Raw genomic sequence first — 42,500 nt, forward strand, 5'->3', positions numbered from 1 at the left:
GGTGGGCTCCCTTCTCCCCGTCGCTATACGGGGAGAAGGTGCCGGCAGGCGGATGAAGGGCGGCGCAAGCTTTCGACGTTTGTGCTTCGCTGCAACCGGCAAAGGATCGAGGCGCTCTTCCACTCTGCTGGAGCTGGGCTTCAATGTCCGCACCATCGCGCCAAAGCGGCGCAACAATCCAAACCCGTTGTTCAAGCGAGGCCATGTCATACAGGCCGCATTGGGCGTTCTGAGGGCCGCCACGGCTCCCATCAGAGCGCGGAGGAGATCGGTAGCTTGCCGCGCTCAAAGGGCGTCTTGGAGCCCACACGGGCGGAGATCGAGCTGATGTATGGGTTCGTGAGCGCCTCGCTCAAAAACAATCGGCAGGTAACCATTCATGAGGCCGCCCTCGTCGCTGGTCGCTCGACCCGAACCAACGAAAAACCCCCGCCAATGGCGGGGGTTGCTGTGAAATTGATTTCACTGGCGACCGCTCACATACCAACGGCCATGCGCTCGCTGTCGTCGTCGTGACGTTCGATACGCATCTCCTCCAACATTTGACGCACGGTCTCGGGATGGCGTTCGATCATCATTAGGTACGCGCGATTGCTCCCAAGCGGACGAGTGCGGTTCTGTTCCCAATCCTTGATTTGATTGACGCTGAAGCAAAATTCGCTCGCAAAAGCGTCTTGTGACAAACCGACATTTTTGCGGATTGCCTTCACGTCAACATCTGCCGGGATGTGCATATGCGCGGGTTTGACCTCGCCGCGCGCAATGGCTCTCATCTCCTGAGCGGCTCCCAACAGCCTCTTTCCAGCTTTGCTCATGATGCGACCTCCGACCTTTTCATTTCCTGTACTTTTTCCCTGATCATTGCCCGGTACTCGTCGGCGAAAGATTCGAGTTCCTTTTTCAGTTCGGCTTTCTCTTTTGCCGTCAGATTGATTTTCTCACCCTTGGTGTAGACATCCATGAGAAACACCGGGATGTCATCCGCCGTGTAGTACGTGATAACGCGGTAACTTCCGCTCTTGCCACGGCCTGGCTTGGCAAAACGAAGCTTGCGCGCTCCTCCCGTTCCTTGGATGAGCGCGCCCGCATCGGGGTTCGCTGCCAAGAAATTCTTGAGTCGTGCGACATCATCGTCGTCCATCCCGGCCTCGGATGCGGCGCGATTGAATGAATGCGTTTCCGTAACACAGTGCATACGTAACGAGTACGTGTATTACGTAGTTCCGTCAACAAACATTTAAAGGCGTCAATATGGCCGACAAAGCGCATTCGATTGGAATCAAGCGAACGTGACAATCGCGTCTAACTCGCCAAATGCGAGCTAATGAGGACAACGCGATATCAAATTGCGATGGATTTATGCGCAACGCTCACGCCGCTCTGCGAGACAGCACCCGGCTCTACCGCAACAACGTGCCACAGATGATGCTTTGGCTGCCAGAGGAAGAAGCCGGGCAGCCGAAGTTCGAGTTCGAGCCCGAAATGGTGCGACTGAAGGCGGCGTAGAAACGGATACGCCAGCCCTGCGCCGGAGTGGCGTCGTTAAGCAAACAGCAGGGGAACCACCCAGGAAAATGGAAAACCCGCCTCGGCGGCGGGTCGTCGGCGCAAATCAGCACTATACCAGTAACTATAGCATAGTTACGGTCACAACGCCACAAGGAGACGGAAACGCGTTCCGGGCCATCGGCTCGTATATCACCGCGTCGGGCTTGGGCGACGAGGCTGACATAACAAAAGGCGAGCGAACGCCGGGGAAGACTGGGGAGCCGGTCGGCATTGCGCTCGCCCCTCCCCCCGCCAAGGGGGAAGGCCAGGCACCGGGTGTGTCCGGTGCCAGAGGTGTCACATGGGAAGGCTACATCCCCTTCATCGCGTCGCACGACACATTCGGGTTCATGTCGGCGAAGGCGCCTGTCGAGTTCTGTTTCCAGGCCCAGACATGCAGTTCGTAGAACGGGCCGAGGCCGTAGCGGTTGGGGGCGCTGTTGAAGTTGAACAACTGGCCTTCAAGCGAGGCCGGGCCCTTCGAGGTGATGTATTCGACCGCGATCAGCTTCAGGCTGCCATCGGCCATTGGCTCGTACATCACCGCCTCGGGCTTGGCGACATCGACGGCATCGTCCTTGAGATAGGCGCCGTTGACATAGTGAATGCCCATGGCGCCGCCGGTGATGCCACTGGCGCAAGGGATCGGGGCGTAGCCTTCGGCTGTGGCGGCTGCCACATTCTCAAAGCGGCTGTTGGCGGCGCGCACCTTTTCGGCCAGCGGATTGGCGTCACGTGCCTGGGCGGCGGCACCGGCCGCGATCGAGATGGCGGCCAGGGCCGCAAAGCGTGTCGTCCAAAGAGTTGTGGTCATGGTCTTCTGTCCGTTTTGTTGACGCTTGAGCGACGGCGGCCGATGAGGCCTGCCGAAACGCCGGTGGCGTTGGTTCAAGGATTGGGAAACGGTTTTGTCCGCCCCGGTTATGCGATGGGTATGCGGCTTCGGTTGCCGAGTTCTTTGGCTGCCGCGTTAAAAACTGAGCAAAATCAACGATCCCAGAAGTAATATTGCCAATACTCCTGCGGCACTTCCCGGTCAGAGAGTCCGATGTCGCGCCTCAGATAGTCGCCTTCCGGAGGCAAGCACCGCCTATCAGACAGATACGCAGGCAGTCTCGTCGCGAACCGCCATAGACGGCCGAGCAGGGAGGTGGGCCGGCCGGTCTTTCCCAGGACAGGCTCGGTTCCACCGACCGGCAGGCCACCAGGCAGTTCGCCATGGCCGCGAAGGGCAGTTTGATGCTCATCAGTGTAGCGACCGAACGCAGGATCAGAGATAAAAGTAAGGGTCAAGAACCCGCACCTCCGTGATCTTGTCGACCGGCAGCGAATTTTTCTGGGCAGTGCTGCGGATCGCTTCGGGCGACGGTGCTTCGTAAATGCAGAAGCTGCGTTTCTTGTCGGGTGTGACGAAGGACTGGATCCAGGTAACGCCCTTTTCGGCATTGCGCATGACGACGCCGCCCACCGCGGTGGCGCCGATGTCGGTCATCGGTATGTTGAGGCCGTCCGGAAATGTGCGTTCAATCAGGTAGCGAGGCATGGAAGGCTTCCTTTCCATTGGTTCACGCTCGATCGGAGCGCTGCTGGACGTTGACCACGCCGGCCCGGGCCGCGCATCGGAACGATTCCCCATATTGGGCGGGACGATTCCCTATGTTGGCATCGTTCGTTGTGGAAAGAGGCACGGCAATGTGTGCAAAGTCACATTGCGGCGCTTTCTTCACGGGCTATCGTGAGCGGCCCGCCATGGTGGGAAAACTCCGATCGTATGAGACGACGATAATGATGCTTCTGGAACGGCAGACGCAGCTGCAGCAGTTGGAGACCCTGCTTAACGATGCAATAGGCGGCCATGGCCGCGTCGCGGTGCTGGCGGGAGAGGCGGGCGCCGGCAAGACGGCGCTCGTCGAGTCGTTCACGGCCCGTGTCGGACAGAGCGCGGCGACGTTGCGCAGCGCTTGCGAGGACCTGTCGATCCCCGACCCGTTGGGCCCGCTCTACGATCTGGCGCGCGAGGCGCAATGGGCGCTGCCGCGCGCGATCGACGCCCGGCACGGGCAGAGACTGCCGCTGTTTTCCGATGCGCTCGACGCGTTTGCGGCGAAGGGGCCTAGCCTGCTGATCATCGAAGACCTGCACTGGGCCGACGATGCGACACTCGATTTCGTGCGCTTCCTCGGCCGGCGTATCGTCAACACCCAGATTCTGCTGTTGCTCACGGCGCGCACCGACCGCAGCGAAGGACAGATGCGCGTGCGCCGCGCGCTGGGCGAAATTCCGGCAGGCAGCGTGGCGCGTATCGATGTGCCGCTGCTCAGCGAGGCGGCCGTGCTGTCGCTTGCCGATGCTGCCGGCCGCGACGGCGACGCCATCTACCGGGCGACCGCAGGCAATGCCTTCTTTGTCACCGAATTGCTGTCGGCCGAAAACGAAATGGCGTTGCCGGCAAGCGTGCGTGACGCTGTGCTGGCGCGGGCCGAGCGGCTGTCGCCCGGGGCCAGGGCAATGCTCGACGCAGTGTCGGTGTTCCCGCGCCGCGCCGACGCCTGGGCACTGCAGGGCCTGTGTGGCGTCGCCAGCGCCGGCCAGCTGGCCGAGTGTGTGGCCAATGGCCTGCTCGACGATCTCGGTGACGGCTACGCCTTTCGCCACGACATTGCGCGGCGCGCCATCGAAATGATGCTGACGACCTCACACAGGCGGCAATTCAACCAGCGTGCCCTGGCTGCGCTGCTCGAAAATGGCGACGTCTCCAGCGGCCGCCTGGTGCATCACGCGGTCGAGGCGCACAATCTGGCGGCGGTGCGCGAACTTGCGCCGATCGCCGCGCGCGAGGCGTCGCGTGTCGGCGCCCATCGCGATGCCGCCGGCTACTATGAAATCGCCTTGCGGCAGACCGACCGCCTGCCGGTGATTGAGCGCGCCGCGCTCTACGAAAGTTATGCCTTCGAGTGCCATCTCACCGGCAAGATCGACGACGCGCTTGCAGCGCAAGGAGAGGCACGCAGGTTGCATCAGGCTGACGGCAACAGGCTGAAGGAGGGTGACAGCCTGAGGTGGCTTTCCCGCCTGAGCGAAATGGGCGACGACCGGGAGGCCGCCGCCGCCTTCGGCGCCGAAGCGGTGGCGATGCTGGAGGCTGCTCCACCCGGGCCGGAACTCGCCATGGCCTATTCGAACCTGTCACATTTGGCGATGCTGTCGGAGAGGGTGGAAGACACGCTGTTCTACGGCGAGAAGGCAGCGGCGCTGGCCGAGCGGATGAACCGTCCCGACATCGCCTCGCATGCGCTCAACAATGTCGGTTGCGTCGAGCAATGGCTGAATCCGGCCGCCGGGCGCCAGCGCCTCGACCAAAGCCTTGAAATCGCGCTGCAGGGCAATTTCCAGGAGCATGCCGCGCGTGCCTTCACCAACCGTGCCTGTTTCGAGATCACCCAGATGAGCTACGACGCGGCACGTCCGGTGCTCGAGAGCGGCATTCATTATTGCACCGAAAACGACCTCGGCACCTGGCGCGACTATCTCAGGGGCATGCTGGCCGATGTGCAGCTTCGCCAGGGCCAATGGGACGAGGCCGCCGCGACAGCGACCGAAATCATCGACAATGAGCGGACAACGACCGTGGGCCGCTTTCCGGCGCTGCTGGCGTTGGCGAAACTGCGCCTGAGGCGCGGCGATCCCTCGGCCGAGCCGCTGTTTGCCGAAATGGCGCGGCTCGTCGGAAGTGGTGCAGACCTGCAGATGCTGAGCTCCTATGCAGCCCTGATGGCGGAGCAGGCGTGGCTGGGGCTGGCCGACAGGCAAGAGGCGCTGGCGCTGATCACCCGCGCCGAAACGCCGGTGCGCTCGCGCGCCCATGTCGGTGAACTGGCGCTGTGGCGAACATTGCTCGCTCCCGACATTCCGGCCATCGATACTGCCGATATGGCGACGCCATACCGGCTGCTTTTGACCGGCGACTGGCGTTCGGCTTCGGCACTCTGGGCCGAATTGAACGCGCCATACGAACGCGGGCTGGCGCTCATCCTTGGCGATGAAGAGGGGCAGCGGCTGGCGCTGGACATTTTCGATGGCCTGGGGGCAAGGCCGGCCGCTCAGCGCCTGCGCGATATCATGCGCAAGAACGGCATTGGCGGCATCGCCCGCGGCCCGCGCCGTTCGACGCGCGCCAATTTGGCCGGACTCACCTTGCGCCAGATGCAGGTGCTGCAGCTGATCGAACGCGGCCTGTCCAACAAGCGGATCGCCGAGCAATTGACGATTTCGCCGAAGACGGTCGATCACCACGTCTCGGCGGTGCTGGGCAAGCTGGATGCGGTGTCGCGCGGCGAGGCGACGGCGGCAGCGCGGGATTCGGGGTTGTTGTGAGGCTTGACGAACGCGAAGGTTGGCGATCCGTCACGCCCCCCTCTGTCCTGCCGGACATCTCCCCCTCAAGGGGGGAGATTGGCTGTTGTGTAGGCTTTCGCCAATTGCCTAAGGTGAAAAGAATGCGGGCAGCCGAAGCTGCTGATCTCCCCCCCTTGAGGGGGAGATGGCCGGCAGGCCAGAGGGGGGTGCTGTCCCGCCGACCTAGCGGTCGAAATCAAGCAAACGCGCCGTGGCAGTGCTTGTATTTCTTGCCGGAGCCGCAGGGGCAGGCTTCGTTGCGGCCGACCTTGCCCCAGGTCGCCTGGTTGTTCGGATCGCGGTCTTCGGGAGCGACGATGGCGTTGCTCTCCTGGCGAACCAGAAGTGCCGTTTCGCCGCCCTGGAAGTCGTCCTCGCCAGTGGTGCCGTCAATGTGGCTGCCGAACATGTCCGGCGCTTCCGGGGGCGGAGCTTCAGCGGCCTGGCGGACCAGTTCGACGCGCATCAATTGCGCGGTGACGGCCTGGCGCAGATTGCCGAGCAGCGCCTGGAACAGTTCGAACGCCTCGCCCTTGTATTCCTGCAACGGATCGCGCTGGGCGTAGCCGCGGAAGCCGACGACCGAGCGCAGATGGTCGAGGTTGACGATGTGCTCGCGCCACAGATGGTCGAGCGTCTGCAACACCACCGAGCGTTCGACATAGCTCATCACGTCGGGACCGAAACGCTCGGCGCGCTCCTTGGCGGCGGCGTCGGCGGCCGCGGTCAGGCGCTCGCGGATGTCGTCCTCGGCAATGCCTTCTTCCTTGACCCAGTCCTCGACCGGTAGATCGAGATTGAGGAATTCGGCGACCTCGGCCTTGAGGCCGGCGACGTTCCACTGCTCGGCATAGGCGTTTTCGGGAATGTTCTTGGCGACGATCTCCTCGATGACGCCTTCGCGCATCTCGGCGATCGTCTCGGACAGGCCTTCGCCGTCCATCAATTCGATGCGCTGCTCGAACACCACCTTGCGCTGGTCGTTCGAGACGTCGTCGTATTTCAACAGGTTCTTGCGGATGTCGAAGTTGCGCGCCTCGACCTTCTTCTGCGCCTTTTCCAGCGCCTTGTTGATCCACGGATGGATGATGGCCTCGTCTTCCTTGAGGCCGAGCTTCTGAAGCATGCCGTCCATGCGCTCGGACCCGAAGATGCGCATCAGATCGTCCTGCAGCGACAGGAAGAATTTCGAACGACCGGGGTCGCCCTGGCGGCCGGAGCGGCCGCGGAGCTGGTTGTCGATGCGGCGCGATTCATGGCGCTCGGTGGCGAGCACGTAGAGGCCGCCGGCGGCCAGCGCCTTTTCCTTCAGGCGCTCGACATCGGCGTTTATTTCCTTTTCGCGCGCCTCGCGCTCGGGGCCCGCGGGCATGTCGCCCAGTTCGTCCTCAATGCGCATCTCGGCGTTGCCGCCGAGCTTGATGTCGGTGCCGCGGCCAGCCATGTTGGTGGCGATGGTGATGGCGCCGGGCTTGCCGGCCTGGGCGACGATGGCCGCCTCACGCTCGTGGTGGCGGGCATTCAGCACCTCGAAATCCTTGAACCCTTCCTTGCGCAGGCGCTCGGCCAGCTGCTCGGATTTTTCAATGGATGTGGTGCCGACCAGCGTCGGCTGGCCCTTGGCGCGCGCTTCCTTGATCTCCTTGACGATCGCCTTGTACTTCTCCTCGACCGTCCGGTAGACCTCGTCGTCCTCATCCTTGCGGATAACCGGCAGATTGGTCGGGATCTCGGTGACTTCGAGGCCGTAGATGTTGCCGAATTCCTCGGCCTCGGTCAGCGCCGTGCCGGTCATGCCGGACAGCTTCTTGTAGAGGCGGAAGTAGTTCTGGAAGGTGACGGACGCCAGCGTCTGGTTTTCCGGCTGGATCGCCACATGCTCCTTGGCTTCGAGCGCCTGGTGCAGGCCTTCCGAATAGCGGCGTCCCGGCATCATGCGGCCGGTGAACTCGTCGATGATGACGATCTCGTCGTTGCGGACGATGTAGTCCTTGTCCTTCTGGAACAGCCGGTGCGCCTTGAGCGCGTTGTTGACGTGGTGAACGATGGCGACATTCTCGACGTCATAGAGCGACTCGCCCTTGAGCAAGCCGGCTGCGCGCAGCAGGTTTTCCAGCTTCTCGGTGCCTTCCTCGGTGAAGATCGAGGTCTTCTGCTTCTCGTCGATCTCGTAGTCGGCCGGGCCGAGCTGCAGCATGAAGGCGTCGATGGTGTTGTACATTTCCGAACGGTCCTCGAGCGGACCGGAAATGATCAGCGGCGTGCGCGCCTCGTCGACCAGGATGGAATCGACTTCGTCGACGATCGCGTAATTGTGGCCGCGCTGCACCATCTGGGCGCGCTCATATTTCATGTTGTCGCGCAGATAGTCGAAGCCGAGCTCGTTGTTGGTGGCATAGGTGACGTCGGACGCGTAGGCGACGCGGCGCTCCTCGTCGGAGAGACCGTGGACGATGACGCCGACCGAAAGGCCGAGGAATTTGTAGACGCGGCCCATCCATTCGGAGTCGCGCGTGGCGAGGTAGTCGTTGACGGTGACGACGTGGACGCCCTTGCCGGCCAGCGCGTTGAGATAGACCGGCAACGTGGCGACCAGGGTCTTGCCTTCGCCGGTGCGCATTTCGGCGATGCCGCCATTGTGCAGCACCATGCCGCCGATTAGCTGGACGTCGAAGGGGCGCATGCCGAGCACGCGGCGCGCCGCCTCGCGGGCGGTGGCGAAGGCCGGCACCAGCAGATCGTCGAGCGTGGCGCCGTTGGCGATGTCCTGGCGGAATTTCTCCGTGCGCGCCTGAAGGTCGGCGTCGGACAACGCCCGCATTTCGTTTTCCATGGCGTTGATCGCCTCGACGCGCGGCCGGGTCGACTTGACCCGCCGGTCGTTGGAGGAGCCGAAAACCTTACGGGCGAGACCGCCGAGACTGACCATCCGATGGTCCTTTCGATAGAATTCTCAATCTTGAGATGAGCGCCGGCCGGCCCCATCAATTCCGCGTGAAACGCGGACAAACGCAAAAAGCGCCCGGAAAACGGTTCTGGACGCAAAGTCGTTGGACAGATAAGAGGGGGCTCAACTGATGTCAACGCCGCGTTAGCCCTATGGGCAGCGCCAAATTCCGCCACAATCCGGCTGATCTGCAAGCCCGACCAATCCCCCTTGGAGTTAATCTTGATGTCCTTACTGTTTCGCCGTGCGTCGCTCGCCAGCCTTGGCCTGGCCTTCGGCCTGTCGGCCCTGTCGCTGTCTCCGCTGATGGCCCAGGAAGCCGCTCCCGCCCCGGCCGATGCCGCAGCGCCGGCGGCCGCACCCGTCGATCCCAACGCGGTCGTCGCAACCGTCAATGGCGAGAAGCTGACCGAGGCCGACCTTGGGCTTGCCGAGGGTGAGCTGTCGCAGCAGTTCGCGCAGTTGCCGCCCGAGCAGCGCCGCGCCGCCGCCCTTTCGGCGGCCATCGAGATCCGCGTCATGGCCGCCCAGGCAGTCACTACCGGCCTGGACAAGGATCCCGATTTCCAGCGCCGCATGGCGTTCCTGCAGCAGCGCGCCCTGCATGGCGAGATGGTCGAGAAGGGCGTCGTCAACAAGGTCACCGATGCCGAGGTGCGTGCCCGCTACGACCAGGAAATCGCCAGCACGCCGCCGGTCAATGAGGTTCATGCCCGTCACATCCTCGTGAAGACGAAGGAAGAAGCCGAGGCGATCATCAAGCAGCTCGACGGCGGCGCCGATTTCCAGAAGCTCGCCAACGAGCACACCAGCGATCCCTCGGGCAAGACCAATGGCGGCGATCTCGGCTGGTTCGGACCCGGCCAGATGGTGCCGGAATTCGACAAGGCGGCATTTGCGCTCGACATCGGCAAATACACCAAGGAGCCGGTGCAGTCGCAGTTCGGCTGGCATGTCATCAAGCTCGAGGACAAGCGCGTCAAGCAGCCGCCGGCGTTCGACGACGTCAAGGACCAGGCCAAGCAGGCGGTCATCCGCGACAAATATTTCGCACTGGTCAAGCAGCTGCGCGGCGCCGCCAAGGTGGAAATCCCCGACGCCAATCTGAAGAAGGCCGTCGACACGATGGAAGCAGGCAAGTAAGGCCGGCATCGCAAACGCATGCAAAAGGGCGCCGTTTGGCGCCCTTTTTCAATTGCGGGAGATGCCTGATATCACATAGCGGACGGTGGCTCGGATTACCGCCTCATCTTCGTCGAGACGGTTGGTCAAAAGGTGTTTCCAGGCATAGGAAGCCACGAGGTCGGCGACCAGCGCTGCATCGATATCGGCCGCAACCTCGCCTCGCGCCTTGGCGCGCTCGATGATCCGGGCGGTGTGGGACCGACGTCCATCGGCATAGCCAGTCAGGGCCACGGCCGCTGCTTCATCCGACTGCGCTTCGGCCACCAACGACCGGAAAACGCTGCCCGAGGACGTGTCGCGCCAGTGCGAGAAGAGGTTTTGAAGGAAACCGACGAGATCGTCTTCGAGATTGCCGGTATCGGGGACGGCGACGCGCTTTTGCCGCTTGTAGACCTCCAGCAGCAAGGCCGCCTTGGACGGCCACCAGCGATAGATCGTGGGTTTGCCGGCGCGTGCGCGCCGCGCGACGGCTTCGATGGAGAAGCCGGCATAGCCGGCCTCGACCAGCACCGCCTCCGCGGCCTCGAGAATGGCCTCGGCGCTGTCGGGATTGCGCCGCGCCCCGATCGATCTGCGCGCCGGATCCTCGCCCATGTCTGTCCTCGCCAACAACTTCGCCGGCAATATAGGTGAGCTGGCAGTCAAACGAAACGGGCCGTTTTGTCGAAGTGCCCTGGTTTGTCGAACTTAATTGTCGCCGATCGCGGCACGGCGCATGCCGGATGCGGCGCGCGTCACCGCTTAAAGTTCATTGCGCCGCTGCCAGCGTCTCCGAGGCAACGCGCCAGCCGCCGTCTGCTTTGAAGAGTTCGAGCGTGACGCGTGTCTTGCCAGTATAATGCGCTGTCGACTTGTCCTTCGGCTCATAGTCGTAGCTCATTTTGAAGACCACTTCCGCTTCACCCTCGCCATGCGGGTTCACCTGAAGGCTGCTGGGCTCAAGGCCGAGCGACCATGACGCCCATTGCGCGAACCAGTCGACTTTCGCCTTCACCAGCGCCTCGGTGTCGTAGGGTTTGCCGAAGATGGTGACGGATGGCCCGTAAACCCGATTGACCGCTTCGCGAATGTCCCGGGTGTCCGGCGCCAGATAGTCGTCGCGCAGGAATTTCTCGATCGAGGTTTTGTCGTCGCCGACGGAACGTTCGAGCGCTGCCACCTGGCTAGACTGCGCCGGCGCAACGGCCGGCGGCGGCGCGGCAGCCACGCCGTCAGGCACAAACTCAAACCGTTCGAGCAGCGAACCCTGTTCCCAGGGGCGCTGGCCCTCGCGGGTTTCGGAAACCACGTCGCGGCGCACCGCGATCATCATGTCGTTGATGCTCTGGCCAGGTTCGGCCATGTGCCGCAGCAGGGCGGCGGCAAACGGCGAATTTCGCCCCGTTCCGTCCATGGCGACAGCACCCGGCGCCGTCGAGAAGGCGATGAAGGAGCCGCGCGTCGAATCGAACTGCGCCAGGCCGGCGAGCGCCGTCGCCGAGCGCGTCGTCGCGGTGCGGCTCAGGCTGCGGGCAAAGGGATTGTTGCGGCAGGCATCGAGGAACACCAGGCTGACCTTGGTCTGCTGTTCCATGATGTCGAGGACTTCGTCGATCGGCACGGCTTCGAGCTGCAGCTTCACCGGCATGTCGAGCCGGGCGTCGACCGGCACGATGTAGTTGCGCCCTTCGACCTGCAGGCCGTGGCCGGCGTAATAGAAAAGCCCGACGCCCGCACCTTGCAGGGCATCGGAAAATTCGCCGATCTTGCGCTCGAGCTCCCGCTTGCCGAGGTCGTTGCCCTCGATGACGTCGAAGCCGATCGAGCGCAGCTTGCCGGCAATGTCGAGCGCATCGTTGACCGGATTGGCGAGCGTGCCGGCTTCTGCATAGGTGCCGTTGCCGATGACCAGCGCCACGCGCCGTTCCGGCTGCTCATCGGCGCTCAGGAGCAAAAGCCCCATAAACGCCACCGCCAAGATCACCAGCCTGCCCATGCACCGATCATAACGCCAGAGGCTGCGCCGACGCCAACGGATTTGAAATGCAAGCTTAATCACGGGTTGGTACCGGCGCCCGAAGCGACGAAAACGCCCTTGCGCCGGGCCGTGGTATCGGGCAAACCGGCCTTCCCCAGCGTTTTTCCGTCGCCCGAGGTCCCCAATGTCCGCAACGATTTCGCCGCTCGCGCCGAAGAAATATCCCAAAATGCCTGCCATTGAGGGCGTGCGCATCGCCACCGCCGAGGCCGGGATCAAATACAAGAACCGCACCGACCTCTTGGCTATGGTCTTCGATGCCGGCACCGCTGTCGCCGGCGTGTTCACGAAATCGAAATGCCCCTCGGCGCCGGTCGATTTCTGCCGGCAGAACCTTGGCGCCGGCAAGGCGCGGGTGCTGGTCGTCAATTCCGGCAACGCCAACGCCTTCACCGGCAAGAAGGGCCGCGCCTCCACCCAATTGACCGGCGAGGCTGCGGCCAGGGCCGCCGGCTGCACGCCAGACGAAGTGTTCCTCGCCTCCACCGGCGTCATCGGCGAGCCGCTCGACACGACCAAATTCAGCCATTTGCTGGCCGGGCTGGTCAAGGACGGCAAGCCGGATTTGTGGACGGAGGCGGCCAAGGCCATCATGACCACGGACACCTATCCGAAAGTGGCAACCGCGACGGTCAAGCTCGGCGACGCCGATGTCATCATCAACGGCATTTCCAAGGGCGCCGGCATGATCGCGCCCGACATGGCGACGATGCTGTCCTTCATCGCCACCGATGCGCCGATCGCCGCCCCGGTGCTGCAGGATTTGTTGTCGCGCGGTACGGCCAAGACCTTCAACGCGGTCACCGTCGACAGCGACACCTCGACCAGCGACACACTGCTGTTGTTCGCCACCGGTGCCGCAGCCAAGCGCGGCGCGCCTGTCATCAGCGATCCCAAGGACGCGCGTCTCGGCGCCTTCCGCCGCGCACTTGGCAAGGTGCTGAAATCGCTGGCGCTGCAAGTGGTGCGCGACGGCGAGGGTGCGCGCAAGCAGGTCGAAGTCACCGTCACTGGTGCCAAATCGGCGCGCTCGGCCAAGCGCATCGCGCTGTCCATTGCCAATTCGCCGCTGGTCAAGACGGCGGTTGCCGGCGAGGACGCCAATTGGGGCCGCGTCGTCATGGCTGTCGGCAAGGCCGGCGAGCCGGCCGACCGCGACCTTCTGTCGATCTGGTTCGGCGACAACCGGCTGGCGCATGAGGGCGAACGCGACCCCGGCTACTCCGAGGAAGCGACCTCGGCCTATATGAAGCGCGACGACATCCGCATCCGCGCCGATATCGGCATCGGCCGCGGCAAGGCGACGGTGTGGACCTGCGACCTCACCAAGGAATATGTCGCCATCAATGGCGACTACCGGAGCTGATGGAGTTGGCTTCCAGGCATCCGGCAAGCATGCTCGCCATCGTACGCCGCTACGAGGCGGCGGGTTTTCGCGCCTGGCCGGCGGCGGCCGTCCACTATGACGGCACCTGGGTGGTGCGGCTTACGGCCGGTCATCCGGCCAAGCGGCTGAACTCGGTCAACCCGCTCGATCCCGGCGACACCCAGCACATTGCCGAGCGCATCGGCCGCGCCAGCCGGCGCTTCGACGCCTATGGCAGGCCACTGACCTTCCGCATCTCGCCGCTGTCGGGGCCGGATCTGGCCAGGCATCTCGACAATGAGGGCTGGAGCACATTCGACGAATCGCTGGTGATGCGGCTGCCGCTGGCGGACGCACAACTGGCCCCGGCCATGGACCAGATACCGCTGAAGGACATCAGCCGCTTTCTTGGTGCGTCGCTCAAGGTCAGCGGCTCGGATGCATCGCTGCGGCCGGGTCTTTCGGAAATCATCGGCGCCATTCAGCCGGAGGTCGGGCTGTTTGCGCTCGAGGATGAGGCCGACCCGCTGGCGGTGCTGATCTGCGTTCATGACGGCGATCTCGCCGGCCTGTTCGAGATCGCCACCGACAAGTCGGTGCGCAACCAGGGCCATGGCCGCAATCTCATCCTGTCGGCGCTGAAATGGGCCAGGCTGCGCGGGGCGCGGGAAGCCTGGCTGCAGGTCGAGGCCGGCAACGCGCCGGCGCTGGCGCTTTATCGCTCGCTGGGCTTCGAGGAAGTCTATCGCTACCACTATCGCCGGCCGCCGGGCGCATGAGCCAGATACTCACCGGCAAACGCCTGCTCCTGGTCGCCGCCTGCGCGCTGGTCGATACCGATGGACGCGTGCTTCTGGCGCAGCGGCCCGAAGGCAAACAGCTTGCCGGCCTGTGGGAGTTTCCCGGCGGCAAGGTCGAGCCCGGCGAGACGCCGGAACAATGCCTGATCCGCGAGTTGCAGGAAGAGATCGGCATCGAGACCGACATACCCTGCTTGGCGCCGCTCACCTTCGCCAGCCATTCCTACGATGATTTCCATCTCTTGATGCCGCTCTTCGTCTGCCGCCGCTTTCGCGGTATCGCGCAGCCGAAAGAGGGGCAGGCGCTGAAATGGGTGCGGCCAAAGCAGATGCGCGACTACCCGATGCCACCGGCCGACGCGCCGCTGATCCAGTTCCTCATCGACCTGTTGTGAGTAGGAGCATTTCGCCGGCCTGGTTTAGCCAGCGTTAATGGAAGATTTATCTCATCGTGAAAAATTGCGGAAAGGTCTTTTCTGGCCGCAAGTCGATTCGCGGGGAGCGATTGCATGAGCCTCGACAGGGAATGGGACTCGATCCGGCCGGATCGCAGCTTTCGCGCCGCCAATGCCGGTATGAGCGTATTGCGCATCACGCTGCTGTTCGGCTCGGCCGCGGTGGCGCTTGCCCTGATCGCGGTTCCCATCCTCGACAAACAGACGCGATCGTCCAGCCGCGACGCTCTTGCAAGCGGCCTGGACACGATGAGCACCGGCTCGGTCGGCTCGCGCGCCACCTATACGCTGCGCAGAAGCGTGCTGCAGCCCTCACCCAGTTCGGTCTGCATCATCCGCGCCGACGGCCGGCGCAGCGGCGACTGCTGACATACTCTTTGGTTGGAGCATGATCTCTGGACAAAAACGATTGGCGTTTTGTCCGAGAAAGGCGGTTCCTACTTTTCGGGATCATGCTCAAGGTGAACAAAAGCTTATTGATTTCCTTAACGCGGGCCCCGTTTCATCGCCTGTTAAGCTTGTGCCGTTAACCTTTCTTAACAGGTCGGCGGTATGGTCGTGACAAGAGGGATCGACGATCATGAAGACATTGCTAAAGCGATTTTTGGAAGACGAAACAGGCGCCACGGCCATTGAATATGGCTTGATCGTCGCCGTGCTGTCGCTTGCCATCGTCGGCGGCGTCGGCAGGGCCAGCAACGCGATCCAGTTTTTGTTCAGCGACACCAACAGCAAGCTGGCGAACGCCTTCGCCGAGCACTGATCCGGAGCGCTGTTACCGCCCGCCGGGATTTTCCAGTATCGTCTTCAGCGAGACCTTCGCTGAACCCGGCTTCAAGGGCTTTTGCTGCGAGGCATCCGGTGCCCAGCCCGACATCCAGACAACAGAGAAACTCGCCCTGATCCGGCCATCGGCGTCCGAAAAGCGTTCGGCATAGATCTCGGCGGCACGGGCAAACAGCTTTCGTGCACCCGGCCGCCGGCTGCGATCGGCCAGCGCACTGGTTTCGCCCATCGCCCTGAGATCGGCGGTGAGGTCGAAGAGAGTGTCGTAGCGCACGGTCACCGTTTCGACGTCGGCCACCGGCAGCGCCAGGCCGGCGCGCTGCAGCAGCGCGCCGGCGTCGCGAACGTCGGTGAACGGAATGACGCGCGGGCTGGCGCCGCCATAAAGCTCGGTCTCGGCGGCGAGCAGGCTTTCGCGCAGTTCGGAAAGTGTGCCGGCGCCGGCGAAGGCGCCAAGGAAAAGCCCGTCGGGCCGCAGAGCGCGGCGGATCTGCACCAGCATGCCGGGAATGTCGTTCATCGCCTGCAACGACAGAAGCGATACGGCGAGGTCCAGGCTTTCCGGTGGAAACGGCACGGTCTCCGGCGGTGCTACCAGCCCTGGCTGGCCGTCCAGAAATGCTGCGTCGGCCTCGACGCGCACGATCTCCGCAGCCTTGCCGCTTGCAGCAACCACGTCCGTTGCGTCCGGCGTCTGGCAAAACAGCACGGCGGCCTTGCCGAATTTGCGCTCGACCGCGCCCAGCCGGTCAGCGAGATCTTCCGCTGCCCGCCGCATCAGAAAATCGGCGCCGGCCACGGGATGGCCCAATGCCCGGCGCTTGTGTGCCAGCCAGAGCTCTGTATCGATAATGGGCTGCAAGGCAACATCCCTGTTTGTCCGCCTTGTGATATCGTGGCGCGGACGACAAAGCACGTGGCCGATCCGGTGATGGAGATCAAGAGCCTCGCTCAAACCATGTTGAAACTGGCGATGTTGGACTGGCCGGCGCGGGTGCTGTTCCCGCCGGTCTGTGCCGGCTGCCGCAGGCATGTCTCTCAGCCCGGCGTTTTATGCGGCGCCTGCTGGCCCAAGCTCAGGCTCTTGGAGCGGCCATGGTGCGCGGTGATGGGCACGCCATTCACCCACGACATGGGCGAGGGGTTCCTGTCGGCCGAAGCGATTGCCGATCCGCCGCCTTTCGAGCGGGCGCGAGCGGCCGTTGCCTATTCGGGCGTCGCCCGCCAGATGGTGCAAGGGCTGAAATACCAGGACCGCACCGATCTCGCGCCATGGATGGCGCGCTGGATGCTGCGCGCCGGCGCTGAGCTGATCGCGGACGCCGATGTCGTCGTGCCGGTGCCGCTGCACTGGCGGCGCTTTTTCAGGCGGCAGTTCAACCAGTCGGCGGAACTGGCAAGGGCGGTCGCGCAACTCGGTGGGCTGCCTTTCTCGCCCTCGGCGGTCCGGCGCGTCAAGCTTACGCGCCAGCAGGTCGGGCTGGAGCGGCAGGAGCGCGAGGACAATGTGCGTGCCGCCTTCCGTGTGCCGACGAAAGCGGAAATCGAGATCGCGGGCCGCCGCGTGCTTCTGGTCGACGATGTCTACACCACGGGCGCCACCGTGCGCTCGGTCGCCAAGGCATTGAAAAAGGGCGGCGCTGGAGCGGTCGACGTGCTGACCTTCGCGCGCGTCCTGCCGGGGGACTTTCGGGCCGACGAGTCCGCGACTATATAAGGTCAGGGAAAGGCAGGATTGCTGACAGATGCTCGATGTGACGATCTATACCCGCATGATGTGCGGCTATTGCGCGGCAGCCAAGCGGCTGCTCGACCGCAAGGGTGTCGCCTACACCGAGCATGACGCTTCCTTTTCGCCGGAACTGCGCCAGGAAATGATTTCACGGGCGCACGGGCGAACCACCTTTCCGCAGATTTTCATCGGCGACACGCATGTCGGCGGTTCCGACGAACTCCACGAACTGGAGGCGCGGGGGCAGCTGGACAGGATGCTCGCCAACGGCTCGACGACACAGAGGGCATGACGATGGGTGTTTTCAAGGCAGCGGCGATCCAGATGCGTTCAGGCGAAAGCCCCGAGCGCAACGCGGTCGATCTGGAGCGGCTGGTGCGTGAGGCGGCAAGCCTGGGTGCTACCTACATCCAGACCCCGGAAATGACCGGGGCGCTGATCCGCGACAAGGAAGCCCGGGCTGCCTCCTTCACCTCGGAAGACAAGGACATTGTCGTTTCGACTGCGCGCAAGCTCGCCAGCGAACTCGGCGTTTTCCTTCATATCGGCTCGACCGCCATCCTGCGCGCCGACGGCAAGCTCGCCAATCGGGCGCTGCTGTTTGGACCGGACGGCGCCACGCTCGCCACCTACGACAAGATCCACATGTTCGACGTCGATCTCGACAATGGCGAGAGCTGGCGCGAATCCGCAGCCTATGAGCCGGGCACCGAGGCCGTCGTCACCGACATCGATGGCGCGAGACTCGGCTTTGCCGTCTGCTACGATCTGCGCTTTCCGCAGCTGTTCCGCGCCGAGGCGCTGGCCGGCGCCGACCTTTTGTCGGTACCTGCCGCCTTCACCCGCCAGACCGGCGAGGCGCACTGGCATGTGCTGCTGAGGGCGCGCGCCATCGAGAACGGCGCCTATGTGGTTGCCGCGGCCCAGGGCGGCCTGCATGAGGACGGCCGCGAGACTTACGGCCATTCGCTGATCGTAGATCCGTGGGGGCGCATCATCGCCGAGGCGGCGCATGCCGAGCCTGGCGTAATCGTCGCCGAGATTGACACCGCGCAGTCTTCGGCCGCGCGCAAGAAAATCCCCAACCTCAAGAACGCGCGCGATTTTGCCGTCAATGCGGGCACGGCCGAGGCGCCCCGGCTCAGGGGCGCGGCCTCGTGATCCGCTTTGCCCTGATCTGCGAGCATGAGCACGAGTTCGAGGGCTGGTTTCGCAGCAATGACGATTTCGACACGCAGAAGAAGCGTGGCTTCGTCGATTGCCCGACCTGCGGTTCGCACAAGGTGCAAAAGGCGCTGATGGCGCCGGCCGTCTCCACCGCGCGCAAGCAGGAAACAATCGCGCTGGCCATGGGCGAAGCCCAGAAGCAGGCGTTGGCGCAGCTGAAGGCGATGGCCGAGAAGGTGCGCGAGAATGCCGACTATGTCGGCGACAAGTTCGCCGAGGAAGCGCGCAAGATCCATTTCGGCGAAACCGATGCGCGCGGCATTTATGGCGAGGCGACGCTGGACGAGGCCAAGAGCCTGGCCGAGGACGGCGTCGAGTTCATGCCGATCCCGAGCTTTCCCGACGAGCGAAACTGAGCGATCAACTCGCGCTATCGATCAATTTGCCAAGCAGTTCAGCCAGCTTCTCCCGTTCGGCAACGGTCAGGCCGGCGAGGATTTCGTGTTCGTTGGCGACGTGGGCGGCCAGAGCCTCGTCGATCAACGCCAGGCCCTTTTCGGTGAGTTGGACGACGATGCCGCGCCGGTCGTTGGGGTGGGGGCCGCGCAGGATCAGGCCGGCCTTTTCCAGCCGGTCGAGCCGGTTGGTCATGGCGCCCGATGTCACCATCGTCGCTTCGTAGAGAGCGGTCGGCGTCAGCGCATAAGGCTGGCCGGATCGGCGCAACGTCGCCAGCACGTCGAACTCGCCGGCCTGCAGTCCGAAGCGGGCGAAGAGCGGCGCGAGGCGTTCGCGGGCGACCAGCGACGAGGCTTCGTTCAATCGCCCGAGCACCAGCATCGGTGAAACGTCCAGATCCGGCCGTTCCCGTTTCCACTGCTCGACCGCCTTCGCCGCGCGATCCATTTGTCTCACCGTTAAATATCTTGACGTTAAGAATCTTTGCGCTATGTTACCTCAAGATACAGGACCGGCCGAGTGCCGCAAGCGCCAAATTTTGCAAGTGCCACATGCCGCAAATGAGTGACGGGACCATCCGATGAGATTTCTCTGGGAATCGGCGCTTGGTCTTCTGGTGGTCACCGGCGGCCTGCTCGGCCTGACGCTGCCATTCGGCAAGCTGGCGACGGCGGCCGGCGTTCCGGCCATGGTCTGGGCCTTCGTTATCTCGTTCGGCGCCGGCGGCGTCCTGTTGTGCGCGCTGCTCGCCAGCGGCCAGCGCATGCGGCTCACCCCGCACAGGCTGCGCTATTTCTTCATCACCGCGGCCGTGTCCTATGCCGCGCCTAACCTGCTGATGTTTTCGGCCATCCCGCATCTCGGCGCCGGCTACACCGGCATCATGTTCACGCTCTCGCCGGTCATTACGCTGGTGTTCTCGATCCTGCTTGGCGTCCGGCGGCCCAACATGCTCGGCGTCGCAGGCATCGCCGTCGGCTTCATCGGCGCGGTCATGGTGGCGGTGACGCGCGGCGAGGCCGGCCAGCCGGCTGATTTCTTCTGGGTGGTGATCGGGCTGCTGATTCCGGTCAGCCTTGCCGCCGGCAATATTTACCGCACCGTCGACTGGCCTGAAGGCACCGGTCCGATCGAACTTGCCGTCGGCAGCCATCTGGCTTCGGCAACGCTGTTGCTGATCGGGATTCTCGTGCTGTTCGGCGTCAGCGCCTTCGCCCCGCTCGGCGGCGTGCCGCTGGTCGTCGTCGCGCAGGTGGCGTCGGCCGCGGCGATGTTTGCCTTCTTCTTCCGGCTGCAGGCCGTGGGCGGCCCGGTCTATCTCAGCCAGATCGGCTATGTGGCGGCGGCGGTCGGCCTGTTTGCCGGCACGATCTTTCTCGGCGAGAACTACCAGTTGCTGACCTGGTCCGGCGCGGTCATCGTCACCATCGGCGTGATCATCACCACCAAGGCACAAGCCAGCAAGCGTTCGGGGCCAGCAAGCATGAGGGGCCAGAAGGCGTAAGGGGCCAGAAGGCGTAAGGGCTCAGACCGACCCCTTCTCGGCCAGCACCATGTAGTTGACATCCATGTCCTTGGAGCGCTGCCAGCGATCGGCGAGCGGATGGTAGATGACGCCCGTCCTGTCGATGACGGTCATGGCGGCGTTGCCCAGCGCCTTTTCGAGCTCTTCGGGCCGCACCAGCTTGCCGAACTGGTGGGTGCCGCGCGGCAGCCAGCGCAGCACATATTCGGCGCCGATGATGGCCAGACCCAGCGCCTTCAGCGTGCGGTTGATGGTGGCCACGAACATGATGCCGCCGGGCTTGACCATCTCGCCGCACTTGCCGATGAACAGGTCGATGTCGGCGACATGCTCGACCACTTCCATGTTGAGGATGACGTCGAATTTCTCGCCGGAATCGGCAAGGTCTTCAGCGGTGGTTGCGCGGTAATCCACGCTCACGCCGCCCTCGGCCGCGTGCAGCTTGGCCACCTCGATGTTGGTCGCCGAGGCGTCGGCGCCGACCACTTCGGCGCCAAGCCTGGCCATCGGCTCGCACAACAGCCCGCCGCCGCAGCCTATGTCGAGGAAGCGCAGGCCTTCGAACGGCCGCGCCGCCCGCGGATCACGGCCGAAGCGCGCCGCCACCTGGTCCCTGATATAGGCCAGCCGCACCGGGTTGAACTTGTGCAGCGGGCGGAATTTGCCGTTCGGGTTCCACCATTCGGCGGCAAGTGCCGAGAAGCGTTCGACTTCTCCGGTATCGATCGTCGATCGACGGGGCTCTGGCATGGGCGGGTCTCCTAGAGCTCTTTTATTCTGACGCAATTTCGGACGGAAAACCGGTTCCCACTTTTCCTGGAATTGCTTGGCAGCGCTAGGAAGTCGGGTGTGAGGCCGCGAATGTCAAGGCAACAATTTTCCGTGCTGACATGGTGGAGCACTCTGTCAGGAGCATGTCAGCTGCCCTAGGCAAAACGCCTGTGGCCCGCTCCCTTAATATCAAATTTACCGGGCTGACAGTTTCCTGACGCGCCGCGCGGAATTGGCATACGTTGCAATCCCGAGTATTTGGATGGCCTGGTGCGCATCAAGACTCAGATCATCGCCACTCTCCTGAGCGCCGCAGCCTTGATTGGCCTGGTGGGCGGCATCGCTATAGTCTCGGAGATGACGCTGGCGAAATCCGCCGCTGTGGCCGAGGCGACAAGCGTCGGGCGGCAATTGGCCGAAACCATCGCCTTCAAGGCTTCCGATGCGCCACAGTCCCTGTTTGAGCGACCAGTCGCGCTTCGTGAATTCGTTGGATTGCAACACAGCCGCTCGAAACGCGATCTTGTGGTGGTGGATCGCAACAAGGTCGTCCTGGCCGATATTCCGGGCGAAGAAGCAAATGTCGGGACGCGGTTCGATCATGACCGTGGCAATGAAATCGGTCTTGCGATCGAGGATGGCGTGCCGCGCAACTTCGTTGAAGACAGCGGCGATGTCGCCGAGCCGATCAACCTCGTCGCGGTGCCGATCGAGGATGCTTCCGGCGTCAGGACCGGCGCTGTCCTGTTCGAATACACGCCATTGCTGCGCGCGGCGCAAATTCGCACCAACAACATGCTCTGGCTGGTTGGTCTGTGCACTGCGGCCGCCATGCTGATCGCCGCCGTCTCCACCTTCCTGCTGCTGCGTGGCTTCGATGCCGGCCTTTCGGGTCTTACCCGCGGCATCGGATCCTTGGCGCGAGGCGATGCCGGAGCTCGCATCGGCCGCACCTCCAACGACGAATTCGGACAGTTGGCCCAGGGGTTCGATACCATGGCCAGCGAACTCGAGTCCTCACGCACGCAGCTTGTCGAGCAGAAAGCGTATATCGAGGACATTGTCCAAACCGTCGCCGAAGGTATCGTCGTCGTTGACGGCAACGGCCAGATCGTCACGGTCAATCTGGCCGCCGCCCAGATTGTCGGGCGGCGCAGTGACAAGATCGAGGGGCAGGAATGGCGCTCGATCCTGGATATGCGGACATTGTCGGGGGAAAAATTCACGTCCGGAACTTCCCCCGTCGAACTGGCATTGACCACGGGCCGCCAGCATCAGAGCGAAGTTCGGTTGCTGAAGCCGGACGGTTCGCATCTGCCGATGATTGCGAGTTGTAATCCCCTCAATCGTTCCGATGGCGGCATCGTTCTGACGCTCAATGACATCAGCGAGTTGCGTCGCGCGGAACGCGCGGTCAACGATCGCGCCGAGGAACTGGCGGTGCTCAACCGCGAACTGAAGGTAACATCGGAAGCCACGACACGCCTGGTCAAGCTCGGCGAATTGCTGCAGGCATGCGTTACCTTTCCGGAGGCGTTTTCCGTCGTCGGCTCAGCCATGCCCGACTTCTTCGGAGGGTTGAGCGGAACCGTTCATCTGACCAGCGCCTCGCGCAATCTGGTGGAGGAAATGGCGCATTGGGGCGCCATCCGTTCAAGCGTTGGCCAATTTGCGCCGGAAGATTGCTGGGCGCTGCGGCGCGGCCAGGAGCATGTCGCCGGCCCCGGCATGCTGACGCCACGCTGCAACCACATCACCGAAAATGGCAGCCGCGGTTATGTCTGTATGCCTCTGGCGGCGCAGGGGGAAACGCTTGGCATTGTGCATCTGTGCGAGCCTGATGCCGCAGACAATCCGGACTGGCTGGTCGAGCGGCAACAGATTCTGCGCGGCGTCGTCGATACGCTGGCGTTGGCGCTCGCCAATCTGCGCCTGCGCGAAACGTTGCGGCAACAATCGATCCGCGATCCGAACACAGGGCTCTACAACCGTCGCTACCTCGAGGAGACAAGCAGTCGTGAGCTGAGGCGCATGGAGCGTTCCCAACAGCCGCTGGCGATGATCATGCTCGATGTCGATCATTTCAAGCAGTTCAACGACACGTTCGGCCATGAGGCCGGCGATCTCGTGCTCAAGCAGGTCGCCGGTACGCTGCTCGACCATGCCAGGGAAAGTGACGTGGTTTCACGCTATGGTGGCGAGGAATTCGCCCTGATGATGCCGGCGGTTTCCCTGGCAGACGGCGTCGAGCGGGCCGAGGGGCTGCGGAAAGCAATCAAGCAGCTTCATCTCGCGCATCGCGGCCGCACGCTTGGCACCATCACCGCGTCATTCGGGGTGGCTGCCTTTCCGGAGCTTGGGGCGTCATGGGCGGAGATCGTCAACGCCGCGGATCGCGCGCTCTACCAGGCAAAGGCAGACGGGCGCGACCGTGTTGTCGCCGGGCATGGCAAGGATCCTGCCGACCGGCAACAGGCCAAGAGCAGGAAAAGCGAAACTTGAGGCCCAGCGGCCCGGCAGCGCCCGCCTATTTTGCGTCCAGCACGTCGCGCAGTTTTGCCGCCAGCTGCTCGATGGTGAAGGGCTTGGCCAGGAAATGCACGTCATGGTCGAGCACGCCGTTGTGGACCACGGCGTTCCTGGTGAAGCCGGTGGTGAAGATCACCTTCAGCTGCGGCAGGCGCGCAAGCGCTTCCTCGGCGAGCTTGCGACCGTTCATCACCGGCATGACGATGTCGGTGAACAGAAGCGCGACACCCGGATTGTCCGCCAGTATCTGCAAGGCTTCGTGGCCGCTGCCGGCATGGATGACGGTATAGCCGAGTTCGCGCAGCGCATCCGTGGTCGAAGCGCGCACGCGGGCATCGTCTTCGACGACAAGGATCGTCTCGGTGACCGCGGCAGGATTGTCGCCTCGCCCGGTGGGCAGGAGAGCCTCTTCCGCGCCAAAGAAACGCGGCAGGTAGATCTTGATCGTCGTGCCTTCGCCGGGTTCGGAATAGATCTTGACGTGACCGCCCGACTGTTTGACGAAGCCGAACACTTGGCTCAGCCCCAGGCCAGTGCCCTTGTTGACCGGCTTGGTGGTGAAGAATGGTTCGAATGCCTTGGCCATGATTTCAGCCGGCATGCCTTCGCCAGTATCGCTGACGGCGATCATCACATACTGGCCGGCTTTGACCTCTGCATGGGTGGCGGCGTAGCTGTCGTCGAGATGGCTGTTTACGGTCTCGATGGTCAGCTTGCCATTGTCGCCCATGGCGTCGCGGGCATTGACCGCCAGATTGAGGATAGCGTTCTCGATCTGGCTTGGATCGGCATGGGTCTTCCACAGGCCGCCGGCCAGCACTGTTTCGATGCGGATGGTTTCGCCGAGCACTCGCCGCAACAGGTCCGACATCCCGGTGACCAGACGATTGGTGTCGACCACTTGCGGCGCCAGCGGCTGCTGGCGCGAGAAGGCGAGCAGCCGTGCTGTCAGATTGGCGGCCCGGGTCGCCGCGTCGGTCGCGGCCTCGATGAATTTTATGATGTCGTGCTCGCCACGGGCCAGCTTGCGCTGGGCAAGGTTCATGGCGCTGATGATCACCGCCAGCATGTTGTTGAAATCGTGGGCGATACCGCCGGTCAGCTGGCCGACCGCCTCCATCTTCTGCATCTGGCGCATCTGCGATTCGGCCGTTTCGCGCGTCCGGATCTCGTTGCCGAGCTCGATGTTCTTGCGCATCAGCTCTTCCTGGGCGACGGCGACCTCGCGAAAACGGCGGCGCGACAGCCGGATCGTGTAGGCGCCAAGCAGGAAGATCGCCAGCAGCGCCGCCAGCGAGCCGATGCGCAGCCAGCTTTCGACCCGGTCGGTATGTTCGTCGCGGGCAGCGATTGCCGCGCCGCCGATGCGCCGGATGGTGTCCATGCTGGCCCGGATCTGGTCCATGGCGGCCTTGCCCTGGCCGCTGCGAACCAGTTCCAGTGCTTTCGCCGCATCGCCGCGATCGTAAAGCGCAATCGTCTGCGCCATATCAGTCTGCTTCAGCGAAAGCGCGTCCTTGATGCGATTGATCTGCTGGACGAGTTCGTCGTCCGGCGTGGTCATGCTGTCGATGCGGGCAAGCTGGCCCGGAATGGCCTTGACCGCCTGCCGATAGGACTGGAGGTAGGATTTCTCGCCGGTCAGGAGATAGCCGCGCTGACTGGTTTCGGCGTCCTGCGCCAGCGAAAGCAGGCCGGACAGCGATTCCTGGTAGTCGATTGCCTGGCGCGCCGCTTCGCGATTGGCCCTCTGGCCCTCGACCAGCACGGCGCGCGTGCCGACGATCAACGCCAGCACCGCGAAGCCGGCGAAAAGCGGCAGCGATTGCCATCGCATGGTACGCCGAAGACGAGCAATCATTTGATATGCCGGACCAAAAGGAGTTCCCCGCGGGCAGCATTTGGTAAGCGGCGGCGGAGCGGAACGCAATATGCCGTCGTCTTGAAGCCGGCAATCCGTGGCCAGCCTTGCGAAACCGTGATCATTTGGCTAAGGAGGCCGCGCATTCAGCGGCCGGCTTCTGTCGGACGCTTTCTTCCCCTTTCGGCTCCGGGCCGGCTTCAGTCAAAGGCATTTCGCTTCCATGGCGCGCATCGTGATGAAATTCGGCGGAACCTCCGTCGCCGACATCGCCCGCATCCGCAACGTGGCGCGTCACGTCAAACGTGAGGTCGATGCCGGCCATGAGGTCGCTGTCGTGGTCTCGGCGATGGCCGGCAAGACCAATGAACTGGTCGGCTGGACCCGCGAAGCATCGCCGATGCATGATGCGCGCGAATATGACGCCGTCGTCGCCTCGGGCGAGCAGGTCACCGCCGGCCTTCTGGCGATCACGCTGCAGAATATGGGCGTGCATGCCCGCTCCTGGCAGGGCTGGCAGATCCCGATCAAGACCGACAACGCCCATGGCGCGGCGCGCATCCTCGACATCGATGGCGCGTTTCTGATCAAGCGCTTCGGCGAGGGCCAGGTGGCTGTCGTCGCCGGCTTCCAGGGCATCGGCCCGGACAACCGCATCGCCACGCTCGGCCGCGGCGGCTCGGATACGAGTGCCGTGGCCATTGCCGCGGCAGTCAAGGCCGACCGCTGCGACATCTACACCGATGTCGACGGCGTCTACACCACCGATCCGCGCATCGAGCCGAAGGCGCGGCGGCTTAACAAGATTTCGTTCGAGGAAATGCTCGAAATGGCCTCGCTCGGCGCCAAGGTGCTGCAGGTGCGGTCGGTCGAGCTTGCCATGGTGCACAGGGTGCGTACCTTCGTGCGGTCGTCCTTCGACGATCCCGATGCGCCCGGAATGGGGGATTTGCTCAATCCCCCGGGAACGCTCATTTGCGACGAGGAAGAGATCGTGGAACAGCAGGTCGTCACCGGAATTGCCTACGCCAAGGACGAAGCGCAGATTTCGCTGCGCCGCGTCGGCGACCGCCCGGGCGTTGCCGCCGGCATTTTCGGCCCGCTGGCCGAAGCCAACATCAATGTCGACATGATTGTCCAGAACATTTCCGAGGACGGCAAGTTCACCGACATGACCTTTACCGTGCCGTCCGGCGACGTCGACAAGGCGCTGGCCGTGCTCGAGCGCCTGAAGGCTTCGATCGGCTATGACGTCGTGCAGTCCGAAGCCGGCATGTCGAAGGTTTCGGTCATCGGCATTGGCATGCGCAGCCATGCGGGCGTGGCCGCCACCGCCTTCAAGGCGCTGGCCGACAAGGCGATTAATATCCGCGCCATCACCACCTCCGAGATCAAGATTTCGATACTGATCGACGGTCCCTACACCGAACTGGCGGTTCGCACTTTGCATTCCGTCTACGGTCTGGATAAGCAGTAGCGAGAACGATTTGAGTTGTTGCGTGTGCGCCGGTCGCAGTGGAAACTGCGGCGGGCAAAATGCCCATTGGAGAAGAAGCCGCGATGCGTGATACGGCCAGTGGCCCGCGCGTTCTGCTGAAACGGCTCCGCGAGCTCATGCAGGAGCCGCTGGAGCCGCAGGAGCGGCTCGACCGGATCGTGCGCGACATCGCCTCCAACATGGTCGCCGAAGTCTGCTCGCTCTATGTGCTGCGCGCCGATTCGGTGCTCGAACTCTACGCCACCGAGGGCCTGAACCCGAACGCCGTCCACTTGGCGCAGCTGCGGCTGGGGCAAGGCCTGGTCGGTACGATTGCCGCCAGCGCGCGGCCGCTGAACCTCTCCAATGCGCAGGAACACCCGGCCTTCGCCTACCTGCCGGAGACGGGCGAAGAGATCTACAATTCCTTCCTCGGCGTGCCGGTGCTGAGGGCAGGGCGCACGCTTGGCGTGCTCGTGGTGCAGAACAAGACGATGCGCCATTACCGCGACGATGAGGTCGAGGCGCTGGAAACCACCGCTATGGTCATCGCCGAGATGATCGCCACCGGCGATCTTGCCCGGCTGACCCGGCCCGGCCTCGAACTCGACCTGCGCCGTCCCGTCAGTTTCACCGGCCTGTCCTTCAACGATGGCGTCGGGCTCGGCCATGTCGTGCTGCATGAGCCGCGCATCGTCGTCACCAACCTGTTCAACGAGGACAGCGAGGAGGAGGTGCGCCGGCTTGAGACGTCGCTCGGTTCGCTCAGGCTTTCCATCGACGACATGCTGGAGCGCCGCGACGTCGCCTTCGAGGGCGAGCATCGCGAGGTGCTCGAAGCCTATCGCATGTTTGCCAACGACCGTGGCTGGGTGCGCCGGCTGGAAGAGGCGATCCGCAACGGCCTGACGGCGGAAGCGGCGGTGGAAAAGGTGCAGAGCGACATGCGCGCCCGCATGCTGCACATGACCGATCCCTATCTGCGCGAGCGGATGAGCGATTTCGACGATCTCGCCAACCGGTTGCTGCGCCAGCTGATGGGCCGTGGGCCAGAGGATGTCGCGGCGTCCTTGCCGAAGGACGCCATTCTGGTCGCCCGTTCGATGGGCGCGGCCGAACTGCTCGACTATCCCCGCGACAAACTGCGCGGCGTGGTGCTGGAAGACGGCGCCGCCACCAGCCATGTCGTTATCGTCGCGCGCGCCATGGGCATTCCGGTCGCCGGCCAGATGAAGGGCGCCGTTTCCATGGCGGAAAACGGCGATGCCATCATCGTCGACGGTGAGGAAGGCACGATCCATCTGCGGCCGCAGCCCGATCTCGAAGCCGCCTATGCCGAAAAAGTCCGCTTCCGGGCGCGCCGGCAGGAAGTCTATCGGGAACTGCGCAAGAAGCCATCAATGACCAAGGACGGCGTCCAGGTCGATTTGTTGATGAATGCCGGCCTCGCCGTCGACCTGCCGCAGCTGGCCGAGGCCGGTGCTGCCGGCATCGGCCTGTTTCGCACCGAATTGCAGTTCATGGTCGCTTCCACCTTCCCGCGCGCCGAGGCGCAGGAGAAACTCTACCGCGACGTGCTTGACGCGGCGCGCGGCAAGCCGGTCACCTTCCGCACCATCGACATCGGCGGCGACAAGGTGCTGCCCTACTTCAAGGGCGCCATCCAGGAAGAAAACCCGGCGCTCGGCTGGCGGGCGATCCGCCTGACGCTCGACCGCCCGGGGCTGCTCAGGACGCAGATTCGCGCTTTGCTGAAGGCCTGCGGCGGGCGCGAACTGAAGCTGATGTTGCCGATGGTGACCGAACTCGGCGAAATCGCCCAGGCGCGCGAGATCATCGACCGCGAGGTCAGGCATCTCTCGCGCTTTGCCCATCATCTGCCGACCAGCCTCAAGCTCGGCGCCATGCTGGAAGTGCCGTCGCTGCTGTTCCAACTCGACGATCTGATGAAGGCGGTGGATTTCGTCTCGGTCGGCTCCAACGATTTGTTCCAGTTCGTCATGGCGGTCGATCGCGGCAACACGCAGCTATCCAACCGCTTCGACACGCTGTCGGCGCCGTTCCTGAGAGTGCTGAAGCAGATTGCCGATGCCGGCGCACGCAACCACACGCCAGTGACGCTGTGCGGCGAACTGGCGGGAAAACCCATCTCCGCCATGGCGCTGATCGGCCTTGGCTACCGCTCGATCTCGATGTCGCCGGCCTCGATCGGTCCGGTCAAGGCGATGCTGACCGAACTGCCGCTGGAGGAATTGCAGGCGTTCTTCGATGATAATTTGATGGCGCCGGCGCATGGGCTGCCGATGCGGGCGCTGCTGCAAGCCTTCGCCGACGACCGTTCCATCCCTCTCTAGATTCACGTGAGGGCGGTCTGCAAATGGCGACTTTCTGCGCTTCCGGCCTTCGCCGGCCAAAGCATTCATGAGTGGCGTGGCGGTTAAATTAGGGCTATGGCCGGCGTCGGCCGGTGCTCATGTACCCAAATGTACATTCCGCTCCGGTTCTCAAAACTCGCCATTTTCGACTCGCCCTGACGTGAATTCCACCGAAGTTTCAAGATCATGATCAATCTTCCCCGCGAGCGTATGGATCAGGTCGTCAAGCGTTTCGAGATGCTCGAAGCGCAGATGTCGGCCGGGCCGGCGGCCGATGCCTATGTAAAGATGGCGTCGGAATATGCCGAGTTGCAGGACATGGTAGCCAAGGTCCGGGAACTGCGCTCAGCCGAACATGAACAGGCCGACCTCGAGGCGATGCTTGCCGACAAGGGCACCGATGCCGAGATGCGGGCATTGGCCGAGGCCGATCTGCCCGGGGTCGAGAAGCGCATCGAGGAACTGCAGAAGGACATCCAGATCCTGTTGCTGCCCAGGGATGCCGCCGACGACAAGAACGCCATCCTCGAAATCCGCGCCGGCACCGGCGGCGATGAGGCAGCCCTCTTCGCCGGCGACCTGTTTCGCATGTATGAGCGCTATGCCGCCGAACGCGGCTGGCGTTTCGAGACCGTGTCGGCCAGCGACGGTGATGCCGGCGGTTTCAAGGAAATCATCGCCACCATTTCCGGCCGGGGCGTCTTTGCCCATCTGAAATTCGAATCCGGCGTGCATCGCGTGCAGCGCGTACCGGCGACCGAGGCCAGCGGGCGCATCCATACCTCTGCGGCGACGGTCGCCGTGCTGCCGGAAGCCGAAGAGGTCGATATCGACATTCGCGCCGAAGACATCCGCATCGACACGATGCGCGCCTCGGGTTCGGGCGGCCAGCACGTCAACACCACCGATTCGGCGGTGCGCATCACCCATTTGCCGACCGGCATCATGGTGGTGCAGGCGGAGAAGTCGCAGCACCAGAACCGGGCGAAAGCCATGCAGATCCTGCGCGCGCGGCTTTACGACATGGAGCGCAGCAAGGCGAACGAAGAGCGCTCCGAGGCGCGCAAGTCACAGGTCGGTTCGGGCGACCGCTCGGAACGCATCCGCACCTACAATTTCCCACAGGGGCGCCTTACCGATCACCGCATCAACCTGACGCTCTACAAGCTCGACCGGGTGATGATGGGCGAGCTCGATGAGGTCATCAACGCGCTGATCGCCGACCACCAGTCGAAGCTGCTTGCCGATATTGGCCTCGATGGCTGACACCCTGCCCGGCACGCTCGGGCCGCTGCTGCGGGCAGCGCGAGAGCGGCTTGCCGCGGCCGGCGTCGCCGATCCGGCGCTGGATGCCAGGCTGATCGTCGAGCATTTCTCCGGCACGACCCGAACGCAGGCCATCGCCGAGCCGCAAAAGGCGGTCGAGGCGGATGTGGTCGCGGCGATCGATGCCGCCTTGCGGCGTCGCCTTGCCGGCGAACCGGTGCACCGCATCCTCGGCTACCGCGAATTCTACGGTCTGCGCCTTGCGCTGTCGCCGGAAACGCTGGAGCCGCGGCCGGACACCGAAACGCTGGTCGAAGCGGTCCTGCCTTTTGCCAGCGAAACAGCCGAAAGGCTGGGGGAATGCCGCATCCTCGATCTCGGCACCGGCACCGGCGCCATTGCGCTGGCCCTGCTCAGCGCCGTTCCCGCCGCGACCGCCACCGGCGTCGATATTTCACAAGATGCGCTCGCGACAGCGACCCGCAATGCCGAGCAAACTGGGCTGGCCGGCAGGTTCGAGGCCCTGCACTCCGACTGGTTCGCAAAAGTTTGTGGCCGGTACCATGTAATTGCCGCAAACCCTCCCTATATACCGTCTGGAGACATTGGAAATCTGCAGGACGAGGTCCGCGATTTCGATCCGCACAGAGCCCTTGATGGTGGTGTGGACGGTCTTGGCCCCTACAGGATCATCGCCGCCGAGGCTGCAAGGTTTCTGGAAGCACAAGGCAAGATTGCGGTCGAGATCGGCCACACGCAGCGCAATGAGGTCAAAGACATATTCACGGCAGCCGGCTACAGGCTGGCCAGGGCATTTGTCGACCTTGGCGGAAATGACAGGGTTCTTGTGTTTGAACAGGGAAAGCCTTGACGCAGTGCAAAAAAGCGCTTGGCAATGCCGGGGAATGCGGCTAGGGTCCGCCTTAACCGGATGAGACGAAGCAGGCAGTGCTCTTAGCGATTCGGTTTTCCTTGGAAATAGCTGCCTTCTTGCGCAAACGACGCCCAAGCTTCGAGCGGGAATCGTCCGGCAAGTGATGTAACCGGAACAGGATGACACGTGGCGCCAACGCAATTGATGCGGGCGAACGCCGGTGAAGAGACGAAACGGCTGGCTGCATGAGCGCCTCCGTTCGTGAAACGTTTTTCGAAAATTTCAAAATGAAGAGAGTCTAATGAGGCCACAACAGCAGAACAGGCGCATGCGCGGTCGCAACAACAATGGCGGCGGCGGTGGCAACAACAATAATAACAACAACAACCGCAAGGGCCCAAATCCCCTGACGCGCAACTACGAGAGCAACGGCCCGGACGTGAAGATCCGCGGATCGGCTCAACAGATCGCCGAAAAATACGCCACTCTGGCCCGTGACGCGCAAAGCTCCGGCGACCGGGTTATGGCGGAGAACTACCTCCAGCACGCCGAGCACTACAATCGCATCATTGCCGCCGCTCAGGCGCAGATGCCGATCCAGAATGCCCAGCAGAACCGCGACGATTTCGACGACGACGAAGATCGCGACGATTTTGACAGTGCCGGCAACAACAATGGTGGCGAGACGCAAGCTCCGCTGGCCAACCCCGGCAACGGGCCGCAGCCGACGATCGAAGGCACGCCGGCCGAACTGGCATATGGCCAGGAAAACGGCCGCGACAACAACAATGGTCGTGACAACAATGGCCGCAACAATAGTGGCCGCGACAACAATGGCCGCAACCGTGACCGTCGCCCCCATGGCGGTTATGGCCAGAACGAGCAGCGTGGCGACTTTGCCCCGCGCAGCGAGCAGAACGGCCAGCGCGGCGACCAGCAGCGCTTCAACGAGACGCCGGCACAGGCCGAGACCGTCGCTGCAGCTGAGCCTGCGGCCGAGACCGGTTTCTCCGAGCCGGCACCGGTGTACGAAAACCTTTCGCCGGCGGCTCTTGCTGCCCGGGCCGAGCTCAATGAGGCGGCCGCCGAGAGCGGCGCTGCTCGTCGCCCGCGACGGCCGCGCCGCCCGCGCACCAATGCGGATCAGGTCGGTGACGAGCAGGCTGGTGGTGACCAGACGGATCGCGTCAGCGAGACCGCTGCCGCTGTTGACGTGGCGGATGCGGCACCGGCTGAAAATCCTGCCGGCGACCCGTTCGTCGTCGACGCCAACAACTGACCGGACAAAGACGGTAATGCTTGCAAACGGCGGAGAGAAATCTCCGCCGTTTTCGTTTGCGCGGGCATGCAATATCATCAGCCCGACGTCTTGAGCGGCAATGGCTTGCGCCCCATATCTGGCGTGAACTGGACCCGGCTCGGATGAGCGGGTCCGTCACCGCAATCGGATCCGGTGCCGCAAAGCGGGCCGGTGATGGAAGGAGACAGATATGAACCTCGAGAAATACTCCGAGCGCGTCCGCGGATTCACTCAATCCGCCCAGACCATGGCGCTCTCGCGCAATCACCAGCAATTCACCCCCGAACATATGTTGAAAGTCCTCGTCGACGACGATGAGGGGCTGGCCGCCTCGCTGATCGAGCGCGCCGGCGGTAACGTCCGTGACGTCAAGCTTGGCGTCGAAACCGCACTTGAGGCCATGCCCAAGGTGGAAGGCGGCAACGGCCAGCTCTATCTGGCGCAGCCGTTGGCCAAGGTCTTTTCGACGGCGGAAGAACTGGCCAAGAAGGCCGGCGATAGCTTTGTCACAGTCGAGCGGCTGCTGCAGGCGCTGGCCATGGAAAAGTCCGCCAAGACGGCTGATATCCTGGGCAAGGCCGGCGTCACCGCACAGGCGCTGAACCAGGTCATCAACGACGTCCGCAAGGGCCGCACCGCCGATTCGGCGAGCGCCGAGCAGGGCTATGACGCGCTGAAGAAATACGCGCGCGACCTCACCGCCGACGCCCGCGCCGGCAAGCTGGACCCGGTGATTGGCCGCGACGACGAGATCCGCCGCACCATCCAGGTGCTGTCGCGGCGCACCAAGAACAATCCGGTACTGATCGGCGAACCCGGCGTCGGCAAGACGGCGATCGCCGAAGGCTTGGCGCTGCGCATCGTCAATGGCGACGTGCCGGAATCGCTGAAGGACAAGCAGCTGATGGCGCTCGACATGGGCGCGCTGATTGCCGGCGCCAAATATCGCGGCGAGTTCGAAGAGCGGCTGAAGGCCGTACTCAACGAAGTCACCGCTGCCGCCGGCGGCATCATCCTGTTCATCGACGAGATGCACACGCTGGTCGGCGCCGGCAAGGCCGATGGCGCCATGGACGCTTCGAACCTGTTGAAGCCGGCGCTGGCGCGTGGCGAACTGCACTGCGTCGGCGCGACCACGCTCGATGAATACAGGAAGCATGTCGAGAAGGATGCAGCACTTGCCCGCCGCTTCCAGCCGGTTTTCGTTGACGAACCGACCGTGGAAGACACGGTTTCGATCCTGCGCGGCCTGAAGGAAAAATACGAGCAGCACCACAAGGTGCGCATCTCGGATTCGGCGCTGGTGGCCGCGGCAACCTTGTCCAACCGCTACATCGCCGACCGGTTCCTGCCGGACAAGGCGATCGACCTTGTCGACGAAGCCGCGTCGCGGCTCAGGATGCAGGTCGATTCCAAGCCCGAAGCGCTGGACGAGATCGACCGCCGCATCATGCAGCTCAAGATCGAGCGCGAGGCGCTGAAGGTCGAGACGGACGACGCCTCGAAGGATCGGCTCGCCCGTCTGGAAAAGGAACTCGTCGGCCTCGAGGAGGAATCGACCGAGATCACGACCAAATGGCAGGCCGAAAAGCAGAAGCTTGGGCTCGCCGCCGATCTCAAGAAGCAACTCGACGAGGCCCGCAACGAGCTCGCCATTGCCCAGCGCAAGGGTGAATTCCAGCGCGCCGGCGAGCTTGCCTATGGCAAAATCCCGGAGCTGGAGAAGAAGCTCAGGGAAGCCGAAGCCCAGGACGGCAAGGCCGGCATGGTCGAAGAGGTGGTCACGCCCGACCACGTCGCCCATATCGTGTCGCGCTGGACCGGCATTCCGGTCGACAAGATGCTGCAGGGCGAACGCGACAAGCTGCTGCGCATGGAAGACGAGATCGGCAAGCGCGTCGTCGGCCAGGGCGAAGCTGTGCAGGCTGTCTCCAAGGCCGTGCGTCGTGCCCGCGCCGGGCTGCAAGATCCGAACCGGCCGATCGGCTCGTTCATGTTCCTCGGGCCGACCGGCGTCGGCAAGACGGAGCTGACCAAGGCGCTGGCCAATTTCCTGTTCGACGACGAGAGCGCCTTGGTGCGTATCGACATGTCGGAATACATGGAAAAGCACTCGGTCGCCCGGCTGATCGGCGCACCTCCCGGCTATGTCGGCTATGAGGAAGGTGGCGCGCTGACCGAAGCGGTGCGGCGCCGGCCCTATCAGGTCGTGCTGTTCGACGAGATCGAGAAGGCGCATCCGGATGTGTTCAACGTGCTTTTGCAGGTGCTCGACGATGGACGGCTGACGGACGGGCAGGGCCGCACGGTCGACTTCCGCAACACGCTGATCATCATGACGTCGAACCTCGGCGCCGAATATCTGGTCAATCTCGGCGAGGACCAGGATGTCGATGTCGTCCGCGACGAAGTGATGAATGTCGTCAAGGCGTCGTTCCGGCCGGAGTTCCTCAACCGCGTCGACGAGGTGATCCTGTTCCACCGGCTGCGCCGGCAGGATATGGGCCGCATTGTCGAGATCCAGCTCAAGAGGCTGGAAAGCCTGCTCGTCGACCGCAAGATCACGCTGTCGCTCGACCAGGAATCGATCGACTGGCTGGCGGCCAAGGGCTACGACCCGGCCTATGGCGCGCGGCCGCTGAAGCGGGTGATGCAGAAAGACCTGCAGGACCCGTTGGCAGAGAAAATCCTGCTCGGCGAGATCCTCGACGGTTCGACCGTCAAGGTTACCGCCGGCTCCGACAGGCTTAACTTCCGGTCGAAGCCCACCATGGTGGCGACCGAGGCCGCAGCCTGATCAAAGCGCCGCGCGTCCTGAACGGACGCGCGGTGTTTTCTTGTGAATTCGCAGGGGGAGCGAATGACGCTGGACGACTACAACAGCTTCTGCGCCTCGCTGCGGCAGACCACGCATGTCGTGCAGTGGGGTGGCGCCCATGTCTGGAAGGTCGGCGGCAAGGTCTTTGCCATAGGCGGCTGGAATGATGGCGACCAGCTTTTCGTCACCTTCAAATGTTCCGAAATGGCCTTTGACATTCTGAAGGATCAGCCTGGCTGCCGGCCGGCGCCCTATCTCGCCTCGCGCGGCATGAAATGGATCCAGCGTCAGACAAGCCAAAGCATGGATGATGGTGCGCTGAAGGACTATCTCCGCGAAAGCCATCGCCTCGTCGTCCTCAAGCTGACGAAGCAGACACGCAAGGAATTGGGCCTGTAGCGACCTGAAATCCGCCATCTTCATGCCCGGTTCATGTTGGAAAGCTTATGTTCTGGTTTGCTGGCGAAGGGGTTGCCCGCAGGCTTTGACGGTCAGGGCGTTCCTTGCGCATCCAAACGGAGGCGAGTGCGTTCTGAAGGGAACACTGCCGGAGCGGCGGCAATTACGGACCGGAGAGTTTGACCACCATGTTCCGCACGATCTTTGCCTTTTCGGTGCTCGCCGCCGGGCTGCTTGCGTCCAGCGCCATGGCATCGCCGACGGTGGATAGTGCGCTGCCGGTTGTTCGCGCTGCCGATAGCGGCGGCATCGTGCTTGCCCAGGATGGCAATCTCGACATCTACTACGACGCCAGGGGCAACCGCGTCATTGTCGATGCCGACACCGGCAAGGTCATCGCCATCCAGCCGCCGCAGACCAGGCTCGACCGCCGTGCGCTGCGCCGCCAGATGCGGGCGCGCGAACTTGGACGCGCACCGGTCGGGGATGACGACCGCTATTATCTCGACGATCCCGAAGACATGGCGCGTTTCCGCCGCAGGCAATTGGAAGAGGAAGGCAGGGTCATTCCGCCGGACAACGAGTACGATCCTGACAGCGGCAATTCGGTGGATGCCTATCCGTCGGCGCCGCAGGATGACGGCAACTACAGCGACACCTATCCGGAAGCGCCGAACTCGGCCGAGCCGGGACCCGTCAAGCGCCAGCCGCTGAACGAAGCTTCGATCGATCCCGCCGAGCCGGCGGCGCCCGGCGACGAAGCCGCTCTGCCGCCCAAGACCGAGGGCGGCAAGACCGTCGTCGATCCCTCGCTTTCACTCGGCGCACGCCAGGATGTGGCTGCCTTGCAGGTGCTGCTCGACCGCGCCGGCGCCTCGCCCGGCGTCATCGACGGGCGCTTCGGCTCCAATGTCGACAAGGCGCTTGCCGCCTACAATCAGATCACCGGCAGCAACCTGCGCTCGACCGATTCGGTCGGCATCCAGGCAGCGCTGGCGCAAACCGGGGGCGATGCTTTCGCCAATTACACGATCACGCCTGAGGACGCGGCCGGTCCTTATGTCGCCTCGATACCGGAAGATTACAGCCAGAAGGCGCAGCTCGACCGCATGGCCTACACCTCCGTCACCGAAGCCTTGGCGGAGCGCTTCCACATGGACGAGAACTACCTGAAGGGGCTCAATCCCGAGGCCGACTTCAATCGTCCCGGCACCATCATCAAGGTCGCCAATTTCGGCAGGCTGGTCGCAACTCCGGTTGCCCGCATCGTCGCCGACAAGGACAAGAAGCAGGTGTTCGCCTATGACGCTGACGGCAAGCTGGTCGCGGCATATCCCGCCACCATCGGCTCCGCCGACACGCCATCGCCGACCGGCACCCATACGGTGTCGCGCGTTGCGCTCGATCCGAACTACACCTACAACCCCAGCATCAATTTCAAGCAGGGCCAGAACGACAAGATCCTGACCATTCCGCCGGGTCCGAACGGCCCGGTCGGCTCGGTCTGGATCGCGCTGGACAAGCCGACCTATGGCATTCACGGCACGCCCGACCCCTCCAAGATCGGCAAGACCGAAAGCCATGGCTGTGTGCGCCTGACCAACTGGGATGCGCGTGAACTGGCCAAACTTGTGTCGCCGGGCGTGACCGTCGAGTTCGTCGGCGGGCCTTCAGCCGATGATGTTGCGCAGCAGTGAGCTGCGCAACGCGAATGCATAGATCAGCTGCACGACCAGGATAAAGCCGACGCTGAGCAAGGGGCTGATGAGGCAGAGTGCTGCGCCCACGGCCCACAGGATCTGCGCCTTGACGATGCGCACATAGACGGTGCGCTTCGTCTCCGCATCGACATCCTCTGCCAGAAAGCCGTTCTTGTCCGCATACCACCAGCTGGCGAACAGCGTCACGCCCAGCATCAGCAGGTTCAGCCAGTAGACGATCACCGCGGTTCGGAACTCTAGGAAATCGGCCAGCAGGTCGGTCGAGAACGGCAGCAAGGCGATGAAGGCGAGAAAACACAGATTCAGAGTGGCAAGCCGCCGATCGGACCTGGCGATCAGCCCGTGTTGCGCCTGCTGGCCGAACCAGAAGATGGTCAGGGTCAGGAAGCTCAGCGCATAGGTCAGGAAGCGTGGCGCGAGTCCGGCGATTGCCGAAAGCAGCTCGCCCTCGGAATGGACCATTTCGTGCGCCGGCACGCGAATCTCAAGCACGATCAGGGTAAGCGCAATGGCAAAGACGCCATCGGTGATGCCGACGACGCGCCCGCGCGCTTCTACCGATGGTTCGAGCGGTCGTTTCATGCGGCTTCCCCTTCCTTGCGATCGTCTTTGAAATCTAGCACGACGCCGGCGGTTTATATCCGGGTTGATGTGACCCTGCCATGCGGGCAGGCCATTGCCGGGACTGGATTCATGACAGCGGGGCGCTGGCTGGTTGTTGGCCGCCCGCAACAAGTCTAAGCAGCGCTCATGAAGTCTCCGAGCGAAGCCGCAGCCGTTCCCCTGACCAGCTCACTTGCCAACGGTTCGTTTTGTCCGCCGTCGCAGCGCAAATTCGTGCTGGTCGCGGCGATCCTGGCGTCGGCGCTCGGCTTCATCGACGGTTCGATCCTGGCCATCGCCATGCCGGCGATCCGCGTCGACCTCGGCGCCAGCCTGGCCGAGGCGCAATGGATTTCCAATGCCTATGCACTGACGCTGTCGGCGCTGATCCTGGCTGGCGGCGCGGCCGGCGACCGATTTGGCCTCAGGCGCGCCTTCGTCGCCGGCATTGCGCTGTTCATTGTCGCTTCGCTTGCCTGCGCGGTGGCGCCGAATGCGCTGGTGCTCATCGCCTTTCGCGCCATTCAAGGCGTCGGTGCTGCGATCATGGTGCCTGGCAGCCTCGCCATCATCGCCAAGTCCTATCCGAAGAATGAGCGTGGCCGGGCGATCGGCATCTGGGCGGCCGCTTCGGCGCTGACGACGGCGCTCGGTCCGGTGCTGGGCGGCTTTGTCCTGTCGGCTTTTGGCGGCGGCATCTGGCGGGCGATCTTCGCCGTTAACCTGCCGCTCGGGCTGATCTCGATCTATCTGCTGCTGGCCAAGATTCCCGCCGACGCGCCGACGGAGAAGCGAAGCCTCGATCTCGGCGGCGCCGCTCTCGCCACGCTTGCCTTCGGGGCGCTTGCCTACGGACTGACCGCGATGAGCGCCGAAGACGGTGGACTGATGTCGGGGCCGAGCATCGCCGCGGGCGCGGTGCTGCTCGTCGTCTTCATCGTCTTCGAGCTTTGGCAGCGCGAGCCGATGATCGATCTCAAGCTGTTTCGGATCGGCGCCTTTGCCGGCGCCAACGTCGCCACCTTCTTCCTCTACTTCGCGCTGTCGGCCAATTTGTTCTATCTGCCGATGCTCTTGATCGCCGGCTGGGGGCTGAGCACCAGGGAAGTCGGCTTCATCTTCCTGCCGCTGTCGGCGTCGATCGCTCTGCTGTCGGGTCCCGTCGGCCAGTGGTCTGATCGCATAGGTCCGCGCTTTCCGATCGCCAGTGGCTGCCTGGTCGTCGCCGTCGCCTTTGCCGGTCTCGCACTGCTCACCCATGCCGGCATGCACAATTTCTGGACCGGCACGTTTCCGCTGATGGCGGTGATGGGGCTCGGCATGGCGCTGGTGGTCTCGCCCCTGTCGACGGCGATCATGACGGCGGTCGAGGACAAGGATACGGGTGCCGCCTCCGGCATCAACAACGCGGTTTCGCGCATTGGCGGGCTGATCGCTGTGGCGGCGATGGGTTCGCTCGCGGCCTGGGTCTATTCGACGATGCTCGACACCAGCGTCAGGCCCGGAATTCCCGGGTTTGGCGAACCGGTCTCCGCCGCGCTGGCGCCGGAACTCGAAGCAACGCGGCTCGCCGCCAGCGACGCGGCGTTCGCAGCCGTGTCGACGGTGACGGCGGTGCTTTGCCTTCTCGCTGCAATTATCGCTTGGGCGACCGTTTCGGGGCAAAGGCTGCCCTGGTCACGAGCCGAAGAGAATAAGTCGACCTGATTCGGGCGGGCTGATTCGAAATGCTTTGATTCAGCGCAAATGTGACTCGGTGTCCGTTGTGAAGGCTCAGCCTTCGATCTTGGCGCTCGCGACCTTCAGCGAATTGCTGTCTTCCTGCTTGAGGAGGTCGTCGATGCGCTCACGCTCGCGCTTGAAGGCGACCAGGTCGTCGCCCTTCAGCACCTTGCCGACCGGCAGGCGCACGCGCATCGGGTCGACCTTGGTGCCGTTGACGATCAGCTCATAGTGAAGATGCGGACCGGTGGAGAGGCCGGTCTGGCCGAGGAAGCCGATGGTCTGGCCCTGGCGGACATGAACGCCCGGCTCGATGCCTTTGGCAAAAGCGCTCTGGTGATTGTAGGACGTCTCATAGCCATTGGCATGGCGGATGATGATCTGCTTGCCGTAGCCGCCGGCCCAGCCGGCCTTTTCGACGGTGCCGTTGCCGGCGGCGATGATCGGCGTTCCGATCGGCGCTGCCCAGTCGACGCCGGTATGCATGCGGACATAGCCGAGGATCGGATGCCGGCGGGCGCCGAAGCCGGAGCGGAATTTTCCGGCGGGTAGGGGATTGCGCAGCAGGAACTGCTCGGCGCTCGACCCATCCTCGTCGAAATAGTCGGTCGAGCCGTCCTGCATCTGGAAGCGGTAGAAGTTGCGTGTCTGGCCGCCGAAGGTCGACGAGACATAGAGTAGTTCCGATTCGTCGGACGCCTGATCGTCGCCGTCCGGCTGCGAGAACAGCACGTCGATGCGATCCGACGGATTGAGCCGGGACTGAAAATCGACGCCGGAGGCCAGGAGCTTGACCAGTTGCTGGGTCAGCTTCTTCGACATGCCATAGGAATACGCGGCGCGGTAAATGCCGTCATAGACGTTCGGCAGATTGCCGCGAACAACCACCGGCGCCGACGAATCATCGAACGCGGTCAGCAATTCGGGATTTGGCTCCGGTTCCTGCGCTGGCACATACTGGCCGCGGTCGTCGAGCGCGATGGTCACGATATGCGTGGTCTTGTCATAGACGCTGGTGCGAACGACCTTGGCGGCGTCACCATGCACTTCGAGGCCGACGCGCAACACGGTTCCGGCCTTCAGCGCCGGTGCGTTGAGCAGCTTGCCGATCGCCTCGGCCATGCCGGTCGCGTCATCGCCCGTATAGCCCGAATCGGCAAAGGCCTCGGCAATGTCGCGGTCCCTGGTAAAGGGGATGATTTCCTCGGCGAAAGCCGGGGTCTGGTCGTCGAGGGCGACGCGCGGCGCCACCGAAACGTTTTCCGGCACGATCTTGACGTCATAGGAGCCGGCCATCGATTCGGCGAAGGCGTCGCCGAATCGCTGCGGGTCGACATAATGCAGCGAAGCAACCTGGATAGCGCCGTCGCTGAGATCCGTACCGGCCTCGCGCACCACCTTTTCCACCTCATCGGCGGACAGGTCGCTCTTTTCGTCGAAAGAGGCCGTCTCCATCGGGAAATCGACCGTCTTCAGGCTCATCTCGCTTTCGACCTTGGCGCCGTAGATCTGGCCGCCAACCGCGGAAGCCGTCGCCGGCTGCGCGGGCGTTGAGTCGCCGTCGTCGCCGAACACCTGCATCGGGTCGAATGGCGGATAGGCCCGGTTGGTGGTGTGGCCGGCGGCCAGCGCCATCTTGATCTGCACGAACGGCACGGTGTGGATAACGTCGCGGTCGCCGACCTTGGTCACCATCGACACTTCCATGCGCCGGCGGTCCTTGGCCTTGGCGATCTGGCGCGGCGCCACCAGTCTGGTGGTCTTGGCGACCTCGCCGGAATCGCCGCCGCTTTCGAGCTGGGCCAGTTCGGCGATTTCGGGCGGGGTTGCCAGTTGCTGGCGGCCGTCGAGGGCGGCAAACAGCGCCACGCCCATCAGCACACTCGAGGTCACGCCAGTAAGGAAGGTGCCCGACAGCCAGCGCGCCGAAACCTCGCGCCGGTCGGGCGGTCCGCTGCGGCCATCCGCGATCAGCGGCGGCTCATTGCCGAGTTCGGCTATGACATCTTCCGTGTCTGGCATCCAGAAAGGCTGCTTCTTCCCCGGGCGGAACGGCTTGTCGGCTCTTGTTGGGCCATGACATTTGCCTGTCACGGCGGGTGAAGTCAACGAAGCGGCGAAATCCCCACTCACACGCTCTGTTTTACGGCCCCTTATAAAGAGGCGTCTTTACGCTCTTATAAGAGGCACCGGACCGGTGATGCGCAGGCCCCGATTTGGTCTCTTATAGGAAGGCGCCGCGCGGGTCGCGCAGGGCCTTCCTTGTTGGCCTTGGTGTCGAACGGCAATGCGGCGGCAATAGGGCTCCTTCTGGGCAACCCCAATGTTCCCCTGGGGCAGTCAGCCGGCTCCAAAACTTCTGTCGCAAAAAGTTCAAAAACATCGTGGAATGGAGTTGACAG

36 protein-coding genes are annotated in these 42,500 nt (G+C 63.5%); 23 read left to right on the forward strand and 13 right to left on the reverse strand.

What is annotated here, in order from left to right:
• Positions 1–476 precede the first annotated feature (476 nt).
• Both H0241_RS33105 and H0241_RS33110 read right to left on the reverse strand, forming a co-directional pair.
• Positions 477–815: a helix-turn-helix domain-containing protein gene (locus tag H0241_RS33105; RefSeq protein WP_181061942.1), complete on the reverse strand. Its 339-nt coding sequence runs from the start codon at positions 813–815 to the stop codon at positions 477–479.
• Positions 812–1,195: a type II toxin-antitoxin system RelE/ParE family toxin gene (locus H0241_RS33110; protein WP_181061943.1), complete on the reverse strand. Its 384-nt coding sequence runs from the start codon at positions 1,193–1,195 to the stop codon at positions 812–814. Before H0241_RS33110 ends, H0241_RS33105 begins: the two co-directional genes overlap by 4 nt.
• Positions 1,196–1,359: 164 nt before the next feature.
• Here H0241_RS33110 and H0241_RS33115 point away from each other — a divergent pair, with 164 nt between their 5' ends.
• The gene (locus tag H0241_RS33115; protein WP_181061944.1) at positions 1,360–1,506 is read left to right on the forward strand and encodes a hypothetical protein; all 147 of its coding nucleotides are present in this window, start codon (positions 1,360–1,362) and stop codon (positions 1,504–1,506) included.
• A 352-nt stretch (positions 1,507–1,858) separates the two neighbouring features.
• On the opposite strand, the gene H0241_RS33120 is transcribed toward H0241_RS33115, so the two are convergent.
• Both H0241_RS33120 and H0241_RS33125 read right to left on the reverse strand, forming a co-directional pair.
• Positions 1,859–2,362 carry a hypothetical protein gene (locus tag H0241_RS33120; protein ID WP_181061945.1) on the reverse strand — a complete coding sequence of 168 codons (504 nt, stop codon included), beginning with the start codon at positions 2,360–2,362 and terminating at the stop codon, positions 1,859–1,861.
• Between the two features lie 456 nt (positions 2,363–2,818).
• Entirely contained in the window at positions 2,819–3,091 is a 273-nt protein-coding gene (locus H0241_RS33125; protein ID WP_142866399.1) for a DUF4242 domain-containing protein, read from the reverse strand.
• A 242-nt stretch (positions 3,092–3,333) separates the two neighbouring features.
• Here H0241_RS33125 and H0241_RS33130 point away from each other — a divergent pair, with 242 nt between their 5' ends.
• The gene (locus H0241_RS33130; protein ID WP_235984601.1) at positions 3,334–5,922 is read left to right on the forward strand and encodes an ATP-binding protein; all 2,589 of its coding nucleotides are present in this window, start codon (positions 3,334–3,336) and stop codon (positions 5,920–5,922) included.
• A gap of 217 nt (positions 5,923–6,139) precedes the next feature.
• Here the strand turns inward: H0241_RS33130 and secA are convergent, their stop codons facing one another.
• Positions 6,140–8,872 (reverse strand): preprotein translocase subunit SecA, encoded by a 2,733-nt coding sequence (gene secA / locus H0241_RS33135; RefSeq protein ID WP_181061946.1) that lies wholly within the window; start codon positions 8,870–8,872, stop codon positions 6,140–6,142.
• Between the two features lie 243 nt (positions 8,873–9,115).
• On the opposite strand from secA, the gene H0241_RS33140 reads away from it, so the two are divergent.
• Positions 9,116–10,033: a peptidylprolyl isomerase gene (locus H0241_RS33140; protein WP_181061947.1), complete on the forward strand. Its 918-nt coding sequence runs from the start codon at positions 9,116–9,118 to the stop codon at positions 10,031–10,033.
• Positions 10,034–10,081: 48 nt separating this feature from the next.
• Here H0241_RS33140 and H0241_RS33145 read toward each other — a convergent pair whose 3' ends face one another.
• A complete protein-coding gene (locus tag H0241_RS33145) occupies positions 10,082–10,669 on the reverse strand; it encodes a TetR/AcrR family transcriptional regulator (protein WP_181061973.1) in 588 nt (195 codons plus the stop codon).
• Positions 10,670–10,823: 154 nt separating this feature from the next.
• Complete coding sequence (locus H0241_RS33150; RefSeq protein WP_181061948.1) at positions 10,824–12,050, reverse strand: caspase family protein; 1,227 nt, start codon at positions 12,048–12,050, stop codon at positions 10,824–10,826.
• Positions 12,051–12,216: 166 nt separating this feature from the next.
• Here H0241_RS33150 and argJ point away from each other — a divergent pair, with 166 nt between their 5' ends.
• From argJ to H0241_RS33175, 5 genes are all read left to right on the forward strand, one after another.
• Positions 12,217–13,458, forward strand: a complete 1,242-nt coding sequence (gene argJ, locus H0241_RS33155; protein ID WP_181061949.1) for a bifunctional glutamate N-acetyltransferase/amino-acid acetyltransferase ArgJ — start codon at positions 12,217–12,219, stop codon at positions 13,456–13,458.
• Positions 13,459–13,487: 29 nt separating this feature from the next.
• Entirely contained in the window at positions 13,488–14,237 is a 750-nt protein-coding gene (locus H0241_RS33160; protein WP_181061974.1) for a GNAT family N-acetyltransferase, read from the forward strand.
• A complete protein-coding gene (mutT, locus tag H0241_RS33165) occupies positions 14,234–14,653 on the forward strand; it encodes an 8-oxo-dGTP diphosphatase MutT (RefSeq protein ID WP_181061950.1) in 420 nt (139 codons plus the stop codon). The genes H0241_RS33160 and mutT overlap by 4 nt, the downstream gene beginning before the upstream one ends.
• Before the next feature lie 114 nt (positions 14,654–14,767).
• The gene (locus H0241_RS33170; protein ID WP_181061951.1) at positions 14,768–15,082 is read left to right on the forward strand and encodes a hypothetical protein; all 315 of its coding nucleotides are present in this window, start codon (positions 14,768–14,770) and stop codon (positions 15,080–15,082) included.
• Between the two features lie 211 nt (positions 15,083–15,293).
• Positions 15,294–15,476, forward strand: coding sequence for a Flp family type IVb pilin (locus H0241_RS33175; RefSeq protein WP_181061952.1), 183 nt, complete (start codon positions 15,294–15,296; stop codon positions 15,474–15,476).
• 12 nt (positions 15,477–15,488) lie between these two features.
• On the opposite strand, the gene H0241_RS33180 is transcribed toward H0241_RS33175, so the two are convergent.
• Entirely contained in the window at positions 15,489–16,361 is an 873-nt protein-coding gene (locus H0241_RS33180; protein WP_181061953.1) for a methyltransferase domain-containing protein, read from the reverse strand.
• 69 nt (positions 16,362–16,430) lie between these two features.
• Between H0241_RS33180 and H0241_RS33185 the strand changes: the two genes are divergently transcribed.
• The 4 genes from H0241_RS33185 to H0241_RS33200 are packed head-to-tail and all read left to right on the forward strand — an operon-like array spanning position 16,431 to position 18,814.
• Positions 16,431–17,216 (forward strand): ComF family protein, encoded by a 786-nt coding sequence (locus H0241_RS33185; protein WP_181061975.1) that lies wholly within the window; start codon positions 16,431–16,433, stop codon positions 17,214–17,216.
• 28 nt (positions 17,217–17,244) lie between these two features.
• Entirely contained in the window at positions 17,245–17,523 is a 279-nt protein-coding gene (gene grxC, locus H0241_RS33190; protein ID WP_181061954.1) for a glutaredoxin 3, read from the forward strand.
• A gap of 2 nt (positions 17,524–17,525) precedes the next feature.
• Complete coding sequence (locus H0241_RS33195) at positions 17,526–18,392, forward strand: carbon-nitrogen hydrolase family protein (protein ID WP_181061976.1); 867 nt, start codon at positions 17,526–17,528, stop codon at positions 18,390–18,392.
• The gene (locus H0241_RS33200) at positions 18,389–18,814 is read left to right on the forward strand and encodes a DUF1178 family protein (protein WP_181061955.1); all 426 of its coding nucleotides are present in this window, start codon (positions 18,389–18,391) and stop codon (positions 18,812–18,814) included. Before H0241_RS33195 ends, H0241_RS33200 begins: the two co-directional genes overlap by 4 nt.
• A gap of 4 nt (positions 18,815–18,818) precedes the next feature.
• Here the strand turns inward: H0241_RS33200 and H0241_RS33205 are convergent, their stop codons facing one another.
• Positions 18,819–19,304, reverse strand: a complete 486-nt coding sequence (locus H0241_RS33205) for a MarR family winged helix-turn-helix transcriptional regulator (RefSeq protein ID WP_181061956.1) — start codon at positions 19,302–19,304, stop codon at positions 18,819–18,821.
• A gap of 133 nt (positions 19,305–19,437) precedes the next feature.
• Between H0241_RS33205 and H0241_RS33210 the strand changes: the two genes are divergently transcribed.
• Positions 19,438–20,361 (forward strand): DMT family transporter, encoded by a 924-nt coding sequence (locus tag H0241_RS33210; RefSeq protein ID WP_181061957.1) that lies wholly within the window; start codon positions 19,438–19,440, stop codon positions 20,359–20,361.
• 21 nt (positions 20,362–20,382) lie between these two features.
• On the opposite strand, the gene ubiG is transcribed toward H0241_RS33210, so the two are convergent.
• Positions 20,383–21,132 carry a bifunctional 2-polyprenyl-6-hydroxyphenol methylase/3-demethylubiquinol 3-O-methyltransferase UbiG gene (gene ubiG / locus H0241_RS33215; RefSeq protein WP_181061958.1) on the reverse strand — a complete coding sequence of 250 codons (750 nt, stop codon included), beginning with the start codon at positions 21,130–21,132 and terminating at the stop codon, positions 20,383–20,385.
• Between the two features lie 291 nt (positions 21,133–21,423).
• Here ubiG and H0241_RS33220 point away from each other — a divergent pair, with 291 nt between their 5' ends.
• The gene (locus H0241_RS33220; RefSeq protein WP_181061959.1) at positions 21,424–23,655 is read left to right on the forward strand and encodes a diguanylate cyclase; all 2,232 of its coding nucleotides are present in this window, start codon (positions 21,424–21,426) and stop codon (positions 23,653–23,655) included.
• 25 nt (positions 23,656–23,680) lie between these two features.
• On the opposite strand, the gene H0241_RS33225 is transcribed toward H0241_RS33220, so the two are convergent.
• Positions 23,681–25,519, reverse strand: coding sequence for a CHASE3 domain-containing protein (locus H0241_RS33225; protein WP_181061977.1), 1,839 nt, complete (start codon positions 25,517–25,519; stop codon positions 23,681–23,683).
• A gap of 247 nt (positions 25,520–25,766) precedes the next feature.
• On the opposite strand from H0241_RS33225, the gene H0241_RS33230 reads away from it, so the two are divergent.
• From H0241_RS33230 to H0241_RS33265, 8 genes are all read left to right on the forward strand, one after another.
• Positions 25,767–27,020: an aspartate kinase gene (locus H0241_RS33230; RefSeq protein WP_023685777.1), complete on the forward strand. Its 1,254-nt coding sequence runs from the start codon at positions 25,767–25,769 to the stop codon at positions 27,018–27,020.
• 83 nt (positions 27,021–27,103) lie between these two features.
• A complete protein-coding gene (gene ptsP / locus H0241_RS33235) occupies positions 27,104–29,374 on the forward strand; it encodes a phosphoenolpyruvate--protein phosphotransferase (protein ID WP_181061960.1) in 2,271 nt (756 codons plus the stop codon).
• A gap of 207 nt (positions 29,375–29,581) precedes the next feature.
• Positions 29,582–30,661: a peptide chain release factor 1 gene (gene prfA / locus H0241_RS33240; RefSeq protein WP_181061961.1), complete on the forward strand. Its 1,080-nt coding sequence runs from the start codon at positions 29,582–29,584 to the stop codon at positions 30,659–30,661.
• Positions 30,654–31,532: a peptide chain release factor N(5)-glutamine methyltransferase gene (prmC, locus tag H0241_RS33245; protein ID WP_181061962.1), complete on the forward strand. Its 879-nt coding sequence runs from the start codon at positions 30,654–30,656 to the stop codon at positions 31,530–31,532. Before prfA ends, prmC begins: the two co-directional genes overlap by 8 nt.
• Before the next feature lie 304 nt (positions 31,533–31,836).
• The gene (locus tag H0241_RS33250) at positions 31,837–32,814 is read left to right on the forward strand and encodes a DUF4167 domain-containing protein (RefSeq protein ID WP_181061963.1); all 978 of its coding nucleotides are present in this window, start codon (positions 31,837–31,839) and stop codon (positions 32,812–32,814) included.
• 211 nt (positions 32,815–33,025) lie between these two features.
• Positions 33,026–35,632: an ATP-dependent chaperone ClpB gene (gene clpB, locus H0241_RS33255; protein WP_181061964.1), complete on the forward strand. Its 2,607-nt coding sequence runs from the start codon at positions 33,026–33,028 to the stop codon at positions 35,630–35,632.
• Between the two features lie 63 nt (positions 35,633–35,695).
• Positions 35,696–36,052, forward strand: coding sequence for an MmcQ/YjbR family DNA-binding protein (locus tag H0241_RS33260; RefSeq protein WP_181061965.1), 357 nt, complete (start codon positions 35,696–35,698; stop codon positions 36,050–36,052).
• A 188-nt stretch (positions 36,053–36,240) separates the two neighbouring features.
• A complete protein-coding gene (locus tag H0241_RS33265; protein ID WP_181061966.1) occupies positions 36,241–37,749 on the forward strand; it encodes a L,D-transpeptidase family protein in 1,509 nt (502 codons plus the stop codon).
• Here the strand turns inward: H0241_RS33265 and H0241_RS33270 are convergent.
• Positions 37,723–38,355 (reverse strand): TMEM175 family protein, encoded by a 633-nt coding sequence (locus H0241_RS33270; RefSeq protein ID WP_181061967.1) that lies wholly within the window; start codon positions 38,353–38,355, stop codon positions 37,723–37,725. The two genes, H0241_RS33265 and H0241_RS33270, sit on opposite strands and share 27 nt — an antisense overlap.
• A gap of 168 nt (positions 38,356–38,523) precedes the next feature.
• On the opposite strand from H0241_RS33270, the gene H0241_RS33275 reads away from it, so the two are divergent.
• Positions 38,524–40,083, forward strand: a complete 1,560-nt coding sequence (locus H0241_RS33275; protein WP_181061968.1) for an MFS transporter — start codon at positions 38,524–38,526, stop codon at positions 40,081–40,083.
• A gap of 66 nt (positions 40,084–40,149) precedes the next feature.
• Here H0241_RS33275 and H0241_RS33280 read toward each other — a convergent pair whose 3' ends face one another.
• Positions 40,150–42,120: a M23 family metallopeptidase gene (locus H0241_RS33280; RefSeq protein ID WP_181061969.1), complete on the reverse strand. Its 1,971-nt coding sequence runs from the start codon at positions 42,118–42,120 to the stop codon at positions 40,150–40,152.
• Positions 42,121–42,500: the final 380 nt, after the last annotated feature.

It is taken from the genome of Mesorhizobium neociceri (assembly GCF_013520985.1).
GTDB classification, from domain to species: domain Bacteria; phylum Pseudomonadota; class Alphaproteobacteria; order Rhizobiales; family Rhizobiaceae; genus Mesorhizobium; species Mesorhizobium neociceri.

Bases quoted from the DNA above. Each gene is read 5' to 3' on its own strand.
- H0241_RS33105 (WP_181061942.1), bottom strand. From the start codon at position 815: ATGAGCAAAGCTGGAAAGAGGCTGTTGGGAGCCGCTCAGGAGATGAGA.
- H0241_RS33110 (WP_181061943.1), bottom strand. From the start codon at position 1,195: ATGCACTGTGTTACGGAAACGCATTCATTCAATCGCGCCGCATCCGAG.
- H0241_RS33115 (WP_181061944.1), top strand. From the start codon at position 1,360: ATGCGCAACGCTCACGCCGCTCTGCGAGACAGCACCCGGCTCTACCGC.
- H0241_RS33120 (WP_181061945.1), bottom strand. From the start codon at position 2,362: ATGACCACAACTCTTTGGACGACACGCTTTGCGGCCCTGGCCGCCATC.
- H0241_RS33125 (WP_142866399.1), bottom strand. From the start codon at position 3,091: ATGCCTCGCTACCTGATTGAACGCACATTTCCGGACGGCCTCAACATA.
- H0241_RS33130 (WP_235984601.1), top strand. From the start codon at position 3,334: ATGATGCTTCTGGAACGGCAGACGCAGCTGCAGCAGTTGGAGACCCTG.
- secA (WP_181061946.1), bottom strand. From the start codon at position 8,872: ATGGTCAGTCTCGGCGGTCTCGCCCGTAAGGTTTTCGGCTCCTCCAAC.
- H0241_RS33140 (WP_181061947.1), top strand. From the start codon at position 9,116: ATGTCCTTACTGTTTCGCCGTGCGTCGCTCGCCAGCCTTGGCCTGGCC.
- H0241_RS33145 (WP_181061973.1), bottom strand. From the start codon at position 10,669: ATGGGCGAGGATCCGGCGCGCAGATCGATCGGGGCGCGGCGCAATCCC.
- H0241_RS33150 (WP_181061948.1), bottom strand. From the start codon at position 12,050: ATGGGCAGGCTGGTGATCTTGGCGGTGGCGTTTATGGGGCTTTTGCTC.
- argJ (WP_181061949.1), top strand. From the start codon at position 12,217: ATGTCCGCAACGATTTCGCCGCTCGCGCCGAAGAAATATCCCAAAATG.
- H0241_RS33160 (WP_181061974.1), top strand. From the start codon at position 13,488: ATGCTCGCCATCGTACGCCGCTACGAGGCGGCGGGTTTTCGCGCCTGG.
- mutT (WP_181061950.1), top strand. From the start codon at position 14,234: ATGAGCCAGATACTCACCGGCAAACGCCTGCTCCTGGTCGCCGCCTGC.
- H0241_RS33170 (WP_181061951.1), top strand. From the start codon at position 14,768: ATGAGCCTCGACAGGGAATGGGACTCGATCCGGCCGGATCGCAGCTTT.
- H0241_RS33175 (WP_181061952.1), top strand. From the start codon at position 15,294: ATGAAGACATTGCTAAAGCGATTTTTGGAAGACGAAACAGGCGCCACG.
- H0241_RS33185 (WP_181061975.1), top strand. From the start codon at position 16,431: ATGGAGATCAAGAGCCTCGCTCAAACCATGTTGAAACTGGCGATGTTG.
- grxC (WP_181061954.1), top strand. From the start codon at position 17,245: ATGCTCGATGTGACGATCTATACCCGCATGATGTGCGGCTATTGCGCG.
- H0241_RS33195 (WP_181061976.1), top strand. From the start codon at position 17,526: ATGGGTGTTTTCAAGGCAGCGGCGATCCAGATGCGTTCAGGCGAAAGC.
- H0241_RS33205 (WP_181061956.1), bottom strand. From the start codon at position 19,304: ATGGATCGCGCGGCGAAGGCGGTCGAGCAGTGGAAACGGGAACGGCCG.
- H0241_RS33210 (WP_181061957.1), top strand. From the start codon at position 19,438: ATGAGATTTCTCTGGGAATCGGCGCTTGGTCTTCTGGTGGTCACCGGC.
- ubiG (WP_181061958.1), bottom strand. From the start codon at position 21,132: ATGCCAGAGCCCCGTCGATCGACGATCGATACCGGAGAAGTCGAACGC.
- H0241_RS33225 (WP_181061977.1), bottom strand. From the start codon at position 25,519: ATGCGATGGCAATCGCTGCCGCTTTTCGCCGGCTTCGCGGTGCTGGCG.
- H0241_RS33230 (WP_023685777.1), top strand. From the start codon at position 25,767: ATGGCGCGCATCGTGATGAAATTCGGCGGAACCTCCGTCGCCGACATC.
- ptsP (WP_181061960.1), top strand. From the start codon at position 27,104: ATGCGTGATACGGCCAGTGGCCCGCGCGTTCTGCTGAAACGGCTCCGC.
- prfA (WP_181061961.1), top strand. From the start codon at position 29,582: ATGATCAATCTTCCCCGCGAGCGTATGGATCAGGTCGTCAAGCGTTTC.
- prmC (WP_181061962.1), top strand. From the start codon at position 30,654: ATGGCTGACACCCTGCCCGGCACGCTCGGGCCGCTGCTGCGGGCAGCG.
- H0241_RS33250 (WP_181061963.1), top strand. From the start codon at position 31,837: ATGAGGCCACAACAGCAGAACAGGCGCATGCGCGGTCGCAACAACAAT.
- clpB (WP_181061964.1), top strand. From the start codon at position 33,026: ATGAACCTCGAGAAATACTCCGAGCGCGTCCGCGGATTCACTCAATCC.
- H0241_RS33260 (WP_181061965.1), top strand. From the start codon at position 35,696: ATGACGCTGGACGACTACAACAGCTTCTGCGCCTCGCTGCGGCAGACC.
- H0241_RS33265 (WP_181061966.1), top strand. From the start codon at position 36,241: ATGTTCCGCACGATCTTTGCCTTTTCGGTGCTCGCCGCCGGGCTGCTT.
- H0241_RS33270 (WP_181061967.1), bottom strand. From the start codon at position 38,355: ATGAAACGACCGCTCGAACCATCGGTAGAAGCGCGCGGGCGCGTCGTC.
- H0241_RS33275 (WP_181061968.1), top strand. From the start codon at position 38,524: ATGAAGTCTCCGAGCGAAGCCGCAGCCGTTCCCCTGACCAGCTCACTT.
- H0241_RS33280 (WP_181061969.1), bottom strand. From the start codon at position 42,120: ATGCCAGACACGGAAGATGTCATAGCCGAACTCGGCAATGAGCCGCCG.